General features: G+C 37.7%; 50 protein-coding genes, 1 other RNA gene, 1 pseudogene and 1 riboswitch. Of the genes and pseudogenes, 12 read left to right on the plus strand and 40 right to left on the minus strand.

Features of this window, described 5'->3' with window-relative positions:
• Positions 1 to 548: 548 nt before the first annotated feature.
• On the minus strand, positions 549 to 911 hold the full coding sequence (locus DIZ30_RS03875) for a hypothetical protein (protein WP_002287172.1): 363 nt from the start codon (positions 909 to 911) through the stop codon (positions 549 to 551).
• A 73-nt stretch (positions 912 to 984) separates the two neighbouring features.
• A complete protein-coding gene (locus DIZ30_RS03880; RefSeq protein WP_002287231.1) occupies positions 985 to 1365 on the minus strand; it encodes a CvfD/Ygs/GSP13 family RNA-binding post-transcriptional regulator in 381 nt (126 codons plus the stop codon).
• A gap of 81 nt (positions 1366 to 1446) precedes the next feature.
• Here DIZ30_RS03880 and DIZ30_RS03885 point away from each other — a divergent pair, with 81 nt between their 5' ends.
• Positions 1447 to 2622, plus strand: coding sequence for a MalY/PatB family protein (locus DIZ30_RS03885; protein ID WP_002296072.1), 1176 nt, complete (start codon positions 1447 to 1449; stop codon positions 2620 to 2622).
• 76 nt (positions 2623 to 2698) lie between these two features.
• Here the strand turns inward: DIZ30_RS03885 and DIZ30_RS03890 are convergent, their stop codons facing one another.
• Positions 2699 to 3283, minus strand: a complete 585-nt coding sequence (locus DIZ30_RS03890) for a peptidylprolyl isomerase (protein WP_109023104.1) — start codon at positions 3281 to 3283, stop codon at positions 2699 to 2701.
• Between the two features lie 200 nt (positions 3284 to 3483).
• On the opposite strand from DIZ30_RS03890, the gene DIZ30_RS03895 reads away from it, so the two are divergent.
• Both DIZ30_RS03895 and DIZ30_RS03900 read left to right on the plus strand, forming a co-directional pair.
• Positions 3484 to 4482: an NAD(P)/FAD-dependent oxidoreductase gene (locus DIZ30_RS03895; protein WP_002296073.1), complete on the plus strand. Its 999-nt coding sequence runs from the start codon at positions 3484 to 3486 to the stop codon at positions 4480 to 4482.
• A gap of 111 nt (positions 4483 to 4593) precedes the next feature.
• On the plus strand, positions 4594 to 5103 hold the full coding sequence (locus tag DIZ30_RS03900) for a phosphatidylglycerophosphatase A (RefSeq protein WP_002287163.1): 510 nt from the start codon (positions 4594 to 4596) through the stop codon (positions 5101 to 5103).
• A gap of 28 nt (positions 5104 to 5131) precedes the next feature.
• Here DIZ30_RS03900 and DIZ30_RS03905 read toward each other — a convergent pair whose 3' ends face one another.
• From DIZ30_RS03905 to tadA, 6 genes are all read right to left on the minus strand, one after another.
• Entirely contained in the window at positions 5132 to 5791 is a 660-nt protein-coding gene (locus DIZ30_RS03905; protein WP_002287161.1) for a TIGR01906 family membrane protein, read from the minus strand.
• Position 5792: 1 nt separating this feature from the next.
• Positions 5793 to 6557 carry a TIGR01457 family HAD-type hydrolase gene (locus DIZ30_RS03910; RefSeq protein ID WP_002287159.1) on the minus strand — a complete coding sequence of 255 codons (765 nt, stop codon included), beginning with the start codon at positions 6555 to 6557 and terminating at the stop codon, positions 5793 to 5795.
• A 7-nt stretch (positions 6558 to 6564) separates the two neighbouring features.
• Positions 6565 to 7242: a YutD family protein gene (locus DIZ30_RS03915; protein ID WP_002287156.1), complete on the minus strand. Its 678-nt coding sequence runs from the start codon at positions 7240 to 7242 to the stop codon at positions 6565 to 6567.
• A gap of 36 nt (positions 7243 to 7278) precedes the next feature.
• Positions 7279 to 8664 (minus strand): bifunctional UDP-sugar hydrolase/5'-nucleotidase, encoded by a 1386-nt coding sequence (locus tag DIZ30_RS03920; RefSeq protein ID WP_002307275.1) that lies wholly within the window; start codon positions 8662 to 8664, stop codon positions 7279 to 7281.
• A 209-nt stretch (positions 8665 to 8873) separates the two neighbouring features.
• An RNA gene (gene ffs / locus DIZ30_RS03930) (signal recognition particle sRNA small type) lies at positions 8874 to 8958 on the minus strand.
• A gap of 22 nt (positions 8959 to 8980) precedes the next feature.
• The gene (gene tadA, locus DIZ30_RS03935) at positions 8981 to 9496 is read right to left on the minus strand and encodes a tRNA adenosine(34) deaminase TadA (protein ID WP_002287154.1); all 516 of its coding nucleotides are present in this window, start codon (positions 9494 to 9496) and stop codon (positions 8981 to 8983) included.
• A 106-nt stretch (positions 9497 to 9602) separates the two neighbouring features.
• On the opposite strand from tadA, the gene DIZ30_RS03940 reads away from it, so the two are divergent.
• Positions 9603 to 10460, plus strand: coding sequence for a helix-turn-helix domain-containing protein (locus DIZ30_RS03940; protein WP_002287150.1), 858 nt, complete (start codon positions 9603 to 9605; stop codon positions 10458 to 10460).
• Between the two features lie 80 nt (positions 10461 to 10540).
• On the opposite strand, the gene DIZ30_RS03945 is transcribed toward DIZ30_RS03940, so the two are convergent.
• The 3 genes from DIZ30_RS03945 to DIZ30_RS03955 form a co-directional block, all read right to left on the minus strand.
• On the minus strand, positions 10541 to 10876 hold the full coding sequence (locus tag DIZ30_RS03945) for a hypothetical protein (protein WP_002287147.1): 336 nt from the start codon (positions 10874 to 10876) through the stop codon (positions 10541 to 10543).
• A 66-nt stretch (positions 10877 to 10942) separates the two neighbouring features.
• Complete coding sequence (locus tag DIZ30_RS03950) at positions 10943 to 12313, minus strand: RsmF rRNA methyltransferase first C-terminal domain-containing protein (protein WP_002287145.1); 1371 nt, start codon at positions 12311 to 12313, stop codon at positions 10943 to 10945.
• A gap of 77 nt (positions 12314 to 12390) precedes the next feature.
• Entirely contained in the window at positions 12391 to 12927 is a 537-nt protein-coding gene (locus DIZ30_RS03955) for a TetR/AcrR family transcriptional regulator (RefSeq protein ID WP_002287143.1), read from the minus strand.
• A gap of 307 nt (positions 12928 to 13234) precedes the next feature.
• Here DIZ30_RS03955 and DIZ30_RS03960 point away from each other — a divergent pair, with 307 nt between their 5' ends.
• The gene (locus DIZ30_RS03960) at positions 13235 to 14716 is read left to right on the plus strand and encodes a helix-turn-helix domain-containing protein (protein WP_002300634.1); all 1482 of its coding nucleotides are present in this window, start codon (positions 13235 to 13237) and stop codon (positions 14714 to 14716) included.
• A 102-nt stretch (positions 14717 to 14818) separates the two neighbouring features.
• Here the strand turns inward: DIZ30_RS03960 and DIZ30_RS03965 are convergent, their stop codons facing one another.
• The 7 genes from DIZ30_RS03965 to DIZ30_RS03995 all read right to left on the minus strand — a co-directional run bounded on the left by DIZ30_RS03965 (position 14819) and on the right by DIZ30_RS03995 (position 21554).
• Positions 14819 to 15526, minus strand: a complete 708-nt coding sequence (locus DIZ30_RS03965; RefSeq protein WP_002287139.1) for a zinc metallopeptidase — start codon at positions 15524 to 15526, stop codon at positions 14819 to 14821.
• Positions 15527 to 15604: 78 nt separating this feature from the next.
• Complete coding sequence (locus tag DIZ30_RS03970; protein ID WP_002287137.1) at positions 15605 to 15943, minus strand: zinc ribbon domain-containing protein YjdM; 339 nt, start codon at positions 15941 to 15943, stop codon at positions 15605 to 15607.
• 110 nt (positions 15944 to 16053) lie between these two features.
• Positions 16054 to 17016, minus strand: coding sequence for a bifunctional oligoribonuclease/PAP phosphatase NrnA (locus tag DIZ30_RS03975; RefSeq protein ID WP_002287135.1), 963 nt, complete (start codon positions 17014 to 17016; stop codon positions 16054 to 16056).
• Between the two features lie 14 nt (positions 17017 to 17030).
• Entirely contained in the window at positions 17031 to 18362 is a 1332-nt protein-coding gene (locus DIZ30_RS03980; protein WP_002287134.1) for a DRTGG domain-containing protein, read from the minus strand.
• 7 nt (positions 18363 to 18369) lie between these two features.
• The gene (locus tag DIZ30_RS03985; RefSeq protein ID WP_002287133.1) at positions 18370 to 19050 is read right to left on the minus strand and encodes a metal-dependent hydrolase; all 681 of its coding nucleotides are present in this window, start codon (positions 19048 to 19050) and stop codon (positions 18370 to 18372) included.
• Positions 19051 to 19268: 218 nt separating this feature from the next.
• Entirely contained in the window at positions 19269 to 19748 is a 480-nt protein-coding gene (locus DIZ30_RS03990) for an aminoacyl-tRNA deacylase (protein ID WP_002287132.1), read from the minus strand.
• A gap of 126 nt (positions 19749 to 19874) precedes the next feature.
• Positions 19875 to 21554: a ribonuclease J gene (locus DIZ30_RS03995; RefSeq protein ID WP_002287130.1), complete on the minus strand. Its 1680-nt coding sequence runs from the start codon at positions 21552 to 21554 to the stop codon at positions 19875 to 19877.
• A gap of 547 nt (positions 21555 to 22101) precedes the next feature.
• Between DIZ30_RS03995 and DIZ30_RS04005 the strand changes: the two genes are divergently transcribed.
• Both DIZ30_RS04005 and DIZ30_RS04010 read left to right on the plus strand, forming a co-directional pair.
• Positions 22102 to 23604, plus strand: coding sequence for an ABC transporter permease (locus DIZ30_RS04005; RefSeq protein ID WP_109023105.1), 1503 nt, complete (start codon positions 22102 to 22104; stop codon positions 23602 to 23604).
• Positions 23605 to 23616: 12 nt separating this feature from the next.
• On the plus strand, positions 23617 to 24279 hold the full coding sequence (locus tag DIZ30_RS04010) for an ABC transporter ATP-binding protein (protein ID WP_002287128.1): 663 nt from the start codon (positions 23617 to 23619) through the stop codon (positions 24277 to 24279).
• 100 nt (positions 24280 to 24379) lie between these two features.
• Here DIZ30_RS04010 and DIZ30_RS04015 read toward each other — a convergent pair whose 3' ends face one another.
• The 14 genes and pseudogenes from DIZ30_RS04015 to DIZ30_RS04080 form a co-directional block, all read right to left on the minus strand.
• Complete coding sequence (locus tag DIZ30_RS04015) at positions 24380 to 24583, minus strand: CsbD family protein (protein WP_109023106.1); 204 nt, start codon at positions 24581 to 24583, stop codon at positions 24380 to 24382.
• A gap of 110 nt (positions 24584 to 24693) precedes the next feature.
• Positions 24694 to 25878 (minus strand): beta-aspartyl-peptidase, encoded by a 1185-nt coding sequence (gene iadA, locus DIZ30_RS04020; RefSeq protein WP_002287126.1) that lies wholly within the window; start codon positions 25876 to 25878, stop codon positions 24694 to 24696.
• Positions 25879 to 26034: 156 nt separating this feature from the next.
• Positions 26035 to 27774 carry a putative basic amino acid antiporter YfcC gene (gene yfcC, locus DIZ30_RS04025; protein ID WP_002294022.1) on the minus strand — a complete coding sequence of 580 codons (1740 nt, stop codon included), beginning with the start codon at positions 27772 to 27774 and terminating at the stop codon, positions 26035 to 26037.
• Positions 27775 to 28546: 772 nt separating this feature from the next.
• Positions 28547 to 29161 carry an SIS domain-containing protein gene (locus tag DIZ30_RS04030; protein WP_002287124.1) on the minus strand — a complete coding sequence of 205 codons (615 nt, stop codon included), beginning with the start codon at positions 29159 to 29161 and terminating at the stop codon, positions 28547 to 28549.
• 605 nt (positions 29162 to 29766) lie between these two features.
• Entirely contained in the window at positions 29767 to 30144 is a 378-nt protein-coding gene (locus DIZ30_RS04035; protein ID WP_002294021.1) for a hypothetical protein, read from the minus strand.
• Between the two features lie 299 nt (positions 30145 to 30443).
• Positions 30444 to 31325, minus strand: a complete 882-nt coding sequence (gene galU, locus DIZ30_RS04040) for a UTP--glucose-1-phosphate uridylyltransferase GalU (RefSeq protein ID WP_002287122.1) — start codon at positions 31323 to 31325, stop codon at positions 30444 to 30446.
• 42 nt (positions 31326 to 31367) lie between these two features.
• A complete protein-coding gene (locus DIZ30_RS04045; RefSeq protein WP_002287121.1) occupies positions 31368 to 32387 on the minus strand; it encodes an NAD(P)H-dependent glycerol-3-phosphate dehydrogenase in 1020 nt (339 codons plus the stop codon).
• 632 nt (positions 32388 to 33019) lie between these two features.
• Positions 33020 to 34024, minus strand: coding sequence for an SIS domain-containing protein (locus DIZ30_RS04050; RefSeq protein ID WP_109023107.1), 1005 nt, complete (start codon positions 34022 to 34024; stop codon positions 33020 to 33022).
• Positions 34025 to 34036: 12 nt separating this feature from the next.
• Positions 34037 to 35086, minus strand: a complete 1050-nt coding sequence (locus DIZ30_RS04055; protein WP_002324182.1) for an SIS domain-containing protein — start codon at positions 35084 to 35086, stop codon at positions 34037 to 34039.
• A gap of 16 nt (positions 35087 to 35102) precedes the next feature.
• The gene (locus tag DIZ30_RS04060; protein WP_109023108.1) at positions 35103 to 35924 is read right to left on the minus strand and encodes a PTS system mannose/fructose/sorbose family transporter subunit IID; all 822 of its coding nucleotides are present in this window, start codon (positions 35922 to 35924) and stop codon (positions 35103 to 35105) included.
• Positions 35911 to 36690, minus strand: a complete 780-nt coding sequence (locus DIZ30_RS04065; protein ID WP_109023109.1) for a PTS sugar transporter subunit IIC — start codon at positions 36688 to 36690, stop codon at positions 35911 to 35913. Before DIZ30_RS04065 ends, DIZ30_RS04060 begins: the two co-directional genes overlap by 14 nt.
• 16 nt (positions 36691 to 36706) lie before the next feature.
• Positions 36707 to 37177, minus strand: a complete 471-nt coding sequence (locus DIZ30_RS04070) for a PTS sugar transporter subunit IIB (RefSeq protein ID WP_002287114.1) — start codon at positions 37175 to 37177, stop codon at positions 36707 to 36709.
• 11 nt (positions 37178 to 37188) lie between these two features.
• Positions 37189 to 37608, minus strand: a complete 420-nt coding sequence (locus DIZ30_RS04075; protein WP_002294017.1) for a PTS sugar transporter subunit IIA — start codon at positions 37606 to 37608, stop codon at positions 37189 to 37191.
• 80 nt (positions 37609 to 37688) lie between these two features.
• Positions 37689 to 40467, minus strand: a pseudogene (locus DIZ30_RS04080) (sigma 54-interacting transcriptional regulator).
• 190 nt (positions 40468 to 40657) lie between these two features.
• Here DIZ30_RS04080 and DIZ30_RS04085 point away from each other — a divergent pair.
• The 3 genes from DIZ30_RS04085 to DIZ30_RS04095 all read left to right on the plus strand — a co-directional run bounded on the left by DIZ30_RS04085 (position 40658) and on the right by DIZ30_RS04095 (position 45142).
• Entirely contained in the window at positions 40658 to 40882 is a 225-nt protein-coding gene (locus tag DIZ30_RS04085; RefSeq protein WP_002294014.1) for a hypothetical protein, read from the plus strand.
• Between the two features lie 778 nt (positions 40883 to 41660).
• On the plus strand, positions 41661 to 43376 hold the full coding sequence (locus tag DIZ30_RS04090; protein ID WP_109023110.1) for an ABC transporter ATP-binding protein: 1716 nt from the start codon (positions 41661 to 41663) through the stop codon (positions 43374 to 43376).
• Between the two features lie 2 nt (positions 43377 to 43378).
• Positions 43379 to 45142: an ABC transporter ATP-binding protein gene (locus tag DIZ30_RS04095; RefSeq protein WP_002289511.1), complete on the plus strand. Its 1764-nt coding sequence runs from the start codon at positions 43379 to 43381 to the stop codon at positions 45140 to 45142.
• Between the two features lie 39 nt (positions 45143 to 45181).
• Here DIZ30_RS04095 and DIZ30_RS04100 read toward each other — a convergent pair whose 3' ends face one another.
• Positions 45182 to 45718 (minus strand): folate family ECF transporter S component, encoded by a 537-nt coding sequence (locus DIZ30_RS04100; RefSeq protein ID WP_002289509.1) that lies wholly within the window; start codon positions 45716 to 45718, stop codon positions 45182 to 45184.
• A 37-nt stretch (positions 45719 to 45755) separates the two neighbouring features.
• A riboswitch (THF riboswitch) is annotated at positions 45756 to 45854 on the minus strand.
• 186 nt (positions 45855 to 46040) lie between these two features.
• Complete coding sequence (gene mgsA, locus DIZ30_RS04105) at positions 46041 to 46463, minus strand: methylglyoxal synthase (RefSeq protein WP_002289508.1); 423 nt, start codon at positions 46461 to 46463, stop codon at positions 46041 to 46043.
• Positions 46464 to 46671: 208 nt separating this feature from the next.
• Here mgsA and DIZ30_RS04110 point away from each other — a divergent pair, with 208 nt between their 5' ends.
• Complete coding sequence (locus DIZ30_RS04110) at positions 46672 to 47781, plus strand: ABC transporter ATP-binding protein (RefSeq protein WP_002289507.1); 1110 nt, start codon at positions 46672 to 46674, stop codon at positions 47779 to 47781.
• 123 nt (positions 47782 to 47904) lie between these two features.
• On the opposite strand, the gene DIZ30_RS04115 is transcribed toward DIZ30_RS04110, so the two are convergent.
• The 5 genes from DIZ30_RS04115 to DIZ30_RS04135 form a co-directional block, all read right to left on the minus strand.
• The gene (locus DIZ30_RS04115) at positions 47905 to 48534 is read right to left on the minus strand and encodes a hypothetical protein (RefSeq protein WP_002324186.1); all 630 of its coding nucleotides are present in this window, start codon (positions 48532 to 48534) and stop codon (positions 47905 to 47907) included.
• A gap of 451 nt (positions 48535 to 48985) precedes the next feature.
• Entirely contained in the window at positions 48986 to 49870 is an 885-nt protein-coding gene (rsmA, locus tag DIZ30_RS04120) for a 16S rRNA (adenine(1518)-N(6)/adenine(1519)-N(6))-dimethyltransferase RsmA (RefSeq protein WP_002324187.1), read from the minus strand.
• Positions 49863 to 50432 (minus strand): ribonuclease M5, encoded by a 570-nt coding sequence (gene rnmV / locus DIZ30_RS04125; RefSeq protein WP_002305490.1) that lies wholly within the window; start codon positions 50430 to 50432, stop codon positions 49863 to 49865. Before rnmV ends, rsmA begins: the two co-directional genes overlap by 8 nt.
• Positions 50425 to 51201 carry a TatD family hydrolase gene (locus DIZ30_RS04130; protein ID WP_002324188.1) on the minus strand — a complete coding sequence of 259 codons (777 nt, stop codon included), beginning with the start codon at positions 51199 to 51201 and terminating at the stop codon, positions 50425 to 50427. The genes rnmV and DIZ30_RS04130 overlap by 8 nt, the downstream gene beginning before the upstream one ends.
• 154 nt (positions 51202 to 51355) lie before the next feature.
• Positions 51356 to 52678: an APC family permease gene (locus DIZ30_RS04135; protein WP_002294000.1), complete on the minus strand. Its 1323-nt coding sequence runs from the start codon at positions 52676 to 52678 to the stop codon at positions 51356 to 51358.
• Between the two features lie 174 nt (positions 52679 to 52852).
• Here DIZ30_RS04135 and DIZ30_RS04140 point away from each other — a divergent pair, with 174 nt between their 5' ends.
• Entirely contained in the window at positions 52853 to 53440 is a 588-nt protein-coding gene (locus tag DIZ30_RS04140) for a hypothetical protein (protein ID WP_002293998.1), read from the plus strand.
• Positions 53441 to 53837: the final 397 nt, after the last annotated feature.

Consider the following 53837-nt stretch of genomic DNA (forward strand, 5'->3'; position numbering starts at 1 on the left):
GGGAGTGTTTCCCGATTCGTTTTTGGCTGCCGTAGCAACTTTTATATCATATCAGAGAGACAAGCGATTGTCAACTCTTTTTTAAAAGTTTTTTTCGATTTCGTTTTTCGAAATCTTTCAGCAACTCATTTATCATAACTTATCGTTTGTTATTTGTCAAGAACTTTTTTGAAGTTTTTTTCGATAGAATCAAGCTTCGCAAGTGGTTCTTTTTTAACGACTCAGTTATCTTATCATGTCGTTAGTAACATGTCAATAACTATTTTTTAAATTTTTTAGAAATGTGATATAACATCCACTTCAGAATCAACGCTGTTAAATTTATCATGTATTTCTTCCTTGGTCAACTATAAATTAAGCATTACTTTGTGAAATGATTTTTCGATCAATTATTATTATTCGTTATACAACCGTTTTCAACATATTTTGAAAATAAAATGCACTAAAAAACTATCTTTAGCAGAACATTTCATTGTATTTTTTGGACCAAACAATAAAAAAAGAAGTTTGAAAAAAATTCAAACTTCTTTGTTCGCTTAATCTGTATTTTAGAAGAAAGGCACTCCCTCTACTTCGTAAGTTCCAAGAACAGAGCGCATTTGACCTGGTTCTTCCCAAATATATCCTTCGCCTAATTCTTCTCTTTGATTCTTTTGTTCAGTTTCAAAGACAAACAACGGAACATTTTCCTCTTTAATATGTGTATTTGTCAATTCCATCAAACTAATCTTGCTAACATCGATATGAACTATTTCTTTTAAGAAATTAAGTATATTCGCTAAACCAGTCTTTCCTTCAGAAAGTTCCGCTAACGCAAATTCCAACTTGTCATCAATTGAATGGACCAAAAATTTTTTAGTACCATCCTCCAAATGCAACATAATTGTACCAGCAACTCTTTTGCTTGCCAAAATTTCCACCTCGATCAACTTGTTCTATGGCTTACATAAAAATTCTAGCACATTTTCAGAAAAAATACACTTTTTATTTCTTATTTTCTTTCCGTTCTAGTTCAGATAATGCTTCTTCTATCCAAATAGGTAACTGCTCCGCAATAGTGGTAAATCCGATCTTACGATTTTTATTCGTGAAATACCTTTTTCTGCGATATGGAACAGCTGGATTTGTTTTTTCTAACGTTCTTAAAGATAAACTGATTTTTTTGGAATATTCATCAATGTCGATGATCTGAACTGTTACTGGCTGTCCGACTTTTAACAATGAATGGATATTTTTCGTATAACCGGATTGTACTTCTGAAACATGAATAAGTCCTTGCGTCTCGTTATCAAGAGAAACGAATGCGCCATAAGGCTGTATCCCTGTCACTTTTCCTTCAATTATTTGTCCAATTTTATAAGTCATCTACTTCCCTCTCTTCGCATTTATCATTATACTGTAAATAGCTCAAAAAAAGAAGCGACGAAAATGACTGGAGGTCTTAAGATGATCGAATTTGATAAACAGATTTCAAGAAAAGATACAGAAAGTGTAAAATGGGACGCAATTGCTGAGACATATCAAATGGATGACTTACTTCCTTTGTGGGTAGCAGATATGGACTTCTTGTCTCCCGGTGGGGTAGCTAAAGCGTTTAGTGAATACATCAAACATGGAATCTTTGGTTATGCCACTCTGTCTGATAAACTATATCAGGCTATCATTCATTGGGAACGCCAACACCATGCTGTGGAGTTGACGAAAGAAAATATCGTTTTTACAAGTGGTGTGTTAACTAGTTTAGCTGCAGCAGTACAAACTTTTACAAAACCAGGCGATTCTATTTTGATTCATGACCCAGTTTATCCTCCATTTTCCTCTATTATAGAAACAAATCAACGTCACATCGTTCGAAGCTCTTTGCTAGAAAAAAATAATCATTTCATCATGGACTTGTCTGACATGGAGAAAAAAATCGAAGAAAACAATGTAAAAGCAATGATTTTATGCAATCCTCACAATCCTGGAGGGCGTGTTTGGAGCAAAGAAGAATTGAAACAGTTAAGCGAATTGTGTTTAAAACATCAAGTGATTCTGTTTAGTGACGAGATCCATCAAGATTTAACTTTATTCGATCATACATTTACTTCCATGCTAACGATTGATCCTAATTTAGATGATCTACTAGTTGCTTTTACTTCCGCAACCAAGACTTTCAATCTAGCTGCAATCAAAAATTCAATGGTATTTATCAAAAATCCAGAGATGAAAGCTGATTTTGAAAAACATTTAGTGATGAACCAACAGCACGAAATCAACACTTTTGGACTGATTGGAACCCAAGCGGCTTATGAGACGGGTGGAGAATGGTTAAGCCAACTGATTCCTTATCTAGAAAAAAATGTTCAAACAGTTAATCAGTTTTTTGAACAGTATCTTCCGAAAGTGAGAATAATGAACCCTGAAGGAACTTACTTAATGTGGTTAGATTTTACCGCCTATATTTCAGACGACCAAGAATTGGAGAACACTCTTGTTCGGAAAGGAAAAGTCGTATTAAATCCTGGCATCACGTTTGGTCCTTCCGGTCATGGGCATATGCGCTTGAATATTGCTTGTCCAGAAGAAACTTTACTGGAAGGACTTAATCGAATCAAGTATGCTTTAGAGACAATCGATTAAATCATTTATTCAAAATAAAAGGACGAGACCTTACTAGGTTTCGTCCTTTTTCATAATTACTCCGTACCATACCAAACTATTCTGAAATTTCAATTGTTTCAATCACTACATCATGTACAGGTCGGTCTTGTGGACCACGTTGTACATTTGCGATTTCATCTACTGTGTCCATCCCTTCTAGTACATGTCCAAAGACTGTATGTCGGAAATCTAGCCAAGGAGTTCCGCCACCTTTATACGCTTCAATGATTTCTGATGGGAATCCAGCACCTTCTAGTTGTCCAAGCATATTAGCTGGCACATTTGTGTTATTTACAATAAAGAATTGGCTTCCGTTTGTGTTTGGACCTGAATTTGCCATAGATAAAGCTCCGCGAAGGTTGAACAGTTCACGACTGAATTCATCTTCAAAACTTTCGCCATAAATACTTTCGCCACCCATTCCTGTTCCAGTTGGATCGCCGCCTTGGATCATGAAATCAGGAATAACGCGGTGAAAAATCACGCCATCATAATAACCATTTTTGGAAAGTTCAATGAAATTTTGAACCGTCTTCGGTGCTAGTTCAGGGAATAATTGAACAGTAATGTCACCACGGTTTGTTTTGATAACAGCTTTTGGTCCTTTTTCACTTTTTAAATCTAGTTGTGGGAATGCCATATTGTTTCCTCCTAATATTTGCATACTTCATAATAATAATAACATAATACCTAACCTCTCGTAAAAATACTAGATTTGTTTTCTTTTATTTTTCATCACTAGATACATTCTATAACTTACCGTTTCGATTTCGAATTCAAACATTTTTGAGAAGCATTCTCAATTAAATTCTGCTATAGTGTGAAAAGGGAGGAATTTTTATGGAAATCTATGACATTACAATCATCGGTGCAGGTCCTGTAGGGATGTTTGCCGCTTTTTACGCAGGAATGCGCCAAGCTAAAACAAAAATCATTGACAGTCTACCTCAACTTGGTGGTCAATTAGCAACTTTGTATCCCGAAAAATATATTTACGATATTCCTGGGTATCCAGCAATAAAAGCAAGTGAATTAATCGATCAATTAGAAAAACAATTAACTACTTTTAACCATACATTCCATTTAAAAGAAGAAGTTCTCTCGCTTACTCGTGAAGACGAAGTTATCGAGATTACTACAAATAAAGGCATCCATTATTCCAAAGCAGTCATTTTAGCTTTAGGAAATGGTTCATTCCAGCCAAGAAAATTGAATTTAGATAATGCTGAATCATTTGAAAACCACGGATTGGATTATTTCGTGAATGATTTGATGAAGTATGCTGGAAAAAAAGTCGCTATTGCTGGAGGTGGTGATTCTGCTATCGATTGGGCGTTGATGTTAGAGCCTATTGCAAGCGAAGTTTACTTGATTCATCGTCGCCCGGAATTTCGTGCGCACGAACATAGTGTATCACGCTTGAAATCTTCATCTGTCAACTTGCTTACTCCCTATCTCATCGATGGATTATCAGGCAATAATGGGGAACTGACAGATATCCGGTTAAAAAAAGTGAAAAGTGACGAGACGATTGATTTGATGATTGATTCTCTGATCGTCAATTATGGATTCTCTTCTAATTTAGAACATCTTTCTTCTTGGGGACTTGATAGTACCAGAAATGCCATTACTGTAAAATCAGATATGTCTACTTCTATTCCAGGCGTTTATGCAGCTGGTGACATCTGTACCTATGAAGGAAAAGTGAAACTGATTGCTACTGGGCTCGGTGAAGCACCTACTGCAGTGAACAACGCTTTACACTATATTAATCCAAAGGAACGAACTCAGCCTGGTCACAGCACAAGCTTATACGATAAAAATCTTCGTCCTAGTTGATTTTTTATATCTCTTTGCATTTCAAGTTAAACCCGAAAGCAGTTTCTTGCATTTTTTTCATGTTCCGTTAACATGAAATAGAGAAAGAAAAAATAAAGGGGGAGCAATAATATGGTCGTCAAAACTGAGACTTTAGAAGAAAAGGCAAGAGAACTATTGAAGGAACGTGGCGTAACTGTAGAAGATATCGCACAACTTGTCATGTTTTTACAAAAAGACTATATTTCTGATTTGACTTTGGCGGATTGTACTGAAAGTGTCAACAGCGTGCTAACAAAGCGTGAAGTACATAACGCCATTATCACTGGAATCCAATTAGATATATTAGCAGAAAAGAAAAAATTGATGAGTCCGTTGCAACATATTATCGAAGATGACGAAGGCCTTTACGGTATCGATGAGATCCTAGCCTTGTCAATCGTGAATGTTTACGGTACGATCGGCTTTACGAATTATGGTTATATCGACAAGGTGAAACCTGGTATTTTAAAAGAACTAAACAGCCACGATGGCGTTCATGTCCATACCTTCTTAGATGATATCGTCGGAGCGATCGCCGCTGCTGCTGCCAGTCGATTAGCACACAAAGAACCAGAAAAAAGAAGTCGCCTTACTCAATAATTCAACAAAAAAGAAAGAAAACGTCTATTTAGACGAGTTCTTTCTTTTTTGTTTGTTTCAAGCTATTTTTTCCTAAGAAAAGAAAAACAGCAAAAAATAATTCTAATAATACAAAAAATAAGATAAAGCTATGCATGAAAAATTCTTCTGGAAGTACATTGATGATTGGATCAGTAACGGGATCGAATAACCAGTCATCGTTGTTGAAAAACGTTTCATGAAAAAGGATAAAAAAGCGATCAAATCCTATCATCATGAAAAAACCGAAAACAACTGGCAGTAACATGCCGATTTGAAACGGACGAATCAACCGCCAAAGCCGATCATTCTTTTGCAAATATTTGATAAACAAAATACTCGGGATCAAAGTGATGAAAAACACAGCATAATCCACTAAAAACAAAATTTTCACTTCATAAAAGTGATGGGCTCCGCTAGCAGAAACTGGGAAATCTGGCAAGCTGAGGATGGTTTTGAAGGGATTATTGAGATAATTCATTAGGTGATCAAAATTTTTCAGTAACGTCTCTTGATCTAAAGAAGTATAATCCAAAATTTGCAAATGTCCGATATCAAATACGTATAGTGGTCGAAAGTTGATCGTCACACCAACTGCCAGACTGATCAGTGTCAGAAATAGGCTGAACAATCCAGCATATTCCATCCACTGCCATCTCGAATTTTTCATATTAGAAGCTCCATTCATCCAGTGATTGTTTCACATAGGTAGCTGGGATAGGCAACCCAGGTACATCTTCTTCTTTTGTAAAACCTGATAAAACGAGCAAAGTATCTATATTATTGCGTATCCCAGCTTGGATATCTGTTTCATAGTTATCTCCAACCATGATTACTTCTTCTTTTTGCAGCCCTAATACTTCAACGGCTTTATCCATAATGATGGCTTCTGGTTTTCCGATGTAGATCGGCGGCGTTTGGGTTGCTGTCTCTACAAAAGAGATGACTGACCCTGCTCCAGGAAGAAGGCCGCGTTCAGTAGGTATATTCTTATCTGGGTTCGTTCCAATGAAAGTAGCACCTTTTTGAATAGCAAGTGTTGCTTTAACTACTTTTTCATAGGTCAGATAATTATCTAAGCCTACCACTACATAGTCAGGAGCCTCTTCTTCCCATGTAAATCCGGCAGCTAAAATCAAGTCAATCAATCCTGCTTCTCCGATAACATAGACTTTTTTCCCTTTTCCATCTGCTTTCATAAAATCGATTGTTGCCAAAGTAGCTGTGTAGACTGTCTCTGGAGCTACATGAATGTCAAACTCATCTGCTAGACGATTAGCTACTGTTTCTGGTGACTTAGTCGTGTTATTGGTAACAAACAAGAAAGGTAATTTTCTTTTTTGCAATTCTTCCACAAATCGTTTACCGGCCGGTATGGGTTGTGTCCCACGATAAATCGTTCCGTCTAAATCAATTAAATATCCTTTATAGTCCATTCATCCACTACTCTTCCCTTTTTCTTATCGTAAATGCTGTTTTTGTTTTTTCTACTTGTTTAGGTTGTTCTTGTTTTTTTACTTTTTCAGAGGTTTTTGCTGACTCTGTTTTTCGATTTTTAATAACCGGTTTTTTGCGATTAGATGCGACTGGTCCTTTTTTCTCATCGATATACGCACGATTATGGTTTTTTTTCTTTTTTCGGCGCTGAGTTGTCTTTTCTTTTTTACCGCCGATTCTCTCGATGACAAAATACGCACAACCAAAATTGCAATATTCGTAAAGATAGTCTTCCAAGGAATCGATTCGCTGATCTGGATGCGCCCGTCGATTATCCGCTTGGAAAAATCCTTTTAGGCGTAGTTGTTCATAACCCCAATCTCCTACGATATAATCATATCGGGCTAGTACATCACTGTAACGTTCTCCAAGCTTTTCTGCATTAAATCCTTCACGATAATCGGACACAAGCCGATAATGTCTTTCACCTATCAAAAAATTACTGTCATCTAACAGTGTCACTAGCTCGCCTTTGACTTTTTCTGCTTTAGGCTCCTCAACGATTTCTTCCAAAGCAGCTGTCAGTTCTTCGGTGACTGTTGTTTCCTGTTCAGCTGATGATTTTTTCTTAGCAATTTCTGTTTTATGCTCAACGTTCTGCTGTTCATTTTGTTTTGCAGACATGCGTTCACCACCTATCTTTTTTATTATACCTTGTTTTTATTTGATTGGGTAGTGAGCTTTCAAGTAATCTCCTACCACACTTCGGATAAATTCAGGGAACAAAAATTCATTTTTTCCAGCAATCTCAATCGTTGGAAAAAATGGAACAAACATCAAATGATCTACGGTAGTAAAAGTATAATTTTTATTCAGATCGATTGGCTTGTTCTTCCAAAAGACTTGATGGTTAATAGAATCATATGTGATTCCATTATAGACCATCTGCCCAAAAATCTTACCGCGAAATCCCATTCCCTTCATAGGATAGTTACGTAAAAAGTTACGATTTTTTTCTATTTCTAAAACTAAGCGGATCAGATCATTTCCACCCAATGTGACATTTAACAAGTGCATCGGATGCGGCAACGCAGTGTGAAGCTGATCCTGATTGACCCGCCCTTTTGGAATTTCAGTTAAAAACAGACCACTGTTTAATATTGCTGCTTCCGTCTTTCCTCGTTCTTTCACCGCCTCAAGGGCTACTTGGATAAACGAATGCTCATTGAAGATATCTAGACTCAGAGAAAATGGCAAATCTGCTACTTCTTTTTCTTTTAATAATTCATGCCCACGTTCTAGATAACTATTTATTTCTTGTTCATCTTCTGTAAAAGCTGTCATTGTTTCGGTAGGGATGGCTTTGGCTGAATGCTTAAGGATTTTTTTCTCTTCATCGATGGTTAAATGGACTTCACCGACATACTGCCCGTACTTTCCAGCGGCTGCTATTTGGACATCATTGATTACGTGACCTTCTCTGAATAAATGATGGGTGTGCGATCCTAAAATAACATCAATTGCTGGTATTTCTTTTGCAATTTGGAAATCATCCTGAATCCCGAGATGACTCATCAAAACTAAAACATCCACTTGTGAACGTAAATCTTCGACTAATTCTGGCAAAATATCATAAGGATTCCGTATGTCCCAGCCATTCGGATTATAAGTAAGCGGAAATGGAGCAGTAAATGCAATTAGTCCGATTTTCGTCTGGTGTTTCGTTGTAATGATTTTATATGGTTTCGTCCATGCCGGTGGCTGGAGCGTATTTTTATCGAATAAGTTATCCAGGATGATATCAAACTCAGCATGATCGTATAAATGATTCAACTCTTCTTTGGAATTTCCTACGCCTTCATTGTTTCCTATCGTCGCTGCATCATAACCAACTTCATTCATCAGCAAGATATTTTCCTGTCCATTCGTTGCTTCTGACAATGGATGCCAACGATCCACAAAATCACCTAGATCTACTGCAATCGTTGTCGTTTTTTCTTTCTTTTCGTTTTCTCGTTTACGTTGATCCAAAAACCTTCTGATCCTTGGCCAATTTTCTAAATGAGAATGCAGATCATTCGTATGTAAAATCACTATTTTTTCCATGTACCCTCTCGCCTCTCTTTATCTTTATCATACCATAGGCAGCTTTTTCTTCCATTGAAACAAGCTCTATTTCAGAGTTTTTCCTGCCTTGAAGCAAATTGTATAAGTACAATATTCGATAAATCAGTCTGGCTAAAAAATCAGGAACATTCATTTTTACAGTACTATAAAAATAAAAAAAACAGACCCGAAAGTCTGTTGTCGTTTCATTATAATCAGACACATGGCGGAACCTGCTTAGTGCTGCTTCCTTCCAGACCTGACACGCTTCACAAGCCCACCATTGTCCTAGCCTTTCGGCAAAGAATAGTATACCTTATTTTTCATTCGTTGACCAGTCTTTTTTTAATTTCTTTTTTCGCTGGCGGAGCTTTCGGAAAAAGTCAGTCAAAATCATCCCACATTCGTCTTCTAAAATACCACCTTCTACATATGCTTGGTGGTTAAACCGCTCGTCCTCCAAAAGATTCATCAAGGTACCGGCTGTTCCGCCTTTTGGATCATACGCGCCGAAATAAACTTCTGCTACACGAGACAAAATCATCGCGCCGCTGCACATAGGACAAGGCTCTAAGGTAACAAAAAGTGCAGCATCTTCCAAGCGCCAGCTTCCCACTTTTTCACAGGCTTCCTTGATTGCAAGCATTTCTGCATGTGTAGTAGCATCTTGCGTGGTTTCTCTAAGGTTATATCCTCTTCCAATCACTTTTCCATCCAATACAACCACTGCTCCAATCGGAACTTCATGAAGCATTTCTGCTTTCTTTGCTTCTGCCAATGCAAGGCGCATCCATTTTTCTTTTTCTACTGCATCAAGATTTGTATTTACCAATTACCCTTCCCTGCCTTTGTTTTTTCTTGTTTTACTTTAGCATATGATAAAAAGGCTGTAACTAACTTTTTTTTCTATGGTAAAATAAATACAAGAGGTGAACAAGATGAAAATGGATAAATTACTTGCTCTTTACCCACAAGCACAGAAAAAAAACTCTCCAGCATCAGAAGCGGATATCCTTTCTTTTGCAATTGATGATGCTTTTATCTGGATCAAACAAGATTCATTATCTCAACAAGAAACCAGCCTTTTGAAAGCGTTATTCCCTGTAATCAACGATCAAAAAAAACACCCATGGTATCACTATCTTTTTAAAGATGCTTCTTGTGTTCAAGAAAAAAGCTTTCGTTTGATCCAGCTTCACGTCGAATCAAAAGGAGAATTCTTAAAAAAAGAATGGCAAGATACTATTTTGGAATTATTTCGCTATTCTGCTGATTTCTTTTTTTATACAGACACAGATGCGCTCTTAGTCGAACAAATAAACCGTGATTATCTTGATGCTACTGAAATCAACGGTATTTTTCTATCTTTAGATGCTGATTTTGATACGACAACGTCTGTATTCGTTGGTTCTTTCCATTCACCTGGCACCGACCTCGTCCCTTTGTTTGCTGAAGAAAGAAAAATTTTTTTAACAGAGCAAAACAATCTTTATACTCACAGCCGTACTTTTTCTATGCAAGATGTGGCTTTACATTATTATACAAAAGATACTGTAAAAGATAGTAAGTTGATCAAAAGTTACATAGAACTGATCAAACAAAATGAAATGGAAGTGATCATTCAAGAATTATGGAATGAATTAGGCAATGTCAGCTCTGCTGCAAAAACACTGTTTCTTCATCGTAATACTTTAAAATATCGAATCGAAAAATTTCAAGAACAGTCTGGTTTCAATCTAAAAAAAGCCAACGATTTACTGTTTTGCTATCTTTTATTGCTTCATGAACATAATTAAAGATAGATTAAAGGGGTTGTGACAATAATTTTGTCACAACCCCTTATTTCGAATGAATAGTGTTCAAAAGCTAGTTTCTCTTACATCATTTTTTCAACAAAATGCATTAGCCGGTCTTTTACATCTTCGGTTGAATCTTTGATTGAATCACCATAAACAGAGATTTTCTTTTTTCCTGATTTGATTTTTGCTAACATTCCCATCAAAGAATCCAAGTCACTATCTGAAAGACCATCTACGATTTCTAGTAATTTTTCATTTCCATCAAATTTGTCATAGACGAATTTTTTTACTTTCGTCCGAGTAGTCATATGATGGATCTTTTCCATTACTTTTCCCGATACAACGACTGCTGTCGCTACACTGGCAGCGGCTGCTACGCTTAATCCGATTGTTACTTTTGTTGATGTTTTCATAAGTATCAGCTCCTTTTTATCTATCTCCATCATAGCATAGACAAAAAAATAAACGAACTAATCCACTCAGTGAAATCTCAATCCTTTAGGGAAAAAGTTCTTTACTGTTCCTTTTACTTGTTTCCCAAATCCGACAGGTATCTTATCTAATACTAGCAAAACCCATCCTTGATTCCCATCACGTTGAAATGTTTCTCCTGCTGTGTAAGATTGCCATTCCTTTTGAGTGATCGGCAAGCAAGGTATATTCTCTATCTTTTTTGTAGCAAGCGCTAATGCATAGCTAGGTTCAAATCGATTCTTTTTGAAATCTCCTAAATGCAAACCTGTACGTACGACTTTTAAACCATCGAGAGAAGGGGCTAACTCAGGAACTTCCCAAAGATGGTCGTTGAACACTAAAAGTCTTCCAGTAGCTTCATAATGAAAATCATTTGAAAACTCCGTCCAGAGTTTTTCCTGCTCTTTTGTCATTTGCACTTTACTTTTTTTTCGTGTCTTCTTTTCTTTATGCATCTGATTTTGTCCATGAAAAGTCAGCTTTGCAACAAAATGTCCTTCACCCTGATCTTTATGAGGCCATATACGTATTGTTTTTTCCAAACCAGCTACGCTTCCCCATTCAGAACGTCCTGAACTAACGGATTGAGTCAAAGGAATCTCCTCAATCGTTACTGGATAATTTTCTACAAGCCAGCTAATGATCTCTTCATTTTCTTCTGGTGCAAACGTACAAGTCGAATAAATCAGTTGTCCTTTATTTTTTAGCATTTTTATTGCTGAAGACAAAATCTCTTGCTGACGTTTTTGACAGTATAGCGGAGATTCTTCTGTCCACTCTTTTATTGCATTTGGATCTTTTCGGAACATTCCTTCTCCTGAACAAGGAGCATCAACCACGATCCGATCAAAAAAGCCCGAAAAATGAGGGACAAGTTCTGCGGGTGCATGATTTGTCACTATTGCGTTCGAAACTCCCCATCGTTCTATATTTTCTGATAAAATCTTCGCACGTTTCGGAAAGATCTCATTCGTCACTAATAACCCTTTCCCCTTCATTTGAGCAGCTAATTGGGTTGATTTACCACCGGGAGCCGCACACAAATCCAAAACTTTTTCACCGGGTTTTGCTGCAGCAGCTGTTCCAACGATCATTGCACTTGGTTCTTGGCTATATTCATACCCAGCTTGATGGAGGAAAGACTTTCCATTGACAGTGCCAAGAAATCCCTCATTGCTGTAGGGAGCGGGTTGTAATTCTTCGCTATGGTAAGTTTGGACCATGTCCAATCCTGCCGGTTTTAGTGGATTCCACCGAAATCCTTTTTTCACGCTTCCTTGTTCAAGCGCAGAAAAAAAATCGGATGCTTCTTCGCCTAAAAGAAGACGATATTTTTTGATAAATTGCTGTGGTAACGTTGTCGCTTCCTCCTTCATTCCAATGTTTCGTTAGACATTTTACAATCTTTTTTACGAAAAATAAAGGTGGCTGATCTACTTTTTCATGTTGCTGCCTAAGGTGACTGTTCCTTTAAGATATTTTCCAAGTATTCATCCGTCACCTCGTTTTTATCCCAAACAGCGTTCATCATTTCAAGAAAATCTTGAGAAGAATCATCTGAGCGCAAACTTCCCAATGCATTAAGCCATACCAATTCAAGCGACTTTTCTTCTTTGATCTTCGTGTGACCTTTGACATATGAGAAAAATGGCCGCTTAAATAGCGAATCCATGTCTAAATCAGATTTTGCAATGATTTCACGAATACTTTCATGGATAGAAAAAAAATCTTTCAATAAGTAGACAATGCTTAAAACATCATCGGAACTGCATTCAGCTAAGTAGTTTTCAAAATAAACAGTGATTTCTTCTAATATCTTCTCTTTTAACCCGCTGATTGATTTGAAATGTGTATAAATCGGGTATGTAGAACAACCGCAGAACTCTGCTAACTCTCTTGCAGTAATTGACTTCATTCCATATTCTTCCACGTATACCATACTTTTGAACAGCAAATATTCTTTACTATAATTTGTTACTCTCCCCATCATTCTTACCTCCGTCTCTTTTCATCTACCCATAAATAAATAACATAAATAATTCTAAAAATATTATTGATAATTATCAAAACATATTTAGTTATATCCATTAAAATCAATTTTTCCGCCTTAAAAACAAGAATATCTTGACAAAATACCCTAGGAAATAAACAATAGAATAAACAAGGTAACAAAAAAATTAAATAACGTTATATAAAAAAGAAGGCGACACTCTGTGAGAATAACACAGACTGAAATGACTTTCCACTCACAGTTTTTGTCTAACTATATACAAAAACAGAATAAAAAGGAGGTATTTATGCTAATTGAAGCAAGAAAAAAAGAGTTACTTGTTCTACAAATGGTCATTCAAAAAAATAATTGTTCTTTACAAGAATTATCCAATGACTTACATATTCCAAAACGGACAATCAAAGAACTGATCCGAAAAATAAATGTATCACTCAAGCAATTTTTATTGATTGATGAATTTATTTATTCTAATCATAAAGGAGAGATCCAAACCAAAGAAACCGATCAAACTAAAAAGTTAGCTGTTTTTTCTAAGTTAAAATTATGCTACCTAAAAGAATCCAATCGTTTTAACTATTTGATGTTACTAATCAATTATCCACAAACTGCTGTACCAAAAAAATATTTACTTGAACAACTTTATATATCGCCCTCCTATCTCGAAAAACTGACAAAACAGCTCAATCATTCCTTAAAAAAATTCCATTTACGGATCCTATCTGTAAAAAATTGCTGTACTCTTGAAGGAAATGAGTTATCTATCCGTCTCTATCTTTACTTTTTTCTTTCAGATACATTTGGAGGTAACGATTGGCCATTTTCCTCACTTGAATTAAATGCACTAAAAATGAACAGTACAGATGAGCAAATAGAAAAAATTTCAAAACAAGAAAAAAATATCTACTTGCTGTTAACTTTATTCATATTACGAAACAAACAACAGGCATATTTTCCAAAAACTTCTTCTGAAATCACTGAATTGATGGACTTATTGCAGCATACACATGATTATTCAGAATACTTTACTTCTTTTTCAGTGAGTCGCCCTTGTGAAGAGACAGAAACAGAGAGAGCCTACTTTAATTATTTTTTCTATTGTTTTTTTCCAAATCAAATCTCTTTTCGACAAAAACAGGAGATTGGTTTTTTATTTTCCACAAGCAAAAACCTTATTTGTCGACAAGTCGGTCAATTGATGACTTACTTAACTCAACAGTTTCCTCTCAACCATTTAGAAAATAAAATACCAATTTATTTTTATTTTCTTGTGTTGGCAGTTGTTTTTTTCGAACTGTTGGGTGAATCCAGCAGTAGTTTTTCTACACTTTGCTTTCCAGAAGCCACGTCCAATCATTCTAGTTCTTTTATACAGGAAAAGAAATTAAGAGAAAAAATCGATACAATTTTTTCAAAAAATGGGGAAAGAAACCAAATCAGTCAATACCTTAGTCAATTGATCCAACACTTACTACAAACAGAAACGAAAGAGCAGTTACTCATCCATTTGCAGATAACCAAACAGTTTACAGGAAATTATCATCTTCAAAGCCATTTGCAGCAGTTATTTCGCAAAGATGCTGTTAAAATTACCGCATATTCAGAACATGCTGATTTGATCATTACAGATCAGCATGAGAAAATTTCAGATGAAACGGAGACTTTCTATCTGGATACAACGCACAATACAGTGTTATTTGGCGAGTTAATAAAAGCGGTTCATGAACTGTATATGAAAAAAGGTTATGAGAACAAAACAAAGAGGATGTGACAAAATTCTTGTCACATCCTCTTATTCCAAATAAATGGTATTCAATCAGCTAACTCTCGGTATTAGCTCAGATCAAAGCGCTGATTTCACAACTTCTTTATTTTAATCTCTTCGGTTGCCGCCGAACAATAAGATCAAGCGCAACAGCTGCAGGAATGTCGAAAGCGCTGCTGCAACATAAGTCAGTGCTGCTGCAAATAATACGTGTCTTGCCATCGGTACTTCTTCTTCCGTCAGTAGTCCGCCTTCACTCAAAATTTGGATTGCTCGCCGAGACGCGTTAAATTCGACTGGTAATGTCACCAATTGGAAAAGTAATGCTAAAGAAAAAGCGAAAATCCCGATATTGATTAACGTAGAGTTCCAGCTAAGCAATACACCTACCATAATCAAGGGGAACGAAATCATCGAACCAAAGTTAGCTGCTGGAACAAGTGCTGCACGAATCTTCAATGGGACATAACCCGAAGCATCTTGTACCGCATGTCCGCATTCATGAGCTGCTACACCTATCGCAGCAACTGAAGTAGACTGTGCAGTTGCTTGAGACAAACTCAACATCTTATTACCTGAATTGTAGTTATCTGTGAGATCTCCGGCAATTTGTTGAACACCGACATTATTTATCTGTTGACTTTGTAATATATATTGTGCTGCTTGTGTACCAGTCACATTGTTTTTGCTTCTCACTTGATCGTATTTTCGGAAAGTACTATTGACGTACGCTGACGCAATTCCGGAAATAACTAATCCAAGAATGACCAAAAGAAATGTCGGATCTAAAAAACCATACATTCCATAACCATACATTTTCGTTTCACTCCTTTTCGTTTACTTTATTTTATCATTAGTAGTAGGAAAAGAATGTGAAAAGACCTTGAATATTCTTTAATTCTTTTTCACAAATTCCGATTTCAGTTTCATCGGTCCAAATCCTTCTACCTTGCAATCGATATTATGATCGCCTTCTACTAAACGGATGTTCTTGACTTTTGTTCCTTGTTTAATGGCACCTGACGCACCTTTTACTTTCAAGTCTTTAATCACTGTCACGCTATCGCCCTCTAACAGACGGTTTCCATTTGCATCTAATACCACTAATCCGTCTTCTATGACAGTTTCTTGTTCTTCTTTGTTCCATTCGTTCCCGCATTCTGGGCAAATCAACAAGCCTCGATCTTCATATGTGTACTCTGAGCCACATTCTGGGCAATTTGGTAATGTCATCTTCTTTCTCCTTTAAAATCTTTAGTGAGCACTATTGTAACGGAAAAAGAAGATCTTGAAAAGATACATTTGTGATTTTTACTACAAAAGGCACGTTTTCGAACGAAGTATCATTCTGTTTTTCTGCTCTTATACGATTGGCATATATCTTGGATCTCTTTATAGATTTCCTCTACTTCTGCTAAATCTTTTGCATTCGCACCACTTGCTAATGGATGGCCTCCTCCATGATGGCGTTTAGCCAATTCATTGATGATCGGCCCCTTAGAACGTAAACGTACGCGGTAATACCCTGAAGGCTGCTGAACAAAAATCCCCCAAGCCAGCACTTCGTCAATCACTCCAGGAAGTGAAACGATCGAAGCTGTCTCTGAATCATCGATTCCATATTTATCAAGAATTTCTTGCGGAAGGATTATTCTTCCTGCACCATTTTCATCCACCTGGATATTTTGATAAAGATAACCGGAAAGTTTAGCGACTTTCATCGGCATTTGTTCAATCTCTCTGTTCAAAGCACTTGCATCAAATGGATAATTTCTCAATATCGAAGCAATCTCTAATGTACGGGACGTCGTGGAGGGATACAAAAAGCGCCCTGTATCTCCGACGATTCCTGCATAAAGTAACCGTGCAGCCTTAACGTTCATCTTTAAAGATTCAGGAAACATCAAAGCAAATTCTGCAATCATCTCACTACAGCTACTTGCTTTTGTATTTACCCACACAAGATCTCCATAAGGGTCATCATTGGGATGATGGTCGATTTTGATCAGTTTTTCTGCCAACTGATATCTTTGATCACTGATTCTGGGTGAATTAGCTGTATCAGTCACGATGACTAGCGCTCCTTGGTAGAAGACATCTTCAACTTCTTGCATTTCTGCTAAAAAGCGAAGCCCTTCAATCGTTTCACCTACTTGACGTATTTCTTTTTCTGGGAAACTTTCCCGTAATAGTTCGGCTAATCCTACTTGTGATCCTAATGCATCAGGATCAGGGCGCAAATGCCTGTGGATAATGATTTTATCGTATTTTTTTATTGTATCTACTATTTCTTGCTGTACTGTCATTTCACTCCTGCTTTCTAAGAACGTTCCATTACTTGACAAACAACGATTGCTTTGGAAACGATGGTGTTTTCAATAAACACTTCGATATCCAGTTTAGCGGAACGTCTGCCGATTTCCAATACACGTGGACGAATGTCTAATTCGCTTTCCAATTGGATCAGCCGCAAATAATGTAGGTTCACTTGTTCAATCAAGATATTTCGTTTTTGGTTCATCACCATTGTTTTTTGTGCGACATCAGAAATGATTTCGCTAAGTACGCCAAAAGAAATGGTTCCAACGCCATTGACCATTTGTGGTGCTACTACGAATTTGAACTTAGGGTTTTCCAAACGATTTCCTTCACGGTCAGTATCAATCGTATGGATATTTCCAGATATCTGATCCGAAATCGTATCTGCAATCTGCGGTTGTCGCTGGACAAGCTGCATCGCTTTCATTACATCTTGCCGGGTAATCAAGCCTTCCAATGTCAAGTCATCGGAAACGACCGGCATGACTTCTAGCCCATCCCAGATCATTTGATGGCTAACAGAGGCAATACTCATTGTTTTCTTTACACTGATTGGTTCTTTCGTCATCACCCGATCGATGATCTGGTTTGGCGATTTCCCTAAAACATCTTTTGCCGTAACAATCCCCATCAAACGATGATGGCGGTTGACGACTGGAAAACGCGAATGCTGCGTTTCTTCTGACAAACGCTGATAATCAGAAATCGTATCTGTCTGCTGCAAATAATGAGTCTTTTCAGCTGGCATATAGATATCACTGACAAGCATGATATCTTTTTTGATCAATTGGTCGCTTAACGCTCGGTTGATCATGGTTGCGACTGTAAATGTATCATAAGAGGTGCGTAAGATCGGCATTTCAAGATCATCAGCTAGCTTTGCAATCTCAGCAGTCGTATTGAATCCTCCTGTGATCAATACTGCGGCGCCATCTTCCAATGCTAATTTTTGGACTTCCGCCCGGTTGCCGACGATCATTAGTGATCCTGGCGTAATATAGCGTTCCATGGCATGTTTAGTCATCGCGCCGATGACGAATTTATTCAAGACCTTGTCTAATCCTGCCGCCCCGCCTAAAACGTCCCCTTCAATGATCCTGACGACCTCGCCAAATGTCAAACGTTCAATATGTTTTTTTAATTTGCGTTCGATACGGATGGTCCCTACTCGTTGAATTGTTGAAACTAGTCCGACATTTTCTGCATCTTTGATTGCACGGTACGCTGTTCCTTCACTGACATTCAATTCTTTTGCGATGCTTCTTACAGAAATTCGATTGCCAACAGGTAAACTTTCAATATATTCTAAAATCAAATCATGTTTTGTCGCCATTTTCTGCCTACACTTCCAGCGTTTCCGAGACGCTCATTATTTTTCCTTCACTATCTTCCAGTAACTCTACAAAAGATTCGGGATCTTGTTCAATGACAGGGAAAGTATTGTAATGGATTGGAACTACTTTCTTGGCACGAATTGTTTGCGCAGCCTTTGCTGCATCTTCTGGCCCCATCGTATAGTTATCGCCAATCGGCAAGAAAGCGACATCAATATCGAATTCTTCTGCAAGCAATCCTAGATCACTGAAATAAGCAGTATCCCCTGCATGATAAATCGTTTTTCCTTCTGCTTGAATAATAATTCCGCTAGGCTCGCCCATATACTGAACGATACCGTCTACTTCATAGCTTGAACTATGCTGTGCATGTACGAATTTTACCACGCCGAATGGAAACGCATGTTTTCCACCGATATTCATACCGAATGAATCTACTCCTCTGCTGTTCGCATAATCAGCAATCTCAACAATACTGATAATTGTGGCTTGATTTTCTTTTGCAATAGGAATCATATCTCCTATGTGGTCACTATGACCATGAGTAATCAGCAACCAATCTGTCTTTACTTCTTCTGCAGTTAAGTCTGTCAATGGATTTCCTGTAATAAACGGGTCAATCATCACGCGTTGGCCATTTTCCATTTCAATTGTTAAACAGGAATGTCCATGATACGTAATTTTCATATTTTACACCTCGCGTTTTCTCTGTATCTTTTTTATTAAAAACGATTTCATCACTTGCACATCAATGAAAAAACATAGCTGCTAAATATATTTTCATTGGATTGATAGTACAGTATGTACAAAGCAATTGTAACAGATAATACAGGATGCACCAAGTACCAAGCAGATATAATCTCAAGTTTGAGGTCTCTGCTCTGCTTAGCTTCTCTTCTCGTCCCTTAACTAATTAAATCAGCGTAAATAGGATGGACGATCTTTTCTAAATCGGCTACTTTTATCCGAAGGCTTCTCCCGATTTCACCGCTTGACACAATTACTTCTTCTTTTTCTTTTAAAGAACTGTCTGCTAAAAAACAATAATCAGGATGTGCGAGTTTTATTCCAATAGGGGTGTTTGCTCCGTGGGGATATCCTGTATGCATTAATACAAAATCCATTCCAGGAAAACCAACTTTACGATCTTTCGTCACTTGTCTCGTTTTTTTGTAATCTAAGTGATCGTTCAAAGGAATCAATGCGATGATCACCCCAGTTTTGTTTCCTTTCACTACGAGAGTTTTACATATCAAAGCTGGATCAATCCCTCTTTTTTGTAGTTCTTCTGTGAAAGATTCTTCTACCACATGACTAAAATCAAGTGGTTGATAGCTGATCTTTTGTTCTTCTAAATAACGTTCGACTTTTGTTTGACTCATCATTGATTCACTCCCTTTATTCTATCGTTTATTATAAAGCGAGGGATGCTGTATTCAAAAATTATTTGTTTTTCGCAAAAAAAGAGCAAGACGAGCACTCTATAGAGAGGTTCATCTTACTCTTTTTGTTTATTTTTTATTTCGACGTTGAGTAGCTTCCATAATGACTGGCAAGATCACTGGGCGGCGTTTTGTTTGTTCAAATAAGTAACGGCCTAATTGATCTCGGATGTCTTGCTTTAATTTGCTCCACTCAAAATCATTGCTTTCTAAATGTTTCTCAACGATTGTTTCAATCATATTGCTGCTTTCTTTCATCAGATCACGGCTAGCTTTTACGTAAACGAATCCCCGTGAAGTAATTTGAGGTTTTGAAATGATTTTCTTTTCTCGCCGACTGATAGTGACAACCGCTACGAAAATCCCGTCTTCTGACAAGATTTTTCGATCACGTAAAACAATGTTTCCGATATCACCTATGCCTAATCCATCAATCATTACATTTTCTGCACTTGTAGTTCCTGCAACACTCATACGCTTGTTCTTATATTCCAGCACGTCTCCGCGTCCAGTAATATAGATATTTTTGTATGGCATCCCTACTGCATGAGCCAAATCTGCATGAGCAGCTAATTCACGATACTCTCCTTGAACTGGCACAAAATATGTTGGTTTCATCAAATTGATCATTAATTGCAAGTCATTAGGATTGGCATGGCCAGAAACGCGCATATTCTCAGAGATCAACTTCACTGTTCCACCAGCTCGATAAATGATATCTTCCGTTTTCGCCACGATGGTTTCCATCGCGATGCTTGGCGTAGTAGTGATATAAACCAAATCTCCTTCTTCAATCTTGACATTACGGTGTGTACCGTTTGCCATTTTTTGCAGAGACTTGATGGGTTCACCCATTCGGCCAGTTTCTAAAATGATCAGTTCTTCTGGATCATAGTTTTTCATGTCTTTCAACGTAACAAGCAGATCTTCACTTGGTAATTGAAGTTTTTCTAAACGCATCGCTGTGCGAATAATTCGTTCGAAATCTTGACCAGTCAAGACAACTTTTCGTTGTGCTTTTTCTGCTGCATCCAATACTTGTTGCACTCGTTGCAAATTACTTGCTACACAAGCGACGATGATACGCCCTTCCCAATATTTGATCGTATCAAATACTTCATCTGCTATTTGGGCTTCAGAAGCTACAGGCTGAGGATTTTCTGCATTTGCCGATTCACTTAGTAAGGCTAAGACTCCTTCTTTGCCGATTTCCGCCAATCGTGCATAATCTGTTTGATACATTGGGATAGCCGTTTGGTCAAATTTAAAATCTCCCGTATAAACGATACTACCTTCTTTTGTTTTCAGATTGATCCCCACTGAATCTGGTATCGTATGAGTGGTACGGAAAAAGCTCACTACTGTTTCACCAAAGTCTATTTCTGTATGCTCATCTACCACATGGAAATCCTTAAATCCTTTGGCTGCTTCATTACGACTGACATTCAATTTTGCTAACTCGATCGTCAACTCTGTCCCGAATACTGGTACAGAAATTTTTGACAACAAGTAAGGAAGTGCCCCGATCGCATCTGCATGTCCATGTGTTAAAAAGACACCAGCTACACGATCAATGTTTTCTTCTAAATACGTAAAATCAGGGATTACGACGTCGATCCCCAACAACTCATTTTCAGGATATTTTAGCCCACAATCTAAAATAAAAATATCCTCGCCCACTTCTGCGACATACATGTTTTTTCCATTTTCACGAACGCCGCCTAATGGGATAATTTTAATGGTACTCACAAACTTCACCTCTTCTTATGACATCCAAGTTTAAAGATGTCGATTTTCTTCTTTATCTAAATATATGAGCCATTCCAATGAAGCATATGCAAAATCACTATTTCTCAACTTATGGAGAATCAGCAGGAAAATTACCAGCACATCCGCGTTCTGACAGTTGGATGGGCATTTTATTTTGGATATACTTCATTAACAAAATGGATCTTTTGCGAAACGCTATAGCCAGAATACTTATATAAGTATTCAGCTGTTCCCCATTATTATACAACAAATAAACTAAATCGCTAGTATCAGCAATTGTTAGAACAACTATGCACGTAAAAATCCCTCTGTAGCATCTAGGATTTCTTTTGCTATTCCTCTTTCATTTCTTCTTCGTCGGTTTGAAACATACTTTTTTCATTTTACCACATTTTTTGCAATAACTATAGTGACTTTTTATATATACAGAACCTCATGTTGATGGTGTGCAAACAGCATAAGATTTAAGCTAGCTTTAAGATAGGTTGTCTATTATCAAATGCATCTACTAGGAGGGATGCAAAATATGAATTTTATGAAACGTGCATGGAAAAGTACAAAAGTAAAATGGGGACGTTCATTGTTATTGTTTGCCGTGTTCACAGCCATTCTTATTTTTGTGCTAGCTGGCCTCACGATTCGAAGCGCTGCAGAAGAAGCAGCGAATCAAGCACAAAAAGAAGTTGGAGCAACAGTGACTTTAAGTGCCAATCGAGAAGCTTCATTTAAAAAACAGGAACAAACTTCTTCAAGCGGTTCTACCACTGAAGAACGTCCAGATCCAGGCAGTTTTTCTCTTACACCAGTTTCCTTAACGGACGCGGAAAAAATAGCTGAATTAGATAATGTAAAGAGTTATTCCTTTGAAAGTTCCGCCTCAGCTATGGCAAAAGATGGAATAACTGCCATCACTAGTTCTGATTCAAGTGAAGACAGTTCAGAAACTACTGATGCAGGCGGTGAACCTGCTGGAGGAATGGGCGGGAATCCGCAAATGACTCAAGCAGACTTTCAAATCAGTGGTGTGTCAGCAACTGCACAAAATAGTAATTTTTCTGATGGAACAGCAAAAATCACGGATGGTGAAGGAATAGATGACAGCGACAAAGGCACAAACAATGTAGTCATTGATTCTACTCTAGCAGAAACAAATGACCTGGCAGTCGGAGATACTTTCACAATCACGAGTACTGAAGATGAAGATACCACTTATGAAATGACGATCAAAGGAATTTATGAATCCAGCGAAACAAGCGGCAGTATGGGTATGAAATTCAACTTCATGAATCCGCCGAATACACTTTACACTTCTTACACTTTTGCAAATGAACTAAATGGGACATCTGACGATAACACGATAGATTCTGCTATTTACACTCTATCTGATCCAGATAAAATGGATGAGTTTCTCAAAGAAGCTGAGAAGCTGATCGACACAGATACATTTAGCTTACAATCAAATGATTCCATGTATCAGTCAATGTTGGAACCTTTAAACAACGTGGCAAGTTTTTCTAAAAATGTTGTTTTACTAGTGGCTGTAGCCGGTATTATCATACTTACTCTGATCATTATGATTACCATTCGGGAGCGTCGGCATGAGTTAGGCGTCTTGCTATCTTTAGGAGAATCCAGAAGTAAAATCATTCTCCAATTGTTTACCGAAGTGGCTATTTGTATGATTCTTGCATTAGGAGTTGCTTCGCTTAGCGGAAACGTCGTCGCGAATGCCGTGGGACAGCAGCTACTTGACCAACAGACAGAAACCACGACACAAAACCAGCAAGCTCCTGGCGGTGGACAAATGCCAGGTAACAGACAAGAACAAGGCGGTCAACGCGATGGTCAACAAGGAACCACGAATAATCCATTTGCTGTTTCTGATCAAGTCAGCGAATTGGAAATCAATGTCAAACCTGCACAATTGGGACTATTAGCCGGAGTAGCATTTGGAATCAGTCTGTTTTCTGTCTTTTTAGCTTCTATAGGGATATTAAGATTAAACCCAAGAAAAATCCTATTAAACTAAAGGAGGAATTTGATGTTACGGACAGAACAATTGGGATTTTGGTATCAAGATCCGCAAGATGCGCTTTATAAAGATGTAGAACTGAATTTCGAAGCTGGAAAAATGTACGCTATTTTAGGAGCAAGTGGTTCTGGAAAAACGACTTTTCTTTCGCTTATTTCTGGACTAGATGCACCAAAAGAAGGAAAGGTATACTATCAAGATCGTTCACTGAACAAAATCGGGTTAAGAAGTTATCGTAAAAATGATGTCTCGATTATTTTCCAAGCTTACAACTTGCTTCCTTATTTATCGGCTCTAGACAACGTCATAGCAGCAATGGAAATCACTAAGACCAAGCAAGAGAATTATCGACAAGTTGCTTTAGATCGACTGGCTCGTGTAGGAATTGATGAAATATTAGCAAAAAAACAGGTGACCAAACTTTCGGGAGGTCAGCAGCAGCGAGTCGCTATCGTTCGTGCTATCTGCTGTGAACATCAACTAATCGTAGCGGATGAGCCTACTGGAAATCTAGATGAAACAACTTCACAAGATATCGTCAAACTTTTCCAAGAAATCGCCCATGAACAAAATCGCTGTATTATCATCGTGACTCATGAGATTGAAGTAGCAAAAAGCTGTGATGAAGTCTTTGAACTAAAAAATAAAAAATTTCAAAAAATCGAAGTTTAAAAAACAGGATAATGATCAAATAAAAAATCCGAACCATATCTGCGAGACAGATATGGTTCGGATTTTTTATTTGCTTGATTCAATTAGTAATAAGTGGTTTTTATTTTTTTTCGTCTTTTCGAGAAAACTTGTCTTTGACTTCGTCGCCTAAATTTCGAGCTTTTTCTTTGATGTCAGCACCTAGTGATTGTGCTTTCCCTTCTGTTTCTTTGCTCTTGTCGTCTGTTGCTTTGCCGTATGCTTCTTTTCCTTCACCGACTACTTTATCTCTCATATCTTTAGAACGTCCTTTTAAATCTGCCATTGTGCTTCCTCCTCTTAGTTTGTTTATTGATCTACCTTCAGGGTAACATCAACAACAGATACAGACAAACAGAACGCTCGTTTTCTAAAAAAGATAGTTAGAGCTGTTGATTAAAAACTTTTTTCGAAAGTCCCCCATACTTTGACTTCTTTTTCTTGGACCATTATTTCTCCTTTAGCGATAACTGTATCAATATCAAGCGTTTCTTTATCCAAGATACACAGATCTGCATCAGCACCAATTTCGATTTTTCCTTTTTTATCCAATTTCAATATACGTGCTGGATTACTGGTTATAGCTCGTAAGGCGATTTCCAAAGGGATACTTTCTTTTTGCACAGCTTCTTTGATCCCTACTAGCAATGCCTTGGCACTTCCTACTCCTAACCCTAGGAAATGATTGTTTTCATCAAAATAAGGCAAGCTTCCTTGTCCATCTGAGGTCATCGTGAAATTATCTAAAGAAACATCTTCCTCGATCAATCGTTTCAGTGCTTTGCTGAAGCGAACTTCACCATCTGTCTTCTCCCAAAAATCAGGATCTTCGCTAGCAGTGAAGTCAATCGTGCCACCACGTTTGGCAAATGCCACGCAAGCTTCAAATAATTCTGGTGTGCGATTTGCATGAGTAGGCAAAAATTGTGTGATCGGAATTTCTGTTTCTTCTACGATTCGTGTCAATAGCTCTAGCTTTCTTTTTCCTCCGCCTAAGTGGACATTGATGATCCCAGCTTTTCCGGATAACATGCCTCCTACACGAGCATCTGCTACTGCACGAGCGAACTCTTCAAAACTTGGCTGAGAAGAACGGTGATCGGATACTGCGATTTCTCCGATTCCGATAATTTTATCAATTGTCAAAAAGTCTTTGATGATAGAATCTGTTACTGTTTTTACCGGCAATCGGTACGAACCTTCGTATACATAAGTGGAGATTCCTTCTGCTTCCAGACCTTTCGCTTTGCTGATCAACGCAGTCATATCTCTACCTTCTCCGTCTGTTCCCAAACAACCGACAACTGTCGTTACACCAGCTGTAGTCAATTGGCTCAATGTGACTTCTGGCGTTCGATTTTGATAACCGCCTTCTCCTCCTCCACCTAAAATATGGAAATGACAGTCAATGAAACCCGGGGTTAGTACTTTTCCCTCACCTGAAAGTTCTTCTACTTCCACTCCTTCGTAGCCGCCTTCTAGCTGTTCTTCTACAGCCAAAATCTTCCCACCGGCAATCAGTACATCCATTTTTCCTAAGTAATCTGGTGCAAACACTTCAATTTGTCGAATGATTTTCATACATTTTTCCTCTTTCTTTAAGTATAACTGATGATAGGATCTTAAAAAATAATCCAAACGATAGAATCTTTACTCCTTTGATTTTACCGTAAAATGACGGTTCTTGGAGTCCTTATCTACTGTTTGGATTACTTTTTTATTTACAGGTCTCCAGTACTACTGCAGACCTATTGCAATGGCAATCATGATGAAAATAGTTCCTAAAACAAACAGGAATCCTTGCATCTTGATTTGGAATCTTGCCCATTTTGCCCATTCGATCCGTGCAACACCTAGCACACCAATCAAGCTGGCTGATACGGGTGTAAAAGCGTCCATAAAACCTGAACCAAGCTGATAAGCAAGAACTGCTACTTGTCTGGATACACCTACTAAATCTGCCAGTGGAGCCATGATTGGCATAGTCAAAGCTGCTTGTCCTGAATTTGATGTAACAACCAAGTTGAACAAACTTTGGAAGATGTACATCGCCCAAGCACCAATGACAGCTGGAACACCGGTCAACGCCGTCCCGATCCCATGCAAAATCGTATTCAAAGCTGAAGGAACAGATGCATCAGATCCTCCCAAGACAAGAAGAATCCCTTTGGCCATACCTACTACGATTGCTGTACCAGCTAAATCAGCTGCACCAGATTGGAAAGAAGAAGCGATGTCATTGACTTTCATTCCATCTAATTTGAAAAGAACAGCAATGATTCCAGCAACTAATCCCATCACAAAGAATTGAGAAGCGATTTCTGGAATGTAATAGCCTTTTTGAGTCACGCCCCAAACGATCCAGACAAGGACAACTAACATCTCTAATAAGATCAATTTATGCCCAAGCATGAATTTTTTATTTTCATCAGATGTCTTTTTGATATGAGAACGGAAATAATCATCTGATTTGTAAGTCAACGAACTTTCTGGTTTTTTACGGATTTTTTCTGCATATATCATCATATAACCAGCGGCTAATGCAGTAACAACTACCCACATAATCAATCGGAATGTCGCACCAGACAACACGGGGATTCCAGCAATCCCTTGAGCCACCGCTACGCTAAACGGGCTCATCCAAGAGGTCGCATTTCCGACTTGAGATGCGACATAAGTCACGGTTACTGCTACGATCGAGTCATATCCTAACGCAATGACAAATGGAACCATCACCATTGAGAATGGAATTACCTCTTCTGCCATCCCGAATGTAGCGCCACCGAATGAAAAAGCAAAGAATAATAGCGGTAAAGCTAAACGCTCCAGTCCCTTAGTTTTACTGATAAACGCATAGATACCTGCGTCGATCGCTCCGGTACGCATAATAATACCAAAAGCACCTCCAACAACAAGGATCAATGCAGCGATCCCTACAGCAGATCCATACTTATCTCCAGATACTAGTCCTTCAAAAACAAAATTTAAGAAACCAAAGCCGCCAAAATCATCTGTTCCCCATATTTTGGCTGTTTTATGCAATTTTTTAGAAGTATCATAGATATTTTCGCCGTACTGATCGTAAAGCACATCATCTGTCAAGGAGATTTCATCTAGTTTTTCCTGCGTAAGATTTTTTTCTCCGTCAGCAATGACTTTTTCCAATCCTTTTTCCGGAACATCCAGTTTTTCACGTTCTGCTGGATGATCTTGCAGTTCTTCTAATTGATCAAACACATACGACTTATCCAGCTCGTAAGCATAACGGAAGGAATCTTGACGTAAAACAGTACGAGTACTTGTTTCGCCATTTGCATCTTTGTATTCAATATCTTGCGTGCTGAACTTTCCTGCTGGAACGACAAAAGTCAGTATCCATGCAAAGATGACTACACCAAAAATAATGACATACGTATGGGGTGTCGATAATTTAGTGAAGTCGCGTTTCGGTTTTCCTGAAGAATTTGTTTTCTTCAAATTTATTTCTTCCTTTCTTTTTTCAGTAATTTTGATGAATAAAAAATGGATAATCAAATGAATTATACAGTAAAAATGACATTTCCACATGAATAATTTATTAGAAAATCACTTTTTTCTATTTTGCTTTTTTTCTCCTATGTATGATTATTTTTTTCTCTTTCCATTTATATTAAGTATTTTATTTCTCTGTTTTTCCTTAAAATTCTTTTTTTATTTTTAGATTAGAGAAAATCTCGTCCTGTTTTTTTCATTTTACAATCATTGAAAAATTGAATTTCATTGCAAAAAAAATAATAAACACTTATAAATATCCATTATCTATCCTTCAATTTTTGTGTATTTTATTTCTATTAGAAAAAGGTATCCTGTTGGACAATTTTGTTATATCAGGTAAACTTCATTGCAATAATGATAACAAATGTACTATAATTACTTTGTAAAGAGTTTTGGGGAAGACTCTTTCATCAACGTGTATTAAGAGACAAGAAAGAATCCATATGAATTCTTTCTTGTCTCTTTTTCCACTACTTTTTATTTTTCTGACACTACATATTCTTATAACTCATTTCTCATAACTGTGAAACAACTTATAAAAATAACAAACTTTAAACAAAACAAGCTTAAAATCAAAGATGATCCATCTTAAAATAACTAAAACAAAAAAAGTAGTCGTTGTTAATCCTCATTAATAATCGTTTTCTTTTTTTCAAACGCTCCATTTTTATGTGGAACATTATTTTTTTAAGGAACTTTGTCAACATGTGGATAACTATTTTCCACTTGTGTCCTGGACTAGCTGTTTTGCTGTAAAATACAAAACTTGCTGCAGCAAAAAGATCGTTGCAAGAGAGGCTGTTCCGCAGATCGCTGGATCTAGATTTGGCAAAGTCAAGACTGCATCATGTAAATTGGCGTGGTTGTCCAAAACCAAATCAGCAAATTCAAATAATCGCAAACCACTGCTATGTTGCGATTTGATACTTCGTGACAAATCAAATCCAGTAACAATGATTAATGGATGACCATTTTCTTTGATCCACTGAGCTAGTTCGATGATTGCCGGGTTTCTTCCTTCATTCGAAAGAAGAAGAAAAATGTCTTCTGATTTGACAGAAAGCTGATCAATAATTGCCTGTCCTGCACCTTCTAGCGTTTCATAGACACCTCCGGCTGGATTTTCAATCAATATACTTGGTACAAGATCCGGGGTTTGATCCCAAAATTCAAATGCTACACCACTTAGTGTGCGGCTAGCATATATCTGCAATCTACCACCTTGATTAATTTGTTTCGCGATCCAAGTGCCAGCTTGAAGCATCAGCGGCTCTTCTATCCTTAATTTCTCTTCCAATTGGTGATAATAGTCAAAATAACATAAACTCATTTATCTCTCCCGCCTAGCTATACTTGACATGAATAGAAACAGCTGCCTAATCTAAGGAAGTACATAAAAAAACAGTAGTTAGACAGTAACACATGTGGTCTTTGCTGTTTCAAACACAAAAAAGGCATTGAACGAATACGCCCAATACCTTGACATAGCAAATAAAACAACGTGCAGACCATGGAAAATATCTACATAGGGGTAGAATTTTCACCCTAGATTAGGTACAATAAATTAGGTCGATGCACTGCATTGACTATGGCAAAATGATCGGTCAGGGTGTATGTGTGTGACTGGTCATTCCCTGATTCTTAGCGCCAACTAAGGGTCAGGGAGCCTTTTTTTATTCAGCTGTTTCTATCTGAATTTATTGTAAGTAATCTCTTATCCAAGTGCAAGCACGAAAATACAAAAAAACATTGGTATGATTTATATATATATAAATAACATAAAAAAAGGAATGGCTTATCCCGATACAACAAGCATTCCTTTAAAAAAGATTCTTTTATATAAGTGAAAAAAGCTTTTTTCCACCAATTAAATAAATCTCTCATCTCAATAGTTTATCCATTATTTTATCTTTTTTTGCGTATACCTACTAAATATTACCGTCTTCTTCTCGTTCTTCTACTTTGTTCGAGAGAATCTGTACTAGAAAAAGTAGTTGTATGTCTACCTTTTCTGCCTATCCGAGACTTTCTTTTCATATATGGGATATAAATGATTAGATACAGTACAGCAAAAAATAAAGCAAATACGCAAGCTTCCCAACTACCTAACGCCAATTCAACCATCAAGGTAGCAACCCCAACGGATGCTGCATACCAGATAAAAATCAGAAACGTTTCTTTTTTTCTGACCATGCGAAACATGATAAATAGACTAATAAGCAATAGTGGCAACACAAATATCCAATTGCTTCCTTCCATCAGCCACTTGAGTATATCAAGCAGCGACTGTGCAACAGCGACTAATTTTCCCATAGTGAACACACACCTTTTTTTATAATTAAAAAATTCGCCTTTTTATTCTACTATGAATCTTCTGGCTTGGCTTTCATTTCTCTTATGTAATCATTTTCTTTTATACAACTTAAAAAAAAATTAAACCATTAGCAGAATATTTTCTGAATCTATTCACGAAAGTCTTTTTCTATCTTTCGTTTTCCACGACTCAACTGATCTAGAGTCAAAAAACTAAAACGACAGTTGCGCAAATGACGCACAAGCTGCCGCTTTAATAACAAATAGCCTTTCATTCTCAGCAGGCCACTTATTTCCAGTTAACTTTCTGTTCTTAGCTTTTTACTCAACTGGATAATATATGCACTTAATGAAGTCCCAATTTCCGAATGTTGAAGTCCATATTCAATATTTGTCTTCATATATCCTAACTTATCGCCTACGTCGTATCTTTTTCCTTTAAACTCTCTCGCATAGACCGCCTCTGTCTGGTTAAGAGTCTGAAGTGCATCCGTTAGCTGTATCTCGTTTCCTGCTCCTGGTTCTTGAGTTTCTAATATCTCAAATATTTTAGGAGTCAGTAGATAACGTCCGATAATGGCTAAATTACTTGGTGCTTTTCCCATTTCAGGTTTTTCTACAAACCCTTTTACTCTGCAACGACCCTTTTCGCTATCTGTTTTAGGATCAATAATTCCGTATTTAGATGTTTCATTTTCTGGTACACGCATGACGGCAACAGCGGAAGCTTGTGTTTCTTCATAATCCATCATCAATTGTTGAGTCAATGGGATATCATCTTTCATCAAATCATCCCCCAGCATGACGACAAACGGTTCATTTCCTATAAATGCTTTTGCTTGAAGCACGGCATCCCCCAGTCCTCTTGGATGAGATTGACGGATGAAGTGAAGATTGACTTGAGTCGTTTCTTCAACTAAAGCGAGTAATTCTGTTTTTTCCTTTTCCCGCAAATTGTTTTCCAATTCGATATTTGCATCAAAGTGATCTTCAATGGGTCTTTTTTCTTTTCCCGTTACGATCAAGATGTCTTCGATTCCCGAATCCAATGCTTCTTCCACAATAAACTGGATCGTTGGTTTATCCACGATTGGAAGCATTTCTTTTGCCATGGCTTTTGTTGCCGGCAAAAAACGTGTTCCTAGCCCAGCGGCAGGAATGACTGCTTTTTTGACCTTCACTTGCTGTTCCTCCTAAACGACGATTAACTATTGATCATCTATTTAACGAAGAGAAAATTCATTCTCCATTTTTCCGTCACGTAACATGATTTCTTTTGCTGCTTTTTTGATATCTTCTCCATTATACAAAACATTATAGATTGTTTGAGTAATTGGCATCTCAACACCTAGCTGTTGAGCTAGCTCTACTGCTGCTTTTGTCGTTGCCACACCCTCAACGACCATTCCCATGTTTTCTAGAACTTCTTCCAGCTTATGTCCCTGTCCTAACAAGTTACCGGCACGCCAATTGCGAGAATGAACACTTGTACAAGTAACGATCAAGTCCCCCACACCACTCAAACCGATAAATGTCAGAGGATTGGCACCCATCGCGACACCAAGACGGCTGATTTCTGCCAATCCTCGAGTCATGATTGCTGCTTTTGCATCATCTCCGAATCCTAATCCATGGATAGCGCCGGCACCAATTGCAATGATATTTTTCAGTGCTGCACCAGTTTCTACGCCAATCACATCATTATTTGTATAAATCCTGAAATAATCATTCATGAACAGTTTTTGTACATAGGCTGCTGCTTTTTGATCAATACTTGCAGCTGTAATTGTTGTGATATCATGTACTGCCACTTCCTCAGCATGGCTAGGACCAGATAATACAACAATTGCCTGTCTTTTTTCTTCTGGAATTTCTTCAGCCAAAACTTCTGAGATTCGTTTATGCGTATCTTGTTCTAGTCCTTTACTTGCATGTATAATGATTGGCTTAGTATTCATTTTACCAATAAGTTCCTGTGCGACTGAACGAATCGCTTTTGTTGGAACAACAAATAAAATAGCATCTGCGTTATCCACTGCTTCTGCCAATTCTTTATATCCGATAATCGATTCTGGGATCGTCAAATCAGGTAAAAAATGCTGATTTGTATGATACTTATTGATTTCATCAATCTGTTCAGGTACATTTCCCCAAATACGGACATCATGCCCGTTTTCTGCCAATGTTTGTGCTAAAGCAGTGCCCCAAGATCCAGGACCAAGAACTGCGATTTTTTGTTTCATGGATATTCCTCCAAATAAATAATTGATAATTTCCATTATAGTATACATTTCTTAAAGTTGGGACTAATTTCCATTGTTTTTAAGTGTTTGTTTACTTCTTTTATCGTTTTTACTTGAAATAATCAATGATATGTTACAATAGTCTACATTTTATTTTTACACTCGTTATGCTTTGCTTGTTCCTAAGAGGAAGCAGTTTTGACAATGTTACTACCAGCATTACTATTAGGAGGTTAGGAAACTTCTCCTAGTGAGTATTGATTTAAAATACATAAGAGACAGATTGAACATTTCTAAATCTGTCAGGTCCTGCAACGGACAGATTGTCTCTGTTGACGGTTGACATAGGAACTTTTGTTTTAGTCAACATTCTGGATACAAAACGCTATGTAAACTGGCGCAACTCGTTGTACTTGGACTTTTACTACGGATCCATGCAACAACTAAATAGTACTATTGCATAACAAAAAATGGTTGGCACCCACATGTCCCATTAAACAGATTATAAGTTGAACTGTAGATAATGCAAAAAATGTGTTTTATAACGTAATTGATGCCAATATTTTAAAAAAATAAAGGGAGCAGTTATCGCTGCTCTCTTTATTTTTTATATTCTTTTTATCCAGTCTATCCTAATAATCAAACTGACGATAGTAGCGGCGTATCTCTAATGGATGGCAGTTCAACTGCTCCACATGAGCATCGATGCGTTGTGTCACTACATGCATCAATAAGAAAGACAAAACACGTCCGCGATATTTTTCACTGATACCTTCTACTGGATAGTCTTTTGTGTCTATCAATGTATAATTGCTGCAAATTTTTGGCAAAAGTTTAGCCACACGTTCAGATAACACTCTCTGTTCATCTTCGCCTAAAAATAATGTGACTGGGGTTGTTTCTTCTACGATCTCTAACGTCCCGTGAAGAAACTCGGCAGCATGGATAGATTTCGATGGAAGCCAGCTTTGTTCTTCCCAGTAACACATGGCATATGAATAAACAGCTCCCCATTGATTCCCTGCTCCAATAAAATAATGCATACTATCACGTCGATGTTTTTCTGCAAATGATAAGCCAAATGCATCTGCTTTTTTCTTTGCTTCCACTAACCCTGTTGGTAAATAACGTTCGAGCTGTTCATAGTATTCTGAATAAGCTTCGAATTCTCCATTCAAATACATTAATCGATCTGCTGCCATAAAAAATTTGATTTGTTCTGTTCCAGGAGCTGGATAAGTGACCACAAAATCGCATAGCTGAGACAACTTACTGTTCGCTTTATCGATAAATCCAATCAGTGTCGCTCCTACTTTCTTGATTTGTTCTACTGCTTTCACTACTTCTTGAGTTGTACCGGTAACAGAGGACAAAATAACGATAGAATCTTTTGTTAATCTTTTGTTTCCAGTAGTGTAATATTCTGCAGCATGCTGTACAAAGACAGGCAAGTTGCTTTTCCCATTCATATAAGTGACAGCTTGCATCGAGGAAGCATACGTTCCACCGATTCCTAGATAATAGACAGCGTCAAATTTTTCCGCATAAAGTTTATCGATGATTTCTTCTACTTGCGGACGTAAAGCTAGTGCGCCTTTTATTGCTTTGATTTGTTCTTCTTCATTGAATTTCAGCATGATTTCCACCTCTTATAATTTACTTTTCAAGACTGTATCAAAGTCTTCAAAAATCTTTTTGTTCAAGTCAATACCTTTAGCTACTGCGGTTTTATAAGCGAATAGTTGAAACGGAACGACAAGCGCTAATACAGACAGATATTCATCACATTCTATTGCTAATCCAAGTGTTTTCTCGTTTCTTGCTTTTTTTGTGGTAATGGTGAGAGTCTCTCCAACGTACCGACTCATATATCTTTGCAACTTTTGCGAACGTTCCTTATTTACACTTTCCCCTTCAATAAAGAATAGCAAATGCGAAGCATCTGCCTCCAGGTATGGGCCGTGCATATAAGCTTCTAACTCAAATCCTTGTGACGGAACGCGGATTGTTTCAGTCAATTTCGTCTCTGCTTCTTTAGCTGTTCCCCAGTTTGGACCATATCCAATGGTGACGAAACGCTGTGCTAAACGAAATAAACTTTGATATCCATCAAAAAATTCTTCCGTTTTTTGAATAATCGCTGGTAAATGGTTGATTATTTTGCGCAACTGTTGCATGTAGTCTTGTTCTATTTTTTTGCTGATTTTATTTTTACTTATTCCAATTCCTATCCCTAAGAGTAGTAACTGTAAAACAGTCGCAGAATAGCCTTTTGTAACGAAGCCTACTGATTCTACCCCGGCACCTAAATCAATAATTTGTGCAGCTTCTAAAGCAAGTGGACTTTGCACGTCATTTGTGATAGCAACAACAGGTAACCCTTGTTTTTGTATCATTTTTACTGCTTCAACAGTAGAAGCACTTTTCCCGCTTTGTGACACAGCAATCACAGTATCGATTGAAGGAGAAAGTTTTCCATAATGGAAAAAATAAAAAGGTTCTTGAATATCGACAGTAAGATCACCATAAGATTCCAATGCTGGCTTCGCTGCTAAACAAGCGTTATAAGATGAACCCGTTGCTAAGATCAGTAAATTCACTGTTTTTTTCATATGTTCTCTTGTCGAAAAATCATTCTTTTTCAAGATCGTACTTAGTACTTCCTTTTCTTCATAGATATAATCTTGCATCGTAAACATTTTCTCTGCTCCTTTTTTAAAAAATCCCTATCCACGAACCAAAAATTCCAAAGAAAGCTAGTCCGATCAAGATCGTTAATGGTTTCACTTCTTTCTTCAATAGATAAAACACTATGCCAAATGCTCCAAGACATAAGATATTTGGAACGATATCATCAAAAATACTTTGAACAGTCACAGCATTTTCTCCTGAACCGATTTTTAAAGGAATATTGATGGTGATCATCGTGGCAGTCATTGCTCCAACGACCATCAGTCCAATAATAGACGCGCCTAATGTCAAACTTTCCATCATACCGTTTGCCTGGATCTTTTTCAAAAAAACCTTTCCTAAGCGATATCCCCAACCTGTTGCTAGATAGCGAAACAGAATGTGCGGAATATTGAAAATCAAAATGAACAAGATAGGGCCTAAAATATTTCCTTGCATGGCTAAAGAGGTACCCACACCTGTGGCAATCAATCGCAAAGTTCCCCAAAAGAAAGAATATCCTAACCCTGCAAGAGGTCCCATCAAAGATGTTTTGATACTATCGATCGCAGTCACATCAAATTCAGGATCATCCTTATTTTCTTCCTCCATTGCAGCCGTGATTCCTAAAATCAGTGTAACGATATGTGGGGTCGTGTTAAAAAACTCTAGATGCCGTTTCAAAGCTGCTGCCATTTCTTCTTTCGACTGATATAACTTTTTCAAAATCGGAATCATTGCATAAACATAAGCCATATTCATCTGACGTTCATAATTCCAAGAAAACTCCATTTGAAAAGAACGCCAAAATACGTGATTTAGCTCTTTTTTCGTTATTTTGCTGTTTTTGATCTCAGAATTCTTCATCTTCTTCTACCTCCCCTGCAGTTGTTTGAAGTGGTAGTTGACGGACATTCATAATATTGACTACCACAACTGCTAAAATCGCACCAAAAATAGCTACTCCGGTCACAGGAATCTCTAAGTAAGAAGCTATAGCAAAACCTAAGAAAAAATATGGTGCAACTTGTTTGTTGATCAGCAAACGAGCAAGCATCGCAAAACCAAGAGCTGGAATCAACCCTGTAGCTACTGACAACCCCTTTTGAACGAAGTCAGGAATCATATTTAATAGATTTCCGATCGTATTGCTTCCCACCATATAAGAAACCATTACCACAACACCAAGCATCAAGGAAAGACCGATACCGGCAAGCAAGTGCATATGCTCGACTCCTTTATAATTTCCTTCTTCTGCATAATTGTCTGCTTTATGGTTCATAATTGGAATCAAAAGCCCTAAGTAAATATTTTTCAATATCAATGTCAACGTAGCAATCGGCAAACCTAGTAAAAGCGCGGTTTCTGTACCGGCTCCAGCTGTAATAGCAAAAGCCGTCCCTAAAATCCCACCGGTCACAACATCAGGTGGAATCGAAGCACCTACTGAGAACGATCCGATAAATGCTAACTCTAAAGTTGCGCCCATAATGATCCCAGTTTTTACATCACCTAACACGATTCCTGTAAACAGCCCCGTCACAATCGGACGAGAAAGCAACGATGTCCCTAGTGCATATTCTGATTGTGCGTCAAATGCAACAATTCCTAATAAGACTGCTTGTACAATCATTGAGGTTCTTCCTTTCTTACAAAACTTCTCTTACATCCACTTTTTTATCTGCTGGTACTTGACGGATTTCTACTTCTATTTGTTTGTCAATTAATCGTTTCAAGCGTTCCTCCTCTTCTGGTAAAATATTTACCGCTTTTCCGATGCTGCGAGTACCAGGTTTTGCCTTGATCCCTCCTAAGTTGATGGTTTTGATTTCTGGATACGCTTCTGCCAGCTTATATGCATCCTCGATCGATTCCACTACGATGAATAACTTATATTTATCTGTCACCCCGCTTTTCAACGCGGCAATCGAGTCATCAATTGATTTGATCACTAGTTTGACTCCTTGTGGCTTGGCTAATTTGATCGTTGTCTTTCGTATCTCATTCGTAGGTACATCATCATTAGCAATCAAAATACAGTCTGCGCCTATTGTTTGTGTCCATGAAAAAGCTACTTGTCCGTGTAATAACCGATGGTCGACTCTTGTCAATACAATCATTTTTCTTCCTCCTAAAATTCGTCTTCTTCTATTTTCTGATTGAGCCGCTCGTTACAAAACTGGATCATTTTTTTTGAATCAGTTAGCACCTGCTGGATCAAAACAGTTGTCTCTACTTCAGCGTCCAACCGAGATACTAGCTCAATCAATAGTGGCAAATTCAATCCGGCAACGAGATAGACATGATCCCGATTGATATATTGTAAGAATTCGTTGTTGACACTTCCGCCAAAAAGATCCGTCAGAACAATGATTTCTTTATCTTTGTACCTCATAAAAAGCTGCCTTACTGTTTCCGCTAAATCAAAATTCTCATCAGTATAGCAATCCAATACAGTAATAGAATGATTTTTCCCATAGATCAGCTCTAATGAATCTAATATCCCTGAAGCAAATTTTCCATGGGAAGCTAAGATAATTTCTCTATCCACTTTTTCATCTCCTCTTTTCACTTACACATACTAAAAAAGCAAGTTGCATGCCAAAATTAGTGGCAACAACTTGCTTATGTTCAAAATTCTTCTTCTATCGAGAGAAACTCTGTATCTTCACTCAAAATATCATAGATATAGGCAATCTCAGAATTGGGGATCATGACACTATAATGCTCTTCAATGACACTAAACGCAGATTTAATAGCAGATAACCCTTCTTTTTGACACTGCTTCCATTTCTCTAATCCTTGATAGGTTTCGATTGGCATTTGTCGGATCAATCGTTCAATGAGACAGCTCACATGGACATACAACGCTAATTTTTTGGGATTGCTGATGCTTCGATTCAACTGCACCTCTAATTCTCTCATAAAATGATCGATTTCTCCCATCACCTTCTCTGTATCTAGAATAGTCACGGAATCCAGTACTTTTTCCAATGAAAAATTACGAATGATGCGCTGATTGAATATTTTCTTCTCTGAAGCATTCATAGTAGTGTCCAACCATTCAGCTAGTACAGACATCTTTTCCCCCGAGATGAGGTCTTCTAATGAAAGATAGTCGATATTGGTGATATCAGGATCTGTGGTGCCAATCATTCCTACGACTTCGTATATGGAAAATAATGGGTCACTGTTTTTCTTATCTTTTAATTGCTGATATTCATATGGGATGATTTTCAACTGACAAGCCGTAGGTAAGCTTTTTTCTAGCAGTTCACTTAAGTGGACCGCCGTACCGATTCCAGTGAAGCAAGTAGTAATGAGTGCTTTGGGTTTTGTTTTCCTCTGGATAGAGCAGTCGCCATTCTGGCTGGATCTGTCGAACAGTCTCTTCTGCTATCTCTTCTAATGATACATTTTTTTGCAGGCATTCCCCTACTGTGATTGCTAAAGGTGTCGTCACATTATTCAAAATCAAAAGCGGTACGGATAACTGTTTTTTAAAAAACTGATGGATTTCTTTCAGAGATCCCATGTCTACTAATATGATCAATCCATTTGAAACATCGCTGTTTTCGCAATAATCAAGGATTTCTGAAGCAATCTGCTGTGGTGTGACATCTAGTGGCATATCAAATGATTCAAATAGATCCTCTTGTAATAAACGATTTACTACATTTGCCATACTGCTAGCAGTTGCATAACCGTGAGCAGCAATCATCGCTTTTGGCAGTCGTTTTTCTTTTGACCATTTCGCTTTTTTTAGATAGATCGTCAGTAAAATCCGATCCATACTTGTGTCTTCAATATCTAATTTGATCTTACTTAATTCCAGAATTCGTTGGACATAGTGATAACTAGATGGATAAGACTGAGAAACTTGTTGTTCTAATTCTTTGATTAGTTGGATAATATCATGTTCTTCCGGTAACCATTTGATAGTGCTTCGCTGATAGAGATAGTAACTCAAGGCATAGACACTGTTTTCATCGAATTTGATTTGATAGGCAGTTTCCATTTGTCGAAAGGTCTCTCGGATAGATTGTGTCCAATAAACCAGCAGCTCGTGTTTTTCTTGTCTACTGGTCTCAAACAGCAAAAAATCAAATAATTGAATCACTTCTTGCTTTAATTTTCCTTCGCAAGAATATAGCAGACAGTTATTTTTCTTGAAATCAATTAGGATTTGCTCAAAACTTTTAACGATTCGCTGCTGTTCGGGCTGTTGCTTCTCCATTAATTGCTCTAAGGTCTGGTCTTGCGTAATATAGATTCCTTGCTGTGCTGTATTTTTAGTAATAGGCTGCGCAAGTAGTTCTTTTTGCAAATGATGGATCGTGACATGGATTTCAGGCTGTTCACGCTGTTCAGCATATGCTTTTGCTGCTGAAACTTTGACGATATTTTTCAGCTCTCCTATGTTTCCGGATAATTTCTGACTTGTTAAAAGTGACAAAGCTGGTCCACTGACTGACAAAGGGCTCCCCATTTTTCTTTGTTCTTCGAGAAAAAAAGAGTAAATCAGTTCTAGCCGTTCATTACGACTACGCTGATTAAGTGCAGGTAGTTCGATTCGGATAGGTATTCTTCGAATGAAAGTTGTTAAGAAATGACTAGTAATCTCTTCAGTCGTAGCAAAAAAGAGACGTGTTTTGATCCGGCGTGACAAATTAGGTTCTCCCATACGATAAATCACACCTTGATCAAGATAGGTGAACAGTTTTTCCTGACCTTCTGGTGTTAAGCGATGTACCTCGTCTAAAAACAAGATCCCACCATCTGCTGCTTCAAAAGCCCCTTTTTTATTTTCTTCTGCACCAGTGTACGCTCCCTTAACATGTCCAAACAAATTGCTAGTCAAAAGTTCAGGATTATCTGCATATTGTGCACAATTAAAAGTGATGAATGGTGCAGAATCTTCTAGCAGATCATGAAGCAGACAATACTGATAGACCAAATTAACTAAATAACTTTTACCTGTGCCACTTTCGCCTGTAATCAAAAGTGGTAATCCGCCATCTGGATAGTAAAGAGCTGTTTTGATTTGTTCGATACTTTCTTTCAAACTGGCGTCGTATCCGATCATAAAAGAGAATAAGTCTTTTGGTTGCGCGAAAAAAGGCTGTTCCTCTTTGAGATCATCGATAGAAAAATAAAAATTCGTGCGTAACTTAAAAAATTGTTTTTCAAAAGCTTCTTTGTGGAAATAAATCACTGGTCGAGAATTGATTTTGACTAGTAGTTGCTCATCATTTAACTGGTTCAAATAATGACTGACTGTGTTTCTTTTTACCCCAAAATGATCAGCTAACCTTTGTGCTGTAAAGACCTCGTTCATATGTTCTAAATCGAAAAAGGCTGTCTGGTTCTCTAAGTAACATAAAATTTCCTTCTTCAACAACTTATTCACCCCTCCCCCATCATAGAAAACGGATTCATTTTGTCAATAAAATCTTTAATAAAGAATTGAAAAATATATCTTATTATAGACAGCAGCCTACTTATCCCTTATAATTTTTATTCTAAAAAACGTACAGTTCCTTCCAGTTTTTATACTGGAATTTCAACATATGAAAGAATAAGGAGGCTATGACTATTCAATGAAATCGGATAAATATAAAAACAGGAAACATACTTCCTGGAAAACTTTTCGAGAAATCATCGGATCTTATCTCGCTGTAGTTGTATTTTTGCCTTTGCTTTATATGGCTATGACAGAACAAACTCGTTTTATTGGCGTAGATACGCAATATATAGCCGAAACAGGATTTTTATTCATCTTTATCTTGATTTTTGCGTTCTATAAATCCTTCCATACAAAATAAGATTCACAGATTTCAACTTTCCTGTCTGTTTTTAGCTATTACAAATCCTTATATGTGGTATAACAACAATTTATTGGCATAATGAGGAAAAACGAGTTATGATGCTTTCAGAGAGTAAAGAGGTACTGTTGTCACCATCCTTTTTATTGATTACGTACACCACTCTTAGTTTTTTCCCATTGATTACGAAAACAAGGTAGAAACATTGATGTTCCTACCTTGTTTTCTTTTTTTATTTTCAGATCAAAATCTCAAGTAGCTTTTGACTTGATGTCGGGAGGTTGTCTTCGTTCCATCAAACCTGATAGAATCTGCGCCAAACCATAGTTTTCTCCACTATTATTTATTCCTCTAAGATAGTACCCACAATAAACGAATAAATATTTTTCTCATTTTCATACTCCTTCTTTGAAAATCAATTAGATTTCTCTCAACCCACTTTTTTACAAAAATTACGTAGCAAAAAAGATTGCAAGAACAAATTAAAAAAGAAGTAAATAGAGTTTCATCTATAAACATTTACTTGATATATTTTTTATGCAGAATTCATTTATAGAAAAATTAAGTAAAATAGACGTTCCTATGAATGAAGAGACTGGCATGTTTTCTCATTTTCTTTTTTTTAAAAAAAATAGTCTATTCAATTTCTAAAGCTTCTTCATAATAAAACTTTCATTTATGAAAAGGCTTGTTCTCTTTTCATTCTAAATTTCCTAAGCTACAATGTGGTAGTACTTGTTTTTTCAATTGTGGACAAATAAATAATAGGAGGAATCATATGATTCAGTTATTACGTTATGCAAAAGACTATCGTAAGCAAATCATTTTGGGCCCGTTCTTCAAATTTCTTGAAGCTGTCTTCGAACTTGTCCTGCCTTTAATGATGGCTTCCTTGATCGATAATGGACTAAAAATGAATGACCGAGGAAAAATCATTGAAATGGGCTTATGGATGGTCGCTATGTCTGTGATTGGTCTGATTTGTGCTATCATTTGCCAATACTATGCTTCAGTAGCTTCACAAGGATTTGGTACAGAGTTACGTAATCAGCTAATCAAAAAAATCAATACTTTCTCTCACAACGAGTTGAATCATTTTGGAACAGATACCTTGATCACCCGAATGACAAACGACATCAATCAGCTTCAGCTAGCTTTAGCAATGGTCATTCGTTTATTGATCAGAGCACCGTTTTTAAGTATCGGGTCAGTGGTCATGGCTTTTGTGATCGACTGGGAAGTAGGTCTGTTTTTCTTAGCATTATTGCCTATTTTCTCAATCATTTTATTTTTTATCATCAAAAAAACCGTTCCTCTCTACCAAAAAGTGCAAGAAAAACTAGATCAGCTCAATGAACACGTTAGTCAGAATCTTAGCGGTGTTCGTGTCATCCGCGCATTTGCGCAGACAAAAAAAGAAACAGAGAAGTTCGATAAAAGCACAAATGATCTAGCGAACAATTATTTACGTGTTTCCAATATCTCTGCCCTATTATCACCTGCTACAACCTTGATCATGAATGTCGGGATCATCTGTTTGCTGACAGTTGGCGGGATCAAAGTAAATATTGGTAGCTTGCAACAAGGACAAGTTCTTGCTTTGATCAATTATATGAATCAAATGCTTTTGGCACTGATCGTTGTTTCAAACCTCGTCGTGATCTTCACACGTGCCGAAGCTTCAGGAAATCGGGTGAAAGAGGTGCTAGACACAGAAAATTCGATTCTTGAAGCTGAGGTCAGTACTACTCCCGATTTTTCTTCTGAAGCAATTATCGCTTTTGACCATGTTGACTTCCGTTATACTCCTGATTCTGGTCTTTCTCTCCAAAATATTACATTTCAGCTGAAGCGAAATACAGTCCTTGGAATCATTGGTCCAACCGGAAGCGGGAAAACGACTTTGACACAATTGATTCCGCGTTTCTATGATGTCAGTTCCGGTACAGTTATAATGGACGGAATGGATGTTCGTTCTTGGCAGCTGGATCATCTCCGTCAGAAAATTGCTCTTGTTCCCCAAACTTCTGTACTATTTACCGGGACTATTCGTGAAAACCTTCAATGGGGTAAGAAAGACGCCACAGAAAAAGAATGTTGGGAAGCTCTGAAAATCGCTCAGGCAGAAGAATTTGTCCGTCAGCTTCCAAATGGTTTAGATACAAAAGTCATGGAAAATGGGAAAAATTTCTCTGGCGGACAAAAACAGCGACTGACGATTGCAAGAGCTTTGATTGCCAAGCCAGCATTACTGATTTTAGATGACTCTTTAAGTGCGTTGGATTATCAAACAGACTTGGATTTGCGTAAGGCGCTACAGACTTATCTTGGCAGTACAGTGATTATTATCTCCCAACGTGTCCGCTCTATTCAAGAAGCACATCATATCTTAGTGATGGATCAAGGTAAGATTGCTGCTCAGGGTACCCATGAAGAATTACTTGCTCAATCAGCAGAATATCAGGAAATCGTCGCATCACAGGAGGAAGAATAGTTATGAAAGTAAAAAAATTATCCTTGCAGACGCTCCGCCGATTCATTCCTTACCTTACTGCCTATGCAAAAGACATTTGGCTAGCTGTGATACTAGGAATCATCAATGGGATTGCAACAGTTGTGATGACGTTACAAATTGGTCAAAGTATCGATCAAATGATTGGAGAAGGACAGGTCCGCTTCAATCGACTGTTCCATTTACTTATTCTATTCGGTGGTATCGTTTTAATCAACGTAGTCAGTCAATGGCTCATCCAAGTGTTAAGCAATCGGTTAGCTTACTTATCCGTTGCAAAATTAAGAAAAGATGCATTTGCTCATCTGAATCGATTGCCACTTCGTTATTATGATCAAAACTCCCACGGAAATATCGTCAGTCGATTTACAAATGATATGGACAATATTTCCATTGCAATTTCTGCGGCCTTCAATCAATTATTTTCTGGAGTGGCAATCATCATTCTTTCGTTTATTTTTATGATGCGTCTAAGTCCACTTCTGACATTGGTCGTTCTTTGTTCTACACCAATTATTTTCCTTGTGAGTTGGATCGTTGCTCGTGCTTCACAAACAAATTTCGATAGACAGCAAAGGATTATTGGGGATATCTCGGGCTTTGTGACCGAACGAATCGGTAACCAGAAAATCGTGAAAGCTTTTCAGCAAGAAGAAGCTAGTCAACAGCAATTTGAACTGCTAAATGCTGATCTATATGAAAAAGGACAACGGGCACAATTTTCTTCTTCCTTGACAAACCCGTCTTCTCGTTTTGTAGATCACCTTGCTTATTTATCGATTGGTTTAGTTGGCGGCCTATTGGCATTGAAGAGTGGTTCGTCAATCACTGTTGGTGTGATTTCCAGCTTTACGATCTACTCAAGTCAGTTTTCTAAACCATTTATCGAACTTTCTGGAATCACGACACAACTGCAAACCGCTTTTTCTGGTCTAGAACGAGCATTTGATTTGATCGATCAGCCAGAAGAAAAGCCTGATTTGCCAGATGCCTATGCCTTGGAACCCAAAAATATCAAAGGAAAAGTCTCTTTTGATCATGTTTCTTTTTCTTATGACCCCAAGCAGCGTTTGATCGAAGATTTCAATTTTACTGCTTATCCAGGTCAAACCATTGCTATAGTAGGAAAAACAGGGGCCGGAAAATCCACACTTGTTAATTTGCTGATGCGTTTTTATGACACAACAAAAGGAACAATTACAGTCGATGACCATGACATCCGCTCTATCCAACGTGATACATTACGTAAAAGTTTTGGAATGGTGTTACAAGATACTTGGCTATTTGACAGTACATTGCGAGAAAATCTTCGTTTTGGGAATCCGGAAGCAAGTGACGCAGAAATCAATGATGCCCTAAAAGCCTCTTATATGTATGAATTTGTAGAACGTTTGCCGGAAAAATTAGATACTAAGATTGGCGGTCAAGGGTTAAAGATATCAGATGGACAACGCCAACTGTTGACGATTGCTCGAACGATGATCAGTAATCCCCCTATGTTGATCTTAGATGAAGCTACCAGCTCAGTCGATACATTGACAGAGAAAAAAATCCAACAAGCCTTCTTAGCAATGATGGAAGGAAAAACCAGTTTTGTGATTGCCCATCGCCTGTCCACAATCAAAAATGCGGACCAGATATTAGTGATGGATCAGGGAGCTATTGTCGAAATGGGCACCCATGATGAGCTGCTTCAAAAAGATGGTTATTACCGACGGCTCTATCAAGCACAATTCACAGCACAATAAAAACAAGCAGTCTTCTGGGATGGGAAGACTGCTTGTTTTTTATTTAGCGTGGATCGCTAAACTTCTTAAAATTTTTTTGTAAGGAATACTACGTCCTACGTAATAAATGGCAATTGATTGAATCGGTAACCATATTACTGTTTTTAACAGGCGGGGCGCCCAAACGACCCAGCTGAACAATGGCACATGGTACATCAACGCAAGCCATAATGGTGTCAAAAATAAGTTGATGATCAGCGTGACACTAAGCGTAGCCAGAATGGCATTTTTCCAAGTGATCTCTTTTCGATAGAAAAAGAATCCGTAGATTGCTCCTTCAATAAATGCATTCAATGTAAATCCAATAAAGAATGCAGATTTCGAGAAGAGGGCCATTCCTACTAAATCAGCTAAAACTGCGCCTATCCCTGACCAAAAAGGACCAAAAAGAATGCCCATGATCACTTGTGGAATAAATGTGACACTGATTTTAATAAATGGGGTCTCGATTGCTACCAGTCGGGACAAAGTGACCATCAATGCAATCAATAAGCCCATAATAGCAATCATACGTGCGTCTAACCGGTGTTTCTTCATTTTTAGCATCTCCTTTAAGAGCTGCTACATCGTATCATGCAGCGAATGCGAAAATAAAACCGCGAACATTACGTCCTTCGTCCAAGAGGCAACATCCCATCTTCTTAGCACTTAACGCTTTATTTTCTACTCTGTATTATTTTTGGGATCTTTTCCCACAGAAACTATAGCATATTTTCACATTTACTGCAAATACGAAAAACTAATATTATTGTTTATATTATCCAATACGTTCGTATTATATCGCATATTATCAGTTTGTTTAGCTTTTATAGCTACATATAGGCGAACATTAAACGTTATTTTTCCATACGCTTATCCATCAAAATGAAAGTGGATGCTTGTCTATTTCATGGACGATTCTTCGAAAATCTAGGAAGCCGGCTTCCAGTCCTCTTAGTAGCACCTCAGCTGTTCCGATATTCGTAGCTAACGGAATCTCATAGACATCAGATAAACGGATAAGTGCTGTTACATCTGGTTCATGGGGCTGTGCAGCCAGCGGGTCTCGAAGAAAAATCACCAAATCTAACTGATCCTCCGAAATCATGGCTCCAATTTGCTGATCCCCGCCTAACGGTCCGGATTTAAACCGATGGATCGGCAAGCCGGTTGCTTCCGTGATCCTCTGCCCAGTCGTCCCGGTAGCAAAAAGTTCATGTTTTTCCAATATTGTTTTATACGCTGTTGCTAATTTCACCATCATAGGTTTTTTTCGGTCATGAGCGATCAAAGCGATTTTCATAAGAGACACTCCTTTTGATATTGTTAACATACTTATTTACTCCAGTGTATCAGTTTTTATTTCTTATGGATATTTATTAAAGCTTAAAACTAGCACATTGACAAAAAAAAGAAAAAATTCTTGTTCAACATGACATTGAAGTTAGTTAACGCTTTCATTTATACTTTAAATAGTTAATAAAACTAAAAAAGAAAGTGTGGAACGTATTATGGTAGAAATGGCTCTGAAAAACGTATATAAAAAATATGACAATGCAGAAAATTATTCTGTAACTGATTTTAATCTATCAATCAAAGACCGTGAATTTATCGTTTTTGTTGGTCCTTCCGGTTGTGGAAAGTCAACTACTTTGCGAATGATCGCGGGACTGGAAGATATCTCTGAAGGAGAACTAAATATCGGCGGAAAAGTCATGAATGACGTGGCACCTAAAGACCGTGATATTGCCATGGTTTTCCAAAACTACGCATTGTATCCTCATATGACTGTTTTTGATAATATGGCTTTTGGCTTGAAATTACGTAAATATGATAAAGCAGACATCAAAAAACGTGTGGACAATGCAGCAGAGATCTTAGGTCTGACAGAATACTTGAAACGAAAACCAGCTGCTTTATCTGGTGGACAACGCCAACGTGTGGCATTGGGACGGGCAATCGTTCGGGATGCAAAAGTCTTCTTAATGGATGAGCCATTATCAAATTTAGATGCTAAATTACGTGTAGCCATGCGTGCTGAGATTGCCAAACTTCACCAGCGTCTTGAAACAACGACCATCTATGTTACTCACGATCAGACAGAAGCAATGACTATGGCTGACCGAATCGTTATCATGAAAGACGGATTTATCCAACAAATCGGTACACCGAAAGAAGTTTATGATACACCCGTCAATATGTTCGTTGCCGGCTTTATTGGGTCTCCTGCCATGAACTTCTTTAATGTGACATTGAAAAATGGTGTTATCACAGATGGACATGGGCTTAAGCTTCGTATTCCTGAAGGAAAAAACAAAGTATTAGTTGAAAAAGGTTATGAAGGAAAAGAAGTTATCTTCGGTATTCGTCCAGAAGACATCCACAGTGAACAAGTAGCCCTTGAAGCTTCACCTGAAGCCGTAGTGAAATCAGAAGTTGTCGTTTCCGAATTACTTGGAGCTGAAACGATGCTTTACACAAAAACTGGTTCTACTGAGTTCATCTCAAAAGTAGATGCAAGAGATTTCCATAAACCAGGCGAAATAGTCGACCTTGCCTTCAACATCAGCAAAGGCCACTTCTTTGATAAAGAAACAGAACAAGTCATCAAACTTCCATAAATTGCCCCCTGTTAGAGCTGTGCCAGAAGATGTTGGTGCAGCTCTTTTTAGGACAAAAAACTCTCATCTTAGAGGATTTATTATCCATTACTAGATGAGAGTTTTTTTTTTGAGAGATCATGTCTAATATGTCGTTTTCTTCGCGTACCCTTGAACCGACTCTTTCCGATTTTCTTTTTTTGCTGCCGTAAATACGGGGATATCAAAATATTTGCTGAGTGTTCCTGCTATAAAATAAGCAATATTATAATCAACTAAACTGTGGATGAGCCCACCAATCCCCATCAAGATGAATACTGTATAAAAATATCCTTGAGAATAATATGTTTCAGGCATATTACCAATAAAGTAAAAGATGCTGACTACTAGCATTTCTGCTAAAGAATGAATCACACCGATCACAAAATTGAACCCTTGGAAACGCCAATTAGCAAAAGTAAACTGTCCATTTTTTAAAACGATACTCGGATGCTTTTGCAAGTACCAAGCCCCAATCAACGCAAACACAAGATGTGACAATGCTCGCAATGCGATGATAACCGGCGTTGTTAAAAAGAAACCAAATGTCGTACCTAGCGCAACAGCCACTGCAACTCCTGGTGTAAAAAACATCGCAATAAATAATGGCACATGAGACGCCAAAGTAAAGGAAGCTGGTGGAATCATGATTTTAGGCATGACCATTGGGATAATGACCCCCATCCCAATCAATAAAGCAGAAATCGTTAGTTTTCGAACTGAATTTTTTCTCATTTTTTCTCTCTCCTAATATGTCTTGACACATAAATGTCGACTTAGTATAACTCACTTACTAATAACTGTCAAGACACATATTCTTTTCTAAATCCATACAAAATGAGTGTGAGTATCAAGTATAAGAATTTTTTGATCAAGAGACAAAAATAGGAGATGCGACAACATTTGTGTCACGTCTCCTTGTTCGGCATAATAGTGGTCAAGAGCTTGCATCAAGTAATAAGACCAACTAACTCAAAAACATGAGAAGCTGTTTTTTGAAATTGTTCCTTGTGACTTAGAGTTAAACGGCAGGCCCACAACCTCTTTCTTAAACGGTGTTCAAAAGCTTGCATCTGCGGTAATAAGCCCAAACAAACGAAAAACATGAGGAACTATTTTTGTTTGGCTGTTCTTATTACTTGATGCAGGACAGCTTTTTCACAACTTCTGTCACAACCTCTTTTTTTTACTGCTTATTTTCTGACATCGCATTGCTTAATGCGGCAAATTCTTGTAATGACAAAGTCTCCCCACGACGTTTTGGATCGATTCCAGCTGTTTCCAAGCTTTTTGCTAACCATGCTTTTGTCTGGTCATCTTTGCCATAAGAATGCTGCAAGTTATTCCAAAGCGTTTTTCTTCTTTGCTGAAATGCCGCTTTTGTCAATCGGAAAAATGCTTTTTCGTCTGTCACTTCGACTGCCGGTATATCTCTTCTTGTCAGTTTCAAAATCGCTGAATCTACATTTGGCTGAGGGACAAATACTGTTTTTGGTACGATGAATGCTAAACTGGCTTCCATATAATATTGAACAGCAATCGATAATGAACCATAAGCTTTCGTTCCTGGTTCAGCAGAGATACGATCAGCTACTTCTTTTTGCATCATGACGACTAGTTCATCCACAACCAAATCTGATTCAAGAAAATGCATCATGATCGGTGTCGTAATATAGTAAGGTAAATTCGCTACGACTTTTAACGGAAGCTCCTCATGAAATGTTTCTCTAACAGCTGTTGACAAATCGGTCTTTAAAATATCTTGATGTACAATAGTCACATTGTCATAGGGTTGCATCGTATCAGCCAATACAGGGATCAAACGATCATCGATCTCAAATGCTACGACTTGTTTTGCATGCTTGGCTAATTGTTCCGTCAATGCACCGATTCCTGGTCCAACTTCGATCACGTTCGTATGTTCATCTATTTGCGCAGTTTCTACGATTTTCCTTAAAATATTTGGTTCAGTCAGAAAATTTTGTCCTAAACTTTTTTTAAATGAAAAACCATGTTTCAATAAAATCTCTTTTGTTCTAGAGGGTGTCGCAATTTCACGATATTCACTCATGTTGTTCCTCCACTATTTTCATTGCTTGGGCGAGTTCTTTCGGCGTAATACGAAACATCTTCAAACGTTTTTCCAATTGTTTGCCGTTCGTGTAACCGATGCGCAACTCGTCACCTAGTTTTTCTCGTTTTTCTTTTGCTTGTGCCCCAGCTATTAAACCATAGTCTAAAAGGTCTTGTCTAGTGATTTCAGAAACAGCCGTTTGGGAAATGTCTGGCGTCACGACCTTTTTCAATGCTTCTAAAATAGCAGCATCACTTGCATGCTCGACACCAAGGCTTCCCTTTTTCTTTGGTTTAGCTTGTGTGCGCGGCAAAAAAGCATGTTTTGCCTGAGGAACAGCTTCCATAATGATTTTTCTTATTTTTTCTCCTGAAAAATCAGGATCGGTAAAAACGATCACTCCACGAGTCTCTTGGGCATGTTCAATTTGCATCAGAATCTCTTCATTGATTGCAGACCCTATTGTTTCTATCGTATCTGCATCAACTACTTCCCGCAGCCTTCTTGTATCGTCTTTTCCTTCAACGACTATAATCTCTTGGATCTTCATCTTATCCATGTTCGCTTAGACCAAATAATCGGTGCGTATTTGTCCATGTTTGGGCAGCCACTTCTTCTGTCGGAAGATTCCGAAGTTCAGCAATCTTTTCTACTGTATAACGAGTATAGCCTGGTTCATTCCGCTTTCCTCTAAAAGGAACTGGTGCCAGATAAGGGGCATCTGTTTCCACAAGTAATCGTTCGATTGGTACATTTGCTGCAGCCTCTTGGACGTCTAATGCTTTTTTGAAAGTGACGACACCGCTAAATGAAATATGCATCCCTAAGTCAAGAAATCGTTTTGCCCATTCATAATCACCACTGAAACTATGCATGATTCCACCGATATCTCGAACATCTTCTTCTTTTAGGATTTGATACGTGTCTTCAAGTGCTTCTCTAGTATGAATACTGATTGGTAGGTTCATTTCTTTTGCGATAGCAATCTGTCTGCGAAATACTTTATCTTGGACTTCTTTCGGGTCTTCCATCCAATGATAATCCAAGCCAATTTCCCCTAATGCTACAACCTTTGGTAAAGTCAATTGTTCTTGTAATTTATTTTCGATTTCTTTCGTATAACTGCCAGCCTCTGTCGGATGCCAGCCGATAATACTGTATATATTTGGATAGTCATGGCTTAATTGCAAAGACTTTTCAATCGTTGGCGTATCGAAGCCCACGACCGCCATTTTCGTTACCCCCATTTCTTGTGCTCGCTGAATCGTTTCTGGAATATCTTCATTGAACTGTTCAGCATTTAAATGGGTATGAGAATCAAATATCATGTTTATCTCTCCTTTTCATTCTTACTTTAGCACATAAGCACCACTTGCAGAAGTAGCAAAAATCAAAATAGAAGAACTTGTTTTATTGAAATAGAAAAAGCACGAAGATCTAGAGGACCTAGTTCGTACTTTTTCTGTCTGTTGTTGAAATATTTTACTCTTCTGAGCGTTTTTTCTTTTTTTGATAATAGACTGGGATACCTATCAAGGTAACACCTATACCGATCAATGCTAATTTCGTTTGCGTCATCATCGTCATACCTAAAATGAAAATAGCACCGAGAATCGCAATAATCGGAACGATTGGATAAAGTGGTACTTTATATGGACGTGGCAATTCCGGCGCTTTTTTTCTTAAAATAAAGACACCGATAAAAATCAGTAAACTGAATAGCCACATCACAAAAATCAACATGTCTGTTAAAAAGTCGAAAGAACCAAGGCTCATCATAATACAAGCTACTGCTAACTGGAAAACCGCAGGAACATAAGGAACCGTAAACTTCTTTGAAAGCTTTGTCAGCTGTTTACTGAAAGGTAGCTCGTCTTCTAAAGCCATCGCATAAGGCACGCGGATCCCAGTTAGTGTATAACCGTTCAATGCACCGTATACCGAGATCAAGATCCCAATAGTGACCAGCTTTCCACCGATTCCTCCAAAAATGACGTCTGATGCTTCAGAAGCTGCATTCAAATTACCGGCAAGATGATCAATCGGCAAAGTTTTCAAAAAAACAAAATTGATCAATAGATAAACGACTGTTACAAAACTCAAACCAAGAATAATTGCTTTAGGCAAATCTTTTTCCGGCCGTTTCATTTCCCCTGCCATTGCACCGACACCTAACCAGCCGTCATAAGCAAACAACGTTGCTAACAACGCACTGCTCAATCCTTCGACAAAAGTAACATCTTTTCCAGCTTCGATTGGAAATAACTGGACAGTTCCTTGTCCTGGGGTCAATAATCCCCATATGACAATCACAGCAATTGGTATTAATTTAACAATCAACGTCACTGATTGTACAGAAGCACCGACTTTTGTCCCTAACAAATTCAACCCTGTCACAGAAACAGCGGTGATCACTGCAATCAACAAAAGATAATCGGTAGATAATTGTAATAAGTTCGTCAATTGTGTCGCAAAGATAATCGATAATGCAGCAATATTAGCAGGAAAGTAAATCAAGCTTTGCGCCCATCCTAATAAAAAGCTGGGCAATTTTCCATACGCAGCTTCAATATATTTTACAGCTCCACCAGTTTCCGGGATTGCTGTAGCTAATTCAGCCACTGTCAATCCAGCACAGATCGTTAAGAAACCACCCAAAAGCCAAGCTAGCAATGTCAAACTTGTAGACTGAGTACTAGCAGTAACAGCAGCAGTTTTGAAGAAGACGCCTGCACCGATCACGGTTCCCATAACGGTAGCTAATGCGCCAAACAGATTGATTTCTCGTTTTAGTTTGCCTTTCATTCCCATCCTCTTTCTTCTTTGAAATTTGGTATAATTTTCAGTATAACTGAGAATATTTTAATTTACCATTCTTTTTTCTCCACTTTCAGTGAAAAACTCCCTCTTAAGACGGATGTATTTCTTTTTTATTTTTCGTATACTAAACCTACCTTTTCCACGAAGGAGGAACAGTTTATGGATTTTAAGCGTTCTTATCCGAAATTAGCAGATTATTTATCCAACCGGGTCGATTTTTCCCGTAAAGAACAACAGCAGTCCCATTGGCATTGGTTCACATTAATTTTATTTGGATTAATGACTGTTGCAACGTTATCACAAAAACTAATATTGCTGACTTTGTTCATCGCAATCGTTGCATTGATCAAAGGTCCTGTGATGATCTTGTGGGGGATGTTGTATTCCTTTTTGGTTGGGCTTTTTCCGCCTATCGGTATTTTGCTTTCAGCGATTTTCTTTTTATTGAATATCGGAACATTTACAAAGAACTGGCGGATGACCTTAGTCGGGATCTATTTTTATTTCTATCCTTTTGGAGTGATGGCACTTAGTGAAGTCATGCATTGGGATAATCATTGGTTTATAGCTGGCTCCTTGCTTTTAGGGTTGATCTTGTTACACGTGATGTTGACAAAGCTCTATCAACATTATGGTATCGGACGTACGATTTTCTGGTATGTCTTTTCGATCCCATTTGCACTGCTTACTGCTCTCTTACCAAGCCGTTTGAAGACAAAAATAAAAGGTTACCATAAAATCAAGTGATAGGATTTTTACAAAATAAAGAAAACAATCATCGAAGTCAAAGCCGATGATTGTTTTTTTATCTATATTTTCAATCACACATATAAGAGCACAAACTAATTGAACATAAAGTGATAGAACTTATAATTAACACATCAACGCTACTGTTAGATATAAATATAGATGTAATAAAGTCATTGCATTCAAACTTTATGAATGTAAGGACAATAAAAAAGAGTACCAGATGAATCAATTAAAATCTGCCCGACCCTTTATCATTATGCTTTTTTTCTGTTTTTACGATTCCTATTAGTATTATTCTAAATTATCTTAATTGTCAAATTAAGTTAGACAGATCATCAATACTTACGTAACTCAAAAATACTTCCAAAGGTGTTCGATAATCCAGTGATTTTCT

The organism is Enterococcus sp. H57 (assembly GCF_003112495.1).
Classification (GTDB): domain Bacteria; phylum Bacillota; class Bacilli; order Lactobacillales; family Enterococcaceae; genus Enterococcus_B; species Enterococcus_B faecium.

Bases quoted from the DNA above. Each gene is read 5' to 3' on its own strand.
- DIZ30_RS03985 (WP_002287133.1), bottom strand. From the start codon at position 19,050: ATGAAAATTACGTATCATGGACATTCCTGTTTAACAATTGAAATGGAA.
- mgsA (WP_002289508.1), bottom strand. From the start codon at position 46,463: ATGAAAATCGCTTTGATCGCTCATGACCGAAAAAAACCTATGATGGTG.
- DIZ30_RS04110 (WP_002289507.1), top strand. From the start codon at position 46,672: ATGGTAGAAATGGCTCTGAAAAACGTATATAAAAAATATGACAATGCA.
- DIZ30_RS04135 (WP_002294000.1), bottom strand. From the start codon at position 52,678: ATGAAAGGCAAACTAAAACGAGAAATCAATCTGTTTGGCGCATTAGCT.
- DIZ30_RS04005 (WP_109023105.1), top strand. From the start codon at position 22,102: ATGAATTTTATGAAACGTGCATGGAAAAGTACAAAAGTAAAATGGGGA.
- DIZ30_RS04050 (WP_109023107.1), bottom strand. From the start codon at position 34,024: ATGCTGAAATTCAATGAAGAAGAACAAATCAAAGCAATAAAAGGCGCA.
- DIZ30_RS04130 (WP_002324188.1), bottom strand. From the start codon at position 51,201: ATGATATTTGATTCTCATACCCATTTAAATGCTGAACAGTTCAATGAA.
- DIZ30_RS03955 (WP_002287143.1), bottom strand. From the start codon at position 12,927: ATGATGGGGAGAGTAACAAATTATAGTAAAGAATATTTGCTGTTCAAA.
- DIZ30_RS03940 (WP_002287150.1), top strand. From the start codon at position 9,603: ATGAAAATGGATAAATTACTTGCTCTTTACCCACAAGCACAGAAAAAA.
- DIZ30_RS03965 (WP_002287139.1), bottom strand. From the start codon at position 15,526: ATGTATGGTTATGGAATGTATGGTTTTTTAGATCCGACATTTCTTTTG.
- rsmA (WP_002324187.1), bottom strand. From the start codon at position 49,870: ATGAGTGAATATCGTGAAATTGCGACACCCTCTAGAACAAAAGAGATT.
- iadA (WP_002287126.1), bottom strand. From the start codon at position 25,878: ATGAAAATCATTCGACAAATTGAAGTGTTTGCACCAGATTACTTAGGA.
- DIZ30_RS03910 (WP_002287159.1), bottom strand. From the start codon at position 6,557: ATGGACTATAAAGGATATTTAATTGATTTAGACGGAACGATTTATCGT.
- DIZ30_RS03920 (WP_002307275.1), bottom strand. From the start codon at position 8,664: ATGGAAAAAATAGTGATTTTACATACGAATGATCTGCATTCTCATTTA.
- DIZ30_RS04060 (WP_109023108.1), bottom strand. From the start codon at position 35,924: ATGAAGAATTCTGAGATCAAAAACAGCAAAATAACGAAAAAAGAGCTA.
- DIZ30_RS04045 (WP_002287121.1), bottom strand. From the start codon at position 32,387: ATGAAACAAAAAATCGCAGTTCTTGGTCCTGGATCTTGGGGCACTGCT.
- DIZ30_RS03975 (WP_002287135.1), bottom strand. From the start codon at position 17,016: ATGACAGTACAGCAAGAAATAGTAGATACAATAAAAAAATACGATAAA.
- DIZ30_RS03960 (WP_002300634.1), top strand. From the start codon at position 13,235: ATGCTAATTGAAGCAAGAAAAAAAGAGTTACTTGTTCTACAAATGGTC.
- rnmV (WP_002305490.1), bottom strand. From the start codon at position 50,432: ATGGATAAGATGAAGATCCAAGAGATTATAGTCGTTGAAGGAAAAGAC.
- DIZ30_RS04070 (WP_002287114.1), bottom strand. From the start codon at position 37,177: ATGATTGTATTGACAAGAGTCGACCATCGGTTATTACACGGACAAGTA.
- DIZ30_RS03980 (WP_002287134.1), bottom strand. From the start codon at position 18,362: ATGGCGACAAAACATGATTTGATTTTAGAATATATTGAAAGTTTACCT.
- DIZ30_RS04090 (WP_109023110.1), top strand. From the start codon at position 41,661: ATGATTCAGTTATTACGTTATGCAAAAGACTATCGTAAGCAAATCATT.
- DIZ30_RS04085 (WP_002294014.1), top strand. From the start codon at position 40,658: ATGAAATCGGATAAATATAAAAACAGGAAACATACTTCCTGGAAAACT.
- DIZ30_RS04010 (WP_002287128.1), top strand. From the start codon at position 23,617: ATGTTACGGACAGAACAATTGGGATTTTGGTATCAAGATCCGCAAGAT.
- DIZ30_RS04095 (WP_002289511.1), top strand. From the start codon at position 43,379: ATGAAAGTAAAAAAATTATCCTTGCAGACGCTCCGCCGATTCATTCCT.
- DIZ30_RS03915 (WP_002287156.1), bottom strand. From the start codon at position 7,242: ATGTCTGCAAAACAAAATGAACAGCAGAACGTTGAGCATAAAACAGAA.
- DIZ30_RS03950 (WP_002287145.1), bottom strand. From the start codon at position 12,313: ATGAAGGAGGAAGCGACAACGTTACCACAGCAATTTATCAAAAAATAT.
- DIZ30_RS03885 (WP_002296072.1), top strand. From the start codon at position 1,447: ATGATCGAATTTGATAAACAGATTTCAAGAAAAGATACAGAAAGTGTA.
- DIZ30_RS04030 (WP_002287124.1), bottom strand. From the start codon at position 29,161: ATGAGTTTATGTTATTTTGACTATTATCACCAATTGGAAGAGAAATTA.
- DIZ30_RS04055 (WP_002324182.1), bottom strand. From the start codon at position 35,086: ATGTTTACGATGCAAGATTATATCTATGAAGAAAAGGAAGTACTAAGT.
- DIZ30_RS04015 (WP_109023106.1), bottom strand. From the start codon at position 24,583: ATGGCAGATTTAAAAGGACGTTCTAAAGATATGAGAGATAAAGTAGTC.
- DIZ30_RS04140 (WP_002293998.1), top strand. From the start codon at position 52,853: ATGGATTTTAAGCGTTCTTATCCGAAATTAGCAGATTATTTATCCAAC.
- DIZ30_RS04100 (WP_002289509.1), bottom strand. From the start codon at position 45,718: ATGAAGAAACACCGGTTAGACGCACGTATGATTGCTATTATGGGCTTA.
- DIZ30_RS04035 (WP_002294021.1), bottom strand. From the start codon at position 30,144: ATGGGAAAATTAGTCGCTGTTGCACAGTCGCTGCTTGATATACTCAAG.
- DIZ30_RS03895 (WP_002296073.1), top strand. From the start codon at position 3,484: ATGGAAATCTATGACATTACAATCATCGGTGCAGGTCCTGTAGGGATG.
- DIZ30_RS03990 (WP_002287132.1), bottom strand. From the start codon at position 19,748: ATGATGAGTCAAACAAAAGTCGAACGTTATTTAGAAGAACAAAAGATC.
- DIZ30_RS03880 (WP_002287231.1), bottom strand. From the start codon at position 1,365: ATGACTTATAAAATTGGACAAATAATTGAAGGAAAAGTGACAGGGATA.
- DIZ30_RS03945 (WP_002287147.1), bottom strand. From the start codon at position 10,876: ATGAAAACATCAACAAAAGTAACAATCGGATTAAGCGTAGCAGCCGCT.
- DIZ30_RS03905 (WP_002287161.1), bottom strand. From the start codon at position 5,791: ATGAAAAATTCGAGATGGCAGTGGATGGAATATGCTGGATTGTTCAGC.
- DIZ30_RS03890 (WP_109023104.1), bottom strand. From the start codon at position 3,283: ATGGCATTCCCACAACTAGATTTAAAAAGTGAAAAAGGACCAAAAGCT.
- DIZ30_RS03970 (WP_002287137.1), bottom strand. From the start codon at position 15,943: ATGACATTACCAAATTGCCCAGAATGTGGCTCAGAGTACACATATGAA.
- DIZ30_RS03900 (WP_002287163.1), top strand. From the start codon at position 4,594: ATGGTCGTCAAAACTGAGACTTTAGAAGAAAAGGCAAGAGAACTATTG.
- DIZ30_RS04115 (WP_002324186.1), bottom strand. From the start codon at position 48,534: ATGAGAAAAAATTCAGTTCGAAAACTAACGATTTCTGCTTTATTGATT.
- DIZ30_RS04065 (WP_109023109.1), bottom strand. From the start codon at position 36,690: ATGATTGTACAAGCAGTCTTATTAGGAATTGTTGCATTTGACGCACAA.